Source organism: Frankia sp. BMG5.23 (assembly GCF_000685765.2).
GTDB classification, from domain to species: domain Bacteria; phylum Actinomycetota; class Actinomycetes; order Frankiales; family Frankiaceae; genus Frankia; species Frankia casuarinae.
Genome location: NZ_JDWE01000038.1, coordinates 1 through 42347, shown reverse-complemented (window position 1 = coordinate 42347; position 42347 = coordinate 1). Strand labels below are relative to the sequence as shown.

30 protein-coding genes, 1 tRNA gene and 2 pseudogenes are annotated in these 42347 nt (G+C 70.3%); 24 read left to right on the top strand and 9 right to left on the bottom strand.

What is annotated here, in order from left to right; translation table 11 throughout:
- Nucleotides 1-349: 349 nt before the first annotated feature.
- A complete protein-coding gene (locus BMG523DRAFT_RS16015; protein WP_043591481.1) occupies nucleotides 350-1801 on the bottom strand; it encodes a recombinase family protein in 1452 nt (483 codons plus the stop codon).
- A gap of 66 nt (nucleotides 1802-1867) precedes the next feature.
- Between BMG523DRAFT_RS16015 and BMG523DRAFT_RS16010 the strand changes: the two are divergent.
- A pseudogene (locus tag BMG523DRAFT_RS16010) lies at nucleotides 1868-2359 on the top strand (SAM-dependent methyltransferase); the annotation flags it as partial.
- Between the two features lie 193 nt (nucleotides 2360-2552).
- Here the strand turns inward: BMG523DRAFT_RS16010 and BMG523DRAFT_RS16005 are convergent.
- Nucleotides 2553-3101 (bottom strand): flavodoxin family protein, encoded by a 549-nt coding sequence (locus BMG523DRAFT_RS16005; RefSeq protein WP_011436054.1) that lies wholly within the window; start codon nucleotides 3099-3101, stop codon nucleotides 2553-2555.
- A gap of 541 nt (nucleotides 3102-3642) precedes the next feature.
- Entirely contained in the window at nucleotides 3643-4188 is a 546-nt protein-coding gene (locus BMG523DRAFT_RS16000) for a hypothetical protein (RefSeq protein WP_011436055.1), read from the bottom strand.
- Between the two features lie 168 nt (nucleotides 4189-4356).
- Here BMG523DRAFT_RS16000 and BMG523DRAFT_RS15995 point away from each other — a divergent pair, with 168 nt between their 5' ends.
- Complete coding sequence (locus tag BMG523DRAFT_RS15995; RefSeq protein WP_011436056.1) at nucleotides 4357-5139, top strand: DUF899 domain-containing protein; 783 nt, start codon at nucleotides 4357-4359, stop codon at nucleotides 5137-5139.
- 453 nt (nucleotides 5140-5592) lie between these two features.
- Here the strand turns inward: BMG523DRAFT_RS15995 and BMG523DRAFT_RS15990 are convergent.
- Nucleotides 5593-5668: transfer RNA gene (locus tag BMG523DRAFT_RS15990), tRNA-Leu, on the bottom strand.
- Between the two features lie 246 nt (nucleotides 5669-5914).
- On the opposite strand from BMG523DRAFT_RS15990, the gene BMG523DRAFT_RS15985 reads away from it, so the two are divergent.
- The 5 genes from BMG523DRAFT_RS15985 (at nucleotide 5915) to BMG523DRAFT_RS15965 (ending at nucleotide 14992) form a co-directional block, all read left to right on the top strand.
- Complete coding sequence (locus tag BMG523DRAFT_RS15985; RefSeq protein WP_011436057.1) at nucleotides 5915-6514, top strand: ANTAR domain-containing response regulator; 600 nt, start codon at nucleotides 5915-5917, stop codon at nucleotides 6512-6514.
- A gap of 148 nt (nucleotides 6515-6662) precedes the next feature.
- Nucleotides 6663-8222: a branched-chain amino acid ABC transporter substrate-binding protein gene (locus tag BMG523DRAFT_RS15980; protein ID WP_235186897.1), complete on the top strand. Its 1560-nt coding sequence runs from the start codon at nucleotides 6663-6665 to the stop codon at nucleotides 8220-8222.
- A gap of 389 nt (nucleotides 8223-8611) precedes the next feature.
- Nucleotides 8612-9739 (top strand): branched-chain amino acid ABC transporter substrate-binding protein, encoded by a 1128-nt coding sequence (locus BMG523DRAFT_RS15975; protein ID WP_235463182.1) that lies wholly within the window; start codon nucleotides 8612-8614, stop codon nucleotides 9737-9739.
- A 203-nt stretch (nucleotides 9740-9942) separates the two neighbouring features.
- Nucleotides 9943-12663 (top strand): DNA polymerase I, encoded by a 2721-nt coding sequence (polA, locus tag BMG523DRAFT_RS15970; protein ID WP_023841700.1) that lies wholly within the window; start codon nucleotides 9943-9945, stop codon nucleotides 12661-12663.
- Nucleotides 12664-13039: 376 nt separating this feature from the next.
- A complete protein-coding gene (locus tag BMG523DRAFT_RS15965; protein WP_023841699.1) occupies nucleotides 13040-14992 on the top strand; it encodes a bifunctional diguanylate cyclase/phosphodiesterase in 1953 nt (650 codons plus the stop codon).
- Between the two features lie 9 nt (nucleotides 14993-15001).
- Here the strand turns inward: BMG523DRAFT_RS15965 and BMG523DRAFT_RS15960 are convergent, their stop codons facing one another.
- Together BMG523DRAFT_RS15960 and BMG523DRAFT_RS15955 are read right to left on the bottom strand one after the other, a co-directional pair.
- Nucleotides 15002-16111: a M4 family metallopeptidase gene (locus tag BMG523DRAFT_RS15960; protein ID WP_043591475.1), complete on the bottom strand. Its 1110-nt coding sequence runs from the start codon at nucleotides 16109-16111 to the stop codon at nucleotides 15002-15004.
- A 162-nt stretch (nucleotides 16112-16273) separates the two neighbouring features.
- Nucleotides 16274-16945: a hypothetical protein gene (locus BMG523DRAFT_RS15955; protein WP_011436063.1), complete on the bottom strand. Its 672-nt coding sequence runs from the start codon at nucleotides 16943-16945 to the stop codon at nucleotides 16274-16276.
- A 99-nt stretch (nucleotides 16946-17044) separates the two neighbouring features.
- On the opposite strand from BMG523DRAFT_RS15955, the gene coaE reads away from it, so the two are divergent.
- The gene (gene coaE, locus BMG523DRAFT_RS15950; protein WP_011436064.1) at nucleotides 17045-17734 is read left to right on the top strand and encodes a dephospho-CoA kinase; all 690 of its coding nucleotides are present in this window, start codon (nucleotides 17045-17047) and stop codon (nucleotides 17732-17734) included.
- Between the two features lie 25 nt (nucleotides 17735-17759).
- Here the strand turns inward: coaE and uvrB are convergent, their stop codons facing one another.
- A complete protein-coding gene (gene uvrB / locus BMG523DRAFT_RS15945; RefSeq protein WP_035941897.1) occupies nucleotides 17760-19892 on the bottom strand; it encodes an excinuclease ABC subunit UvrB in 2133 nt (710 codons plus the stop codon).
- Between the two features lie 211 nt (nucleotides 19893-20103).
- On the opposite strand from uvrB, the gene BMG523DRAFT_RS15940 reads away from it, so the two are divergent.
- The 3 genes from BMG523DRAFT_RS15940 to BMG523DRAFT_RS15930 all read left to right on the top strand — a co-directional run bounded on the left by BMG523DRAFT_RS15940 (nucleotide 20104) and on the right by BMG523DRAFT_RS15930 (nucleotide 23825).
- Nucleotides 20104-21426 carry an alanine and leucine rich protein gene (locus tag BMG523DRAFT_RS15940; RefSeq protein ID WP_011436066.1) on the top strand — a complete coding sequence of 441 codons (1323 nt, stop codon included), beginning with the start codon at nucleotides 20104-20106 and terminating at the stop codon, nucleotides 21424-21426.
- Between the two features lie 42 nt (nucleotides 21427-21468).
- Complete coding sequence (locus tag BMG523DRAFT_RS15935) at nucleotides 21469-22473, top strand: TerC family protein (protein ID WP_043591473.1); 1005 nt, start codon at nucleotides 21469-21471, stop codon at nucleotides 22471-22473.
- A 326-nt stretch (nucleotides 22474-22799) separates the two neighbouring features.
- Nucleotides 22800-23825 carry a glycosyltransferase family 2 protein gene (locus tag BMG523DRAFT_RS15930; RefSeq protein WP_023841696.1) on the top strand — a complete coding sequence of 342 codons (1026 nt, stop codon included), beginning with the start codon at nucleotides 22800-22802 and terminating at the stop codon, nucleotides 23823-23825.
- Between the two features lie 97 nt (nucleotides 23826-23922).
- Here the strand turns inward: BMG523DRAFT_RS15930 and BMG523DRAFT_RS15925 are convergent, their stop codons facing one another.
- The gene (locus BMG523DRAFT_RS15925; RefSeq protein ID WP_011436069.1) at nucleotides 23923-24621 is read right to left on the bottom strand and encodes an MBL fold metallo-hydrolase; all 699 of its coding nucleotides are present in this window, start codon (nucleotides 24619-24621) and stop codon (nucleotides 23923-23925) included.
- A gap of 245 nt (nucleotides 24622-24866) precedes the next feature.
- Here BMG523DRAFT_RS15925 and uvrA point away from each other — a divergent pair, with 245 nt between their 5' ends.
- Nucleotides 24867-27797 (top strand): excinuclease ABC subunit UvrA, encoded by a 2931-nt coding sequence (gene uvrA, locus BMG523DRAFT_RS15920; protein ID WP_011436070.1) that lies wholly within the window; start codon nucleotides 24867-24869, stop codon nucleotides 27795-27797.
- Here uvrA and BMG523DRAFT_RS15915 read toward each other — a convergent pair.
- A complete protein-coding gene (locus BMG523DRAFT_RS15915) occupies nucleotides 27740-28153 on the bottom strand; it encodes an SsgA family sporulation/cell division regulator (protein ID WP_011436071.1) in 414 nt (137 codons plus the stop codon). The two genes, uvrA and BMG523DRAFT_RS15915, sit on opposite strands and share 58 nt — an antisense overlap.
- Nucleotides 28154-28403: 250 nt before the next feature.
- Here BMG523DRAFT_RS15915 and uvrC point away from each other — a divergent pair, with 250 nt between their 5' ends.
- From uvrC to BMG523DRAFT_RS15860, 12 genes and pseudogenes are all read left to right on the top strand, one after another.
- The gene (gene uvrC / locus BMG523DRAFT_RS15910; RefSeq protein WP_043591471.1) at nucleotides 28404-30521 is read left to right on the top strand and encodes an excinuclease ABC subunit UvrC; all 2118 of its coding nucleotides are present in this window, start codon (nucleotides 28404-28406) and stop codon (nucleotides 30519-30521) included.
- Nucleotides 30518-31387 (top strand): RNase adapter RapZ, encoded by an 870-nt coding sequence (rapZ, locus tag BMG523DRAFT_RS15905; protein ID WP_011436073.1) that lies wholly within the window; start codon nucleotides 30518-30520, stop codon nucleotides 31385-31387. Before uvrC ends, rapZ begins: the two co-directional genes overlap by 4 nt.
- Nucleotides 31388-31394: 7 nt before the next feature.
- Nucleotides 31395-32477: a uridine diphosphate-N-acetylglucosamine-binding protein YvcK gene (yvcK, locus tag BMG523DRAFT_RS15900; RefSeq protein ID WP_011436074.1), complete on the top strand. Its 1083-nt coding sequence runs from the start codon at nucleotides 31395-31397 to the stop codon at nucleotides 32475-32477.
- A 14-nt stretch (nucleotides 32478-32491) separates the two neighbouring features.
- Entirely contained in the window at nucleotides 32492-33469 is a 978-nt protein-coding gene (gene whiA, locus BMG523DRAFT_RS15895) for a DNA-binding protein WhiA (protein ID WP_076804536.1), read from the top strand.
- 467 nt (nucleotides 33470-33936) lie between these two features.
- Nucleotides 33937-34944, top strand: a complete 1008-nt coding sequence (gap, locus tag BMG523DRAFT_RS15890; RefSeq protein WP_011436076.1) for a type I glyceraldehyde-3-phosphate dehydrogenase — start codon at nucleotides 33937-33939, stop codon at nucleotides 34942-34944.
- A gap of 166 nt (nucleotides 34945-35110) precedes the next feature.
- Entirely contained in the window at nucleotides 35111-36313 is a 1203-nt protein-coding gene (gene pgk, locus BMG523DRAFT_RS15885) for a phosphoglycerate kinase (protein WP_011436077.1), read from the top strand.
- 69 nt (nucleotides 36314-36382) lie between these two features.
- Nucleotides 36383-37309: a triose-phosphate isomerase gene (tpiA, locus tag BMG523DRAFT_RS15880; RefSeq protein WP_011436078.1), complete on the top strand. Its 927-nt coding sequence runs from the start codon at nucleotides 36383-36385 to the stop codon at nucleotides 37307-37309.
- A 90-nt stretch (nucleotides 37310-37399) separates the two neighbouring features.
- A pseudogene (locus tag BMG523DRAFT_RS23330) lies at nucleotides 37400-37585 on the top strand (oligopeptide/dipeptide ABC transporter ATP-binding protein); the annotation flags it as partial.
- Entirely contained in the window at nucleotides 37586-37816 is a 231-nt protein-coding gene (gene secG, locus BMG523DRAFT_RS15875) for a preprotein translocase subunit SecG (protein WP_011436079.1), read from the top strand.
- A 74-nt stretch (nucleotides 37817-37890) separates the two neighbouring features.
- The gene (locus BMG523DRAFT_RS15870; RefSeq protein ID WP_011436080.1) at nucleotides 37891-39657 is read left to right on the top strand and encodes an ABC transporter substrate-binding protein; all 1767 of its coding nucleotides are present in this window, start codon (nucleotides 37891-37893) and stop codon (nucleotides 39655-39657) included.
- Nucleotides 39658-39914: 257 nt separating this feature from the next.
- Nucleotides 39915-40250, top strand: coding sequence for an RNA polymerase-binding protein RbpA (locus BMG523DRAFT_RS15865; protein ID WP_011436081.1), 336 nt, complete (start codon nucleotides 39915-39917; stop codon nucleotides 40248-40250).
- 105 nt (nucleotides 40251-40355) lie between these two features.
- On the top strand, nucleotides 40356-41966 hold the full coding sequence (locus tag BMG523DRAFT_RS15860; RefSeq protein WP_043591469.1) for a serine/threonine-protein kinase: 1611 nt from the start codon (nucleotides 40356-40358) through the stop codon (nucleotides 41964-41966).
- Nucleotides 41967-42347 lie beyond the last annotated feature (381 nt).

Genomic DNA, 42347 nt, shown 5'->3' with positions numbered 1-42347 from the left:
GGGCCACCACGGCACGCCTGCCCACCCTCGTCGCCCCGCCCGCCGGTACGCACCGGTCCCGGCCGACGAGGGCCACCACGGCACGCCTGCCCACCGGAAAGAAGACTCGCAGTGTCCCCCGATCCGGACGCTAGCGACACACCATTGCCACGGTCACCCAACCACAATCCGGCGGATGAAATCCGGGAGGCTCACAGCGTTCGCGCTGCGCTCCCGCGAGGTGAGATCGTCGTCATTCTCTCGGCGCGGGAGTTCAGCCTCCCTACCGTGCTCAAACACTTAAAGGCGGGAAGGACAGTTCTTGTCCTTCCCGCCCAAAGCAAGCCGCCTAGCGGCGCATAGGAGAGGTTCAACTCCCGATCCGCGCACCGCTTTCCCAGCGGAAGCACAGCCCATTACCAAGGTCAACTATTCCGTCCGTGCCGCTAGCGTCCGTGAAGCCGGCACCAATCGTGAGTCCCCACTCCCCACCATGCTGGGTAAGTGCCAGCCCCCACGAGTCCTTAATGGCGCGGACCATACCCCGCTTTACGTCGGTGTCGGCGGTCGCCCACATGTGGGCGACCGTCTGCCCGGTCTCCGCGTAGTCGTACACGTCCGGAACAATCTCAAACGTGTCTATGACCGCCCGTAGAGCCTTTCGATCGGCGACCAACTCCTCTAGTTTGTCGTCATCTTCCTCGACAGCTATACGGCTTTTGATCTTGACGTACTCTGCTCGCATCTCGTCAAGCTCGTGAGCGTTGCCGGCCACCCGCTGGAATGCGAGTATGGGGGTCGCGTCGGCGGACAACATCGAATCGATGACGTCGATCACACTGGACGCGTCGCAACCTTTGAAGACCCCGCACGCTTTCCGCTGCTTGGCGGTCCCACCACAGCGCAGCTTCGGAGTACGCGGGTTTCCGGCCGGTGTGTACCCGGCGTTGACATGCAGCCGTTCGCCACACGACGGGCAGGCCAGCACGCCGGACAGCCAATTGACGGGCCGGGCCACCGGGCGCCCACCCTTATTGCCCCTAGCGTCCGTCAGGTTCGCGGAAAGGACGTTGTTCGCGCGCCACCACAACGGCGAGTCGACCACCGGGGTAACCGCATGCGCCCACGTCTCGGACACACCCTCATACGTATACCGGCACTCCACCACCCCGGTATGATTCGCAGCGAAACGCACAAGATTCTTAATCGACTGCGGGTACACGTCGTAAGCACGGGCAATGGACTGCAACGACTCACGACCGGCGACACGCTCGAAAATGTCCCGCACCGACGTCGCGTCGGTGCAGTACGCCTGCTTCCCGTAACGCTCTCCTCGCGTCGCCCACAGCATCGGCAGCGGCCCGTGATGCGCACCATTCGCGATGATCATAGAGATGCCGCGATATGTGGTCTGCTTGACCGTCTTGGACTTCTCCGCATTCGCGTGCTGAGCCACGAGGGTAACAATACGACCGGCGAAATCCGTCCGGCCGAACTGCGGTTCGGCAACCGAGATGATGTCACCACCCGCCGCCCGAATACCGAGCAGGATCTCCGCCTGCGCGTCAAGATCGTCACGGCGGTCAAGTCGCGACGACTCGGTAACCATGAGAGTCGTGTACGCCCGACGCTGAATATCAGCGATCGCCTCACGCAAAGCCGGTTCCTGAGCGCCACCACTAGCGGAGTACCCGTGAAGCTTAAACCACTTGACGATCGTAATCCCGCGTACAGCGGATTCCTCGGTAAGAATCTTAATCTGCGAAATCTCGTCCTGACTACCGGTGGACACCCTCACGAACCCTGCGCCTAGCTCGCCCACTGCCCCATCCTCGCTGTCGGTGCGGATCACGGCCCCTTGCACCGTGCACACTACCCGACACCATGCGACCCGATCGTGCTCACCCACGCCCGCGCGTTGCTGACCAGCACCCCGCAGGGGCGCACCGCCTACCTCGACGCCGACCTGCGCGACCCTGACGGGATCCGCGCTGCCCCGCAGCTGCACAGCACTCTTGACCTCACTCGGCCGATCGCCCTGTCCGTCGTCGCGATCTTCCATTTCATCCCCGACGCGGATGATCCCTACGGGATCGTGCGTCGGCTCCTCGACGCGTTGCCGTCGGGGAGCTATCTTGTCCTCACCCACGGCACCGGAGATTATGATCCGGACGCGGAACGGGCGGCGGAAGCCTACCGGCAGAAGGGGATGTCGGTGCAGCCCCGCAGCCGATCCGAAGTCGAACGTTTCTTCGACGGGTTGGAGCTGGTCGACCCCGGGGTTCAGGTCGTTCACCGCTGGCGGGCCGACGGCAGCGCCGTCGAGGAGCTGACCGACGCGCGGGTCAGCATCTACGGCGGTGTTGCCCGCAAGCCGTAGCACACCATCCGGGCCAGGGCAGGTCTGAACCCGTCAGGCCGCGCAACATCCAGATATCCAGACGTGCCTACCCATAACAAGATCTACAAGATGCCTGAATGCTTACGCGCAACGCCCGGGCGGGCCGAGGGCTGTACGCCGGTGACCGCGAACCGCTCGACCACTACCGCTCGCCGTTGATCCATGGCTCCGGTCAGACCGGAAACTCGGTCCTCGCCGGCTCTGTGGCCACGTGCGACAGGTGTTCGCCCCACCGGCGCGCGCGGTCGATCTCCCCTGGTGCGAGTGCGTTGTCCTTCGTCACGAAGAAGCTCTCCGGCGGGCAAACCTGTCGCGCTCCGTGCCGGCGCAGCAGCCGGTGAATGCGCTTTGACGCCCGGCCAGTCAAGATCGAGGGCCCGTGTGCGCGCGTATCGAACGCTGCCGCATACCCCTCGATCACGCCGCAGCGGGCGAACCATTCCCGCAGTCCGGGGCCTTCTGCGCCGGGCTCGAGCGCCACACCGCTCGGTGGCTTCCGAGCGATCTCGCCGGCCGACGTACGGCTGGCCGGACGGCTCATGCCGTGCACATGCGTGGGACCGCCCACGACGACGACGTCGGCACCGCTGATCACCTCAGGATTTGCGTCACGCACCGGGATGACGACTACCTCATGGAGCGGGCCGATGCCATCCGCAATCGCCTGGCCAATCTGCCTCGTGTTCCCGAACATCGACTCGTACACAACAACAACCCGCATGGCGAAATGCCTCCTCGGATTCACTTACGGCGATGACCCGCAAACGCCGCCGCCTCGGGATCCGACGTTGCCGCTGCCTCGGGATCCGACGTTGCCGCTGCCTCGGGAGCCGACGTTGCCGCCGCGTCGCGGGAGGCAGCATCCGCATAGTTCCCTTCGTCTCCTCTTCGCCGTGACCGGCCAAGATCCGGCCCGGGCCTCCACGCCTTGTGCTCCTCAGTGGTCCCCAGCGGGGGCAGCATCCACCGGTGCGAAGGTCCCGGCCAAGCAGAGCACTGATGCCCGGTGGCCTCGCCCAACCGGTCATAGCGCGGCGGTGGGACTGAGCAGGATCGCGGACATCCTTCACGGTCCGCGTCGATGCCCATACAGTGAGCGCCTGATCAAACGTGTGCCCGGCTGGAGCGATTCCGCCTACGGCTACGCAGATCGTCCTGTTCCGCGCGCACCCACCACGCCGTCACGGCCGTCCGCCCGTGCCCGAGGAGTGAGAGGAGCAGAAGGCACGCCGCAGCGACCGGTTAACTGTCCCGGTCCCTGATCAGTCGTTGCCGCCTGTCGTGCGGCGGGTGCTGAGCAGGCGCTCTTCCAGCCAGGCCCATCCTTCGGGGCGACGGTGCCAGCGGTGCCAGTCCCACAGCACCCCGTGCACCCGCGGGCCCTGTTTGATGACCGCCAGCACCGCGACGCGGGTGCCTTCGGAGACAACCATCTCGGGGAACTCGCGAACCGCGCCGTCGGCGGTCCGGAACGATATGCCGCCGCTGCCGAACGGACCGGCGACCATGTCAGCCAGCTCCCCGACCGCTCCTTCGACGCGCGGGATCTCGACGGTCGCCGCCCCTCGATGGGGAACGTCACCGATCGCGACTAGTTCCCCCGTGTCGTGGAACCATTCCAGGTGCGCGACCCTCGACGCGAGGGCAGCAGCGACCGGGTCGGGCACCTGCCAGTTACCGAAATTGGTGATGAAACTGGTCGGGCGCCGCTCGTCGGCAGCGAGGAAGTCGTTGATCCCCCAGATCTCGACGTCCGCGCCTGCGACGGGCAGATGGGAAAGTGGTCCCCCGCCGGTATTCGCGGTCACCCTGCCTCCTCACGGCGCCGTTGCTCGATCCTCAGTTTGCCAGTTGCCAAAGCACGTTCCGCGCCGCCCCCTGCCGCGATGCGTTCCGGCCGGGTCGCGAGTCTGTTCTGGCGACCGTCGTAGGACGTCGTAGGACGCCGCCCGGCACGAGACACCACGGAGGAGACCATGACGACCACACCGGACGGCCCGGCCACAGCGCTGCCTGGCCGCCCGCCCGTCGTTGACCTGACTGCCTGGCAGACCGCCCGTGACGAGCTTCTGGTCCGCGAGAAGGCCCACACCCGCGAGGGCGACGCCCTCGCCGCGGCCCGCCGCCGGCTGCCGATGGTGGAGCTCGACGGGACGGTCGAGGTCGTCGGGCCCGACGGCCCGGTCCCGTTCCTGGACTTGTTCCAGGGCCGCGACGAGCTAGTGGTCTACAAGCACATGTGGTATGACGGCGCGCCGCACCAGGGGCAGTGCGAGGGCTGCACCACTACGGCCTGGCACCTGAAGGACGCCGTCTACCTCAACGCCCGCGGCGTCTCGTTCGCCATCCTGACCACGGGCCGTTGGGACGAGGTGGCCTCCTACGTTGAGTTCATGGGCTACACCCAGCCCTGGTACTCGGTGCGCGACGTGGACGGGCCGGTCGGCGGCAGCATGGGTTACATCACCTGCTTCCTGCGCGACGGCGACCGCGTGTTCCTCACCTACTCCACGACGGGCCGTGGCAACGAGCCGGTCAACGGGTCCCTCGGCCTGCTCGACATGACGCCCTACGGCCGCGGCGAGGCATGGGAGGACAACCCCGAGGCCTGGCCCGAGGGGCGCAGCTCGTGCTGGTTCTGGCGCTCGGACGCGGACGGGAACGCCACCTGGGGCCCGACCAGCCGCCCCGTGCCGCAGTGGACCCGCCCCGGCGCGACCCCCGTGGAGACCCTCGGTCGGCACGGCCACCACCACTGACGCGCCTTCGTCGACGGTGTCGGCAGGAAGCGCCCGTTGAGCGTTTCTATGCTGGCGTGCGTCTTAACGAGGATGAACAGGAGAAAATCCGCGCGGGGCTGCGGACGGAGCTTGACACTCGTCGGCGGGTGCGGCGAGCTGTACCAGCTGTCCGGACCGCAGGTGCAGCGCATGAGTAACCAGGCTTTCTTCACGAAGCTCTTGGCAGAGGTCGAAGAGGACGAGGCGGTCGTAACCGGCGTACGCCTCCGCGAGCCCTACGCCACGCTGACAGGAGAGGCGTTTCGGCGGGCGGTGGCCGGGGGTGGTGGCCGCGCCGGGCATGAGCCGGGCTGGGACAGTGACAAGCCCGGTCTGGCCGCGGACACAAGCCTCGGCCACGATCTGGACCCTGTTGGGGATCTTGGTCGTGGCCAAGGCTTGACCGTGACCAAGGTTCGAAAACGATCTATCTGGTACCCCGGGTGGGATTCGAACCCACACTGTCGGTGGTTTGAGCACCGTCTCTCTGCCGTTGGAGTACCGGGGCCGGCGGGTGGAGCGTGTTGGATCAGACGGAACAGGGGCGAGTTGGCGCAAGTGGAACGGGCGGAGGAACCGGGCGGGACGAGGGCGAGGAGATCGCCGTCGAACCTGGCCGGAACCGCTCCTTGAAGACTCTATCCGGGTAGGGTGCGTTTCGACCTCCCGCCCTCCGTGTCCGGGGCGGGACGGCCCCCCGATCGTCCGTCCTGCCACACTAGGGACGCACCTCCGAGACCAGGAGTCCGACTCGATGAGCCACCCCTCCTCGAACCCGCGCCGGGTTCTGATCGCCGAGGACGAAGCGCTGATCCGGCTCGACCTCAGGGAGATGCTCCAGGAGGAGGGCTATGAGGTGGTCGGGGAGGCGGGCGACGGCGAGATGGCCGTCAACCTCGCCGGCAAGCTCCGCCCCGACCTGTGCATCCTCGATGTGAAGATGCCGAGGATGGACGGCATCGAGGCCGGTGCGAAGATCGCCAAGGACCGTATCGCTCCCGTCGTCATCCTCACCGCCTTCAGCCAGCGGGAGCTGGTGGAACGTGCCCGTGAGGCCGGCGCCATGGCCTACGTGGTCAAGCCGTTCCAGAAGAAGGACCTGCTGCCCACGATCGAGATGGCGATGAGCCGCTTCACCGAGATCGTGAGCCTTGAGGCCGAGGTGGAGGACCTGCAGGGGCGCCTGGAGGCCAGGAAGATCATCGAGCGGGCCAAGGGCGTGCTGCAGACCGAGCACGGCATGACCGAGCCGGATGCCTTCCGCTGGATCCAGCGCACCTCGATGAACCAGCGCCGGACGATGCGGGCGGTCGCCGAGGCCGTGCTGTCGGGTGAGGCGTTGCCGGGCTCGTGACCTCCGTGTCCGTGACCTTCGCGTCCGTGACCTTCGTGTCCGTGATCCCGGAGGCCGGGTGAGCGATTCGTCGCGGACGTCTCTCGCGTCGATGACCGGTTCGATCGGGCGGTGGACCCGGGCCAGATCGCGCACCGGTCGCGGACGCGTGGCGCTTGCGGCTCTCGCCGTCCTGGTCCTCGCGGTGCCCTCGGTCCTGGGGCTCACGCTGGCCGCCAGCCTCGGCGCAGGCGATGACGCCGGTGGCGGCGCTGGCGCCAGAGCCGCCACCGGCGTCACCCGGGTCGCCACCCTCGGTGTGATGGCGCCGCTGTCCGGGGATCTCTCCACGGACGGGGTGAGCGCGCGCAACGCCGTCGCGCTCGCGGTCGACGAGGCCAACAAGTCCGGGGCCGTCCCGGGCTGGCGCATCGAGCTGTCCGCCCACGACGACCTGTCCCGTCCGGACGGGGGAGCGCAGGCCGTGGACGCCTTCGTGGCGAACAATCATGTCATCGGCGTGGTCGGGCCGCTGAGCTCACTCGTAGCGAAGGTGTCCCTGCCCACGCTGAGCGCCGCTGGCATCCCCGTCGTCTCCCCGTCGAACGCGGACCCGACGCTGACCGACTCCGGTTCCCGGCCGCGCACCCGGCCCTTCCCGTCCTACTTCCGCCTGGCCGGAACGGACGAGCGCCAGGCCCGGGTCGCAGCCGAGTACGCGGTCAGGACGCTCGGCCGCAGGCGTATCGTCGTCGTTGACGGCGAACCGAGATACGGCACGACCCTGGGCGCCCGCTTCGCGGCGCGCGCCGCCGCTCTCGGCGCGTCGGTGACATCGGTGTACCAGGTCCGGGGGGACGAAGCGGACGGATCCGAGATCGCCGACACCGCGCGGGCGATCGAGGAGGACGCCCCCGATCTGGTCTACGTCTCGACGGGTGCGGCCTTCGCCGGGAAACTGCGGGCCCGGCTCGCCGACGCGGGGACGTCGATCCAGGTAGTGGGTTCGGACGCGTTGCTCCAGCCCCGCTACACCGACGAGGCGAGGTCGGCAGCCGACGGCGATCTGATCATCGGTCCGCTGGTCCCGCCGACCCGGCTGCCGTCCTCGGGTGCCTTCGTCGCGGACTACTCCGACCGTTTCGGGGGACCGGCGGATGACGAGGGCAGTACCCGTCCCGGGGCCTCGGGCGGCGTGGAATCGCCTGGCGCGAGTGGGCGGTCGAGTGGGACTCTGGGCCCGCGGGGCCAGGAGGACCCTGCGGACCTGCGGAGCCAGGAGGATCCAGCGGAGACCGCCTCGCCCGGCCGGGGCGCCACCACCACCCCGAGGGTGGTCCACGGCACCTCGGCACCGGTATCGGCACCGGGGCCGGGCCTGGAGGAGGGGCCCCACGGGCCCCCGGCCGCCGGTACCCGCGGTACGTCCGGGGTGAACGACCCCGCCGCGGAGCTGGAGCTGCGGCGGGCCGAGGCCATCCCCGCGGTCGCGGCCTATGCGTACGACGCCGCCAGGGCGATCATCCGCGCAGCGGCCACGGTGCTGCCGGGCCGGACGACCGTGGACGCGGCCACCAGACACGACCTCGTGACGGCGATCGGAAGCGGCTCGTTCGCGGGGATCACCGGCTCCGTCGCCTTCGACCGCTGGGGGGACACCCGATCGCCCACGGTCGTGCTCTACACGGTACTCGGCGGCAGATTCGTCCCGTTGAAGACGGAGAACTGACCGACCGGCGGTGACGTGTCGGCGGCTGCCGTAATGGCTGCGGCGGCTGCGGCAACCGACATCCTCCGACCGGGCCGTTGCGGGTTCTGCCGGGTCGTTCGCTTCTCCGATCGGGTCGTTTGCTTTCGGACTCACCGGCGAAACCCCCTTCAAGTTACGACACGCTCACGTTGCGCTTCCCTTCCACTCCTCCGAAGGTTACGTTTTCGTCACTATCCGCTGTCGATCGGTTGCCGATGATGCGGTGGCGGACCGGGTCCTGACGCCGAGGGTGTCGGTAGCGGCAGCGATGTGCTGTGGGAGGGCGTGTCATGACGGGTCCTGGACGGCGAGGGGGCGTGCCCCGACCGAGCGTGACGCGGTGGGGGGCCCTCGGATCCGTGGGTGTGCTGACAGCCGCGGCCGTCCTTGCCGGCTGCGGCGGTGGTTCGTCCGGTGACGACGGGAAAAAGGAATACGCCATCGGTTTTCAGGGGCCGCTCTCCGGCGACAACCAGCAGCTCGGCATCAACGCCTACGACGGGGTGCTGACCGCTGTCGAGCTAGCGAACCGGCGCAAGGATCTGCCGTTCAGGCTGCGCCTGGTCGCCTCGGACGATCAGGGTATGGCCGAGCAGGGGCCCACCGCCGCGCAGAAACTGATCGACAATCCGGAGGTCATCGGCGTCGTCGGCCCCGTCTTCTCCGGACCGACGAAGTCGAGTGAGCCGCTCTACAGCGGGGCCGGGCTGCTGTCGGTCAGCCCGTCGGCCACCAATCCGGCGCTCACCGATCTCGGGTTCACCAGCTTCTACCGGGTCATCGCACCGGACACCGTGCAGGGATCCGCCGCCGCGGAATACCTTGCCAAGGTCGTGAAGGCGGACAAGGTCTACTCTCTCGACGACCGGAGCGAATACGGCACCGGCTTGTCCGGAGCGCTCGAGAAGGCCCTGACCGGCCGTGGCATCCGCGTGATCCACGACGGCATCAATCCGACGAAGGACTACACGTCCCAGGCCACGAAGATCCTCGCCGAGAATCCGGACGCCGTGTACTATTCTGGCTACTATGCGGAACTCGCGTTGCTGACCAGGGCGCTGCGCAGCAAGGGGTACACCGGGAAGGTCGTCAGCGGCGACGGCGCGAACGACGACCAACTCATCCACCAGGCCGGTGCCGGCAACGCCGAGGGAACGCTGCTGACCTGCCCCTGCGGTGACCCGAACAGCGATCCCGCGGCGGCGGGGTTCGTCGCCGACTACAAGACGATCAACGCCGACGCGCGGCCTGGAACCTATTCCGGCGAGGCTTATGACGCCACGAACGCCGTCATCGAGGTGCTGCGCCGGCTCGGTAGCGGCGCGACGCGGGAGGCCGTGCTCGCCCGGTTCGGCTCGGTCGACATTCCTGGCGTCACCAAGCGCATCAGATTCCGGAAGAATGGTGAGGTCGAGGGCTCGACGGTCTACGTGTACGAGGTCCGGGCCGGGAAACGGGCCGTGCTCGGCCCGGTCAGCTCCCTCGTCAGACCGTAACCGGCGGACCTGCCCGGCCGGCGGAGCGACGTGGTCGACGCATCGGTCCGCCCGCTCGCGGCGAAACTGTCCGACCCACGGCCTAAACTCGCCGCGTGTCCGTCACCACTTCGTCCCCCACCTCGTCTCCGTCCGGGAGCCGCTCGGCAGCGTCCGCCACTGGGGCCACTGGGGCCACTGCGGCCACTGCGGCCGGCCCGGCCGTGTCCTCGCCGAGTCCCGCGCCATCGAGCCCCGCGAAGTCGACCCCGGCAACGCCCCGGTTGTTGCTGCTTGATGGGCACTCGCTGGCCTACCGTGCCTTCTACGCGCTGCCGGTGGAGAACTTCTCCACCACCACGGGCCAGCCGACGAACGCGGTGTACGGATTCACCTCCATGCTCATCAACGTCCTGCGCGACGAGCGGCCGACCCATGTCGCCGTGGCGTGGGACCTGCCGACCCCGACCTTCCGGCACACCCAGTACGCCGAGTACAAGGCCGGTCGGGGCGAGACCCCGGCCGACTTCGTCGGCCAGGTCAGCCTCATCCACCAGGTGTGCGACGCCCTCGCGGTGCCGGGGGTCAGCGCGCCGGGATACGAGGCCGACGACGTGATCGCCACGCTCGCGACCCTGGGCGCGGCCGAGGGGATGGACGTGCTGGTCGTCACGGGTGACCGTGACGCGCTGCAGCTGGTCGACGAGCGGGTGACGGTGCTGATGACCCGCAAGGGCATCAGTGACATGGTCCGCTTCACCCCCGACGAGGTGCAGGCGAAGTACGGCCTGTCCCCAGTGCAGTACCCGGACTTCGCGGCCCTGCGCGGGGATCCCTCCGACAACCTGCCGTCGGTGCCGGGGGTGGGGGAGAAGACCGCCACCAAGTGGATCCAGCAGTTCGGCTCGCTGGCCGAACTGGTCGACCATGCCGACGAGATCGGCGGGAAGACCGGGGCGTCGCTGCGCGCCCACCTGTCCGAGGTCATCCGCAACCGTTCCCTGACGGAGCTGTCCCGTGACGTGCCGCTCGACGTCGTCCCCGCCGGCCTGCGGATGCGGCCCTGGGACCGGGAGGCCGTCCACCAGCTGTTCGACACGCTGCAATTCCGGGTGCTGCGGGAGCGGCTCTACGCGGCCCTCGCGATCGCGCCGCCTCCCGCCGACGAGGGGTTCGAGATCGAGCTGACCGTGCTCGGGCCGGGCGAGGTGGCCCGGTGGCTCGCCGAGCACGCCCACAGGGTCGGCCGTACCGGCCTGCACGCCCGGGGCACCTGGGGGCGCGGCACCGGTGTGCTCGCCGGTCTCGCGCTGGCCGCGGCCGGCGGTGCCGCGGCCTGGATCGACCCGACGCTGCTCACCCCCGCGGACGTGGCGGCGCTGGGCGCCTGGCTCGCCGATCCGAACCAGCCGAAGGCCGCCCACGACGTGAAGGGGCCGATGCTGGCCCTGACCGAGCTTGACCTGCCGCTCGCCGGCGTCACCAGCGACACCGCGCTCGCGGCCTATCTGGCTCTGCCCGGCCAGCGGTCCTTCGACCTGGCCGATCTCGTCGCCCGGTACCTGCATCGCGACCTGTCCGCCGACCCCGTCCCGGGCGGCCAGCAGCTGACCCTCGACGGCTCCGGCGAGGCCGACCAGGCGCACGCGGACGCCGTGCGGGCCCGGGCCTGCCTCGAGCTCGCCGACGCCCTCGACGCGGACCTCGAACGCCGCTCCGCCGCCACCCTGCTGCGGGACATCGAACTCCCGCTGGTCACGGTCCTGGCCGGCATGGAGCGGGCCGGCATCGCCGTGGACTCCGAGCACCTGACCGAGCTGCAGAAGCACTACGGCGGCGAGGTCAGCGCGGTCGCCGCGCAGGCCCACGAGATCGTCGGCCGGCCGTTCAACCTGGGCTCCCCCAAGCAGCTGCAGCAGATCCTCTTCGACGAGCTGGGCCTGCCCAAGACCAAGAAGATCAAGACCGGTTACACCACGGACGCCGACGCCCTCGCCTGGCTGGCGGTCCAGTCCGACCATCCGCTCCTGCCGGTGCTGCTGCGGCACCGCGACGTGGCCCGCCTCAAGACGGTCGTCGACTCGCTGATCCCCATGATCGACGATATTGGGCGCATCCACACCACGTTCAACCAGACGATCGCCGCGACCGGCCGGCTTTCCTCCGCGGACCCGAACCTGCAGAACATCCCGATCCGGACGGCCGAGGGGCGCCAGATCCGCCGGGCCTTCGTCGTCGGCGCGGGCTACGAGACGCTGCTGACGGCGGACTACTCGCAGATCGAGATGCGGATCATGGCTCATCTTTCGGGTGACGAGGGCCTCATCGAGGCGTTCGGCTCCGGCGAGGACCTGCACACCTTCGTGGCCGCCGAGGCGTTCGGCCTGCCGGTCTCCGAGGTCGACCCGGAGCTGCGCCGGCGGATCAAGGCGATGTCGTACGGCCTGGCCTACGGGTTGTCCGCGTTCGGCCTCGCCGGGCAGCTCGGCATCGCGCCGGACGAGGCCCGGGAGCACATGGACGCCTACTTCGCCCGGTTCGGCGGGGTCCGCGACTTCCTGCGTGGGGTCGTGGAACGGGCCCGCAAGGACGGCTACACCGAGACGATCCTCGGCCGCCGTCGCTACCTGCCCGATCTGACCAGCGACAACTCCCAGCGGCGGCAGATGGCCGAGCGGATGGCGTTGAACGCGCCGATCCAGGGTTCCGCCGCGGACATCATCAAGATTGCGATGTTGGGGGTCGACCGGGCGCTGTGTGCCGGGGGGTACGCCTCCCGGCTGCTGCTCCAGGTGCACGACGAACTCGTCCTCGAGATCGCGCCCGGCGAGCACGATGCGGTCGAGCGGCTGGTCCGGGCCGAGATGACCTCCGCGTACACCATGTCGGTGCCGCTCGACGTGAGCGTCGGCGCCGGCTGCACCTGGGACGACGCGGCGCACTGAGTGTTCCTGTTACTGAGTGTTCCTGTTACCGAGCGTTCCTGTACCCGGATGTCATTTTTGTGCCGAATTACTCCGCTGGCTTCCCGGATTTTCCGTCGTCTCCGGTATCAGTCGAGGAATTGTACCGAACCGTGAAATTGCATCGGTGCCGGGAAGCTGCTGGCTATGATGTCGGTCACGCCGGATCGACGGCTATGTTGGAAGGAAGCCTGACCCGGCCCTGTCGCCGTCGTGCACCGTGATCTCTCGGATGCGGGGTCGTTGCGACACCCGGAGCGACGTCCCGTTCGGTGCGGTTCGTCCCTGTTCGGTCCGCCTGATCCGCTCGGTCCGTTCGGTCGGGCTCATCGCGGGTCAGTGCGGGAGGAAGCGGTTTTTGATCAGCGGGCGTACGTTCGCCGGCCGTCGGCGTTTTCTCGTGGTCACCCCTGCGATCGCGGCGGTGCTCTTCCTGCTCGCCGGGTGCATTCCGGGCTCCCCGGGTTATCTGCGCTGGGGAAACTGGCTGGGTCTGGTGGTCGCGGTCGGTAACGCCGTCGTCGGGCTGGTGGCCAACCCGAGAGGGCGCTGGATTCCGCCCGTCGCCGTCGCCTCGCTCGCCGCCGCGCTCGCCTTCGCGCTGGCGAGCGCGGCGCCCGGCCGGAACGCGGACACATACCTGACCTGGTTCCCGGTGCTGTGCGCCTATGCCGCCCTGGTCCCCGTCGGCTGGGCCGTCGCCGGCACCGCGGCCGTCTGCGCTGCCGTCGTCGCCGGCGTCACCGCCCACGGCGGACTGGCCGAGGCCGCCGCGCCCATGTTCTCCACCATCGCCGCCGTCATGCTCGTGGGCGCGGTGGCGAAGGCCCTGTTCCGTGAGGGCCTGCTGCAGAACCGTTCCGATCCCCTCACCCGCCTGGCCAACCGGGGCGGGACGATGGAAATCGGGCAGTCCGCCGTTGCGAAGATCAATGCCGCGGGGAACGAGGCTGTCCTCGTCCTGGTGGACCTCAACCGGTTTCACGAGGTCAACGATGCGCTCGGTCACCTCGGCGGCGACCAGCTGCTGAGGATGATCGCTGAGACGTTGCCGACCCTGACCCCGAGGCCGGTGTTCGTCGGTCGGGCCGGCGGGGACGAGTTCGCGCTGGTGTTCCGCGGGCCCGAGATCATCCCGGCGCCGCCCGCTTCATCCGTCTCATCTGCCTCGCCCCCCTCATCCACCTCATCTGCTTCACCTGTCTCGCTCGGCCCGTCGGGCGCGCCGGCCGTCCGCGGCCCCCTGCCCGCGGCCATAGCCGCCGGGCGGCGGCGCACCCTGGGCCGGCGGGTCCTCCGCCAGATCCAGGGGCCCTTTCAGGTCTGCGGGGTCGACGTCGAGGTGGACGCCTCGGTGGGCATCGCGGTGGCCCCCCGCGACGGCGCGACCATGGCCACCCTGATGAGCTGCGCCGATGCGGCCCTGCTGCGGGCCAAGCGGGTCGGGGAGAGCGTGGGCCTGTGGGATGCCGGCATCGCCGGGGTGCGGCCCGAGGAGATCGCGTTGAACGCCCAGTTGCGCGCCGCGATCGGCCGCGACGAGCTCGTCCTGTACTACCAGCCGGTCCAGTCAGCTCGGACCGGTGGGATCGTCGGTGCCGAGGCGTTGCTGCGGTGGCGACATCCGAGCCGTGGGCTGCTCCCCCCCGGCGAGTTCCTGCCGATCGCCGAGCGGTCCCCCCTGATCGCGGACCTGACCCGGTGGGTTCTCGACGAGGCACTGCGGCAGTGTGCCGCCTGGGACGCGGGGGGCCTGCACCTGCCGGTGTCGGTCAATCTCTCCCCCCGGATGCTGGTGATCGACGATCTTCCCCGGGTGGTCTCGGACTCGATCGCCGCGCACCGGCTGGCCCCCGACGTCCTCACCCTGGAGATCACCGAGAGCGCCCTGGTCACCCAGCCCGCGCGTGCGGCGACGATGCTGGGTCAGTTGCGCTCCCACGGCGTGGCGCTCTCCCTCGACGACTTCGGCACCGGGTATAGCTCGATGGAGATCCTCAAGACGTTGCCGTTTGACGAGGTCAAGATCGACCGGGGGTTCGTCACGGACGTCCGGGGGAGCCTGCCCGACGCCGCGATCGTGCGTTCCGTGCTCGATCTGGGACATCGCCTGGGGCTGCGGGTCGTCGGTGAGGGCATCGAGGACGAACGGACCCTGACGATGATGGTCGACTTCGGCTGCGATCTGCTGCAGGGAGAGGCGATCTCGCCTCCGCTGCCGGCGGAGCGCGTCCGCGAGCTGCTGCGGACCCGGGCCGCGAAGGCGGGCAAGGTGGTCCCGGGCGGTGACGTTCGATGTCGCCGGGCGTGATGGTCCGAATTACCCGGCTGCGCTGACCTGCCCGGCTGCGCTGACCTGCCCGGATACGCGGACGACGATGCCGACGGCCTGCCACGCCTCGGAGACGGCCTTCCGCGCGTCCGCACCGAACAGCAGGCCGGCCTGGTGCACGGTCACCGAGGCGAATGCACGGAACGTCGTGTTCGGCCGGATCTGCGGTGCGCGCAGGGTCTCGTACCAGATGCGGCCGGCCTTCTCCCAGGCGTATCCGCCGAGAGCCGTCGCGGCGAGGTAGAACGCCTTGTTCGGGATGCCCGAGTTGATGTGGACGCCGCCGTTGTCGGCGGTCATCCGGACGTAGCGGTCCATGTGGTCCGGCTGGATGTCGTCGCCGAGTACCGGATCGTCGTAGGCGGTCCCGGGGGCCTTCATCGACCGCAGCGCGACGCCTTGGACGGCGTCTGTGAGCAGCTCGTCGCCGATCAGCCAGTCGGCCTGCTCGGCGGTCTGGCCGCGGACGTACTGCTTCACCAGGGAACCGAAGACGTCGCTGATCGACTCATTGAGCGCGCCGGACTGGTTCACATACATCAGCGCCGCCTCGTCCTCGGTGACGCCATGGGTCAGTTCATGACCGATGATGTCGAGCGACGCCGTGAAACGCTTGAACAGCTCGCCGTCGCCGTCGCCGAACACCATCTGGCGGCCGTTCCAGAAGGCGTTCTCGTAGTGGTCGCCGTAGTGCACGGTGGCGAGCAGAGCCATCCCCTCGTCATCGATGGAGCTCCGGCCTAGGACGTCGGAGTAGAACGCGAACGTCGAGCCCAGGCCGTCGTAGGCCTCGTTGACCGCCGCGTCGTCGATCGCGGCGCCACCCTCCTCGCGAACCATCGCACCCGGCAGGATCTCGGTGCCGCCCGCGTCGCTGACGGTACGCCGCGGGCCGGTCTCGGGCGCCGGGCGCGGTGGGACGGCACCGCGCCGCGTCGAGCGCATCAGGGCGTTGTGCACCCGGATGGTGCGATGAGAGGTGTCCTGGAGCAGGGTGGACAGGGCCCGGGAACGCTGCTCCTCGGTGCCGTTGCGGACAATGCGTTCGAGGATGTGGGGTGGGACCGCGCAGGGCAGGGCGTGGCGGGGGCAGGGCATCGTCGACTCCGTAGCGTGAGATGATCGCCGGTGGATTCCCGCGGGCGTCGACGGCCGCGGATGACCCCGGAGTCACCGACCTTGCTACCTGCGACACAGGATGTCCAGAGAGTGCCGGTCCACCGCCTTCTTCTGGCTAGCCGGAAACGTTCCGTTACCACCCTATCCGCGATGCCGGCCGGGCGACCAGCCGGACGATGGGCCGGGCGGGGAACCGGATGCAGTGCGGAGCCGACCCCGACGGCGCAGGAGCGTCCGCGCCCCCAGCTGGATGATCGCCAACGTGAGGCTGCCGAGGATCAGGAAGGTCATGTTCTCGTCGAGCCAGGTGACGACGCCGTGCATCCATGGCGTCACGGCACGCGCCGCCGTCAGGTAGAGGGCCGAGGACAGCAGGGAGCCGGGAACCAGGAAGCGCAGGAACCGGCGCAGCGGGACGTCGCCGGCGCCGAGCGCCGCGTCCACCGCCGCGTTGGTGTTCAGCAGGCAGAACCACAGCAGCGGGCGCTGGGTGCCGCGGCGGGACAGCGCCGCCACGACGCGGCCGGTGCTGATGCGCCGTAGGAGCACCGAGCGGATGTTGTTGCGGGCCAGACCGAAGTAGCCGACGTCGATCAGCCCGCGGAAAAACGCGGCGATCAGCAGGGCGGGAACGAACGGCACCGTGCCGCCGACCAGCAGCAGGATCGCCCACGTGGGTCGCAGCGCAACGAGCAGCAACGGTGCCGAACCGGCGAGCGCCGGTGCCAGCGCGAGGCCGAGGGCACCGAGACCGAGCAGCGTGCCGGTGAGCAGGGCCGGCCAGAGCCGGTGCGCGACCGGGGCAACCTCCATCCGCACAGTCTGCCAAGTACGCGAGCTGCCAAGTACGCGAGGGCGCAGCCGGGCGGACCGGCTGGGTGGCTGGCTCCGGGAGCTGGCAGACTCGGCGATGTGTTCACAGTAGGTCTGACGGGTGGCATTGGTTCGGGCAAGAGCGCGGTGTCAGCGTGCCTCGCGGCCCGGGGCGCCTTGCTGATCGACGCCGACCAGGTCGCCCGGGACGTGGTGGCGCCCGGCACCCCGGGGCTCGCCGCGGTCCTGGCGGAGTTCGGCACCGAACTGGCGAACGCGGACGGCGGCCTGGACCGCGAGGCGCTCGGCCGGATCGTGTTCGCCGATCCCGCCGCCCGCGGCCGGCTCGAAGCGATCGTCCATCCGCTGATCCGCGAGGAGACGGCGCGGCGCATGGGGGAGGTGTCACCGAGCGGAATCGCCGTGCACGACATCCCGCTGCTCGTCGAGGTGCACGCCGAGGGCACCTACGACGTGGTGCTGGTCGTCGAGGCGCCGCGGGAGCTGCGGCTGCACCGCCTCGAGGGCCGCGGCCTGCCCCGCGACCAGGCGCTGGCGCGGATGGCGAACCAGGCCACGGACTCCCAGCGCCGGGCCGCTGCCGACATCGTGGTGGACAACGGCGGGAGCCTGGACGACCTCGACGCCCGCATCGAGGAGGTCTGGCAGGACCTGCTGGCCCGCCGCGACGCCAAGGCCACCGCCAAGGCCACCGCCAAGGCCGAGACCGTCGCCAGCGGCACGGATACTGCCGCCAGCGGCACGGACACCGCCGCCCCAGCCGGCTGATCGTGGCAGGCCGGCGCTCACGGCATCACTGCACGCCGGCGGCGCCCATGCCACGCAGCTCCTTCTTCAGCTCGGCGATCTCGTCGCGCAGCCGGGCGGCCAGCTCGAACTGCAGCTCCTTCGCCGCCTCGTGCATCTGGTCGTCGAGCTGGCGGATAAGCTGCGCGAGTTCGTGGGAGGGCAGGCCGGCGAGTTCGGCGGCGTACCGGCCGACGGCGCCCTCCCTGCCGGCGCGCGACTTCATCCCCGGAACCGGGGCCTTGCCGCGGGACTGCGATCGGCCGCCGCCGCCAATCAGCTCGCCGTCGGCCGACTGGCGAACCATGTCGTCGAGGATGTCGACGACCTTCTTGCGCAGGGGCTGGGGATCCAGCCCGCGCTCGGTGTTGTAGGCGATCTGCTTCTCGCGCCGCCGGTTCGTCTCGTCGATGGCGCGGCGCATCGACGGGGTGATCGCATCCGCGTACATGTGGACCTGCCCGGACACGTTACGGGCGGCCCGGCCGATCGTCTGGATCAGTGACTTGTCCGAGCGCAGGAAGCCCTCCTTGTCGGCGTCGAGGATGCTCACCAGCGACACCTCTGGCAGGTCGAGACCCTCGCGGAGCAGGTTGATCCCGACGAGCACGTCGAACTCGCCGCGGCGCAGCTCGGTGAGCAGCTCCACCCGGCGCAGGGTGTCCACCTCGCTGTGCAGGTACCGCACCCGGATGCCGAGTTCGAGCAGGTAGTCGGTGAGATCCTCGGCCATCTTCTTGGTCAGCGTGGTGACCAGGACCCGTTCGTCCCGCTCGGCGCGCAGCCGGATCTCGTGGACGAGATCGTCGATCTGCCCCTTCGTCGGCTTGAGCACGACCTCGGGGTCGAGCAGGCCGGTAGGCCGGATGATCTGCTCGACGACGCCGACGGACCGGCCCAGCTCGTAGGGGCCCGGGGTCGCCGACAGGTAGACCGTCTGGCCGATGCGCTCGAGGAACTCCTCCCACCGCAGCGGGCGGTTGTCCATGGCACTGGGCAGCCGGAACCCGTGCTCGACGAGGTTGCGCTTGCGGGACATGTCGCCCTCGTACATCCCGCCGATCTGCGGGACGGTGTTGTGCGACTCGTCGATCACCAACAGGAAGTCGTCGGGGAAGTAGTCGAGCAGGGTGTGCGGCGGGCTCCCGGCCTCGCGGCCGTCGATGTGCCGGGAGTAGTTCTCGATGCCCGAGCAGAACCCGACCTGGCGCATCATCTCGATGTCGTAGGTGGTGCGCATCCGCAGCCGCTGTGCCTCCAGCAGCCTGCCCTGCCGCTCCATGGTGGCCAGCCGCTCGGCGAGCTCCGCCTCGATGCCGGCGATCGCCCGCTCCATCCGCTCCGGCCCGGCGACGTAGTGCGTGGCCGGGAAGACGTAGATCTCCTCCGCCTCGCTGACGACCTCCCCGGTCAGTGGATGCAGGTAGGTGAGCCGCTCGATCTCGTCGCCGAACATCTCGACTCGGACGGCGAGCTCCTCGTAGACCGGGAAGATCTCCACCGTGTCCCCCCGGACCCGAAACGTCCCGCGGGTGAAGGCGAGGTCGTTGCGGGTGTACTGCACGTCAACGAAGCGGCGCAGCAGCAGGTCCCGCTCGATCTCGTCGCCGACCCTCAGCCGCACCATCCGGTCGATGTACTCCTGCGGTGTGCCGAGGCCGTAGATACAGCTGACGCTCGCGACCACGACGACGTCCCGACGGGTGAGCAGGTTCATCGTCGCCGAGTGCCGTAGCCGCTCCACCTCCTCGTTGATCGAGGAGTCCTTCTCGATGTAGGTGTCCGTCTGCGCGATGTACGCCTCGGGCTGGTAGTAGTCGTAGTACGAGACGAAGTACTCGACGGCGTTGTGCGGCAGCAGCTCCCGGAACTCGTTGGCGAGCTGCGCGGCGAGCGTCTTGTTCGGAGCCATCACCAACGTCGGCCGCTGCAGGCGCTCGACCAGCCACGCGGTGGTCGCGGACTTTCCGGTGCCGGTGGCGCCGAGGAGGACGACGTCGGACTCGCCGGCCCCGACCCGCCGGGCCAGCTCGTCGATGGCGGCAGGCTGGTCGCCCGACGGGGAGAAGTCGGACACGACCTGAAACGGCGCCCGCGTCCGCTCGATGTCGATGGTGGGCCGTTCGAACGTTGTGCTCACGGCTTCTAGCACACCACAGGCCTCCGACAGTTTCCGAATCTCGATGTTGCCGAACTTCGATGTTGCCGAACCTCGGCAACGAAATCGTCGGCAAAGTCGCGGACTCCCTGCGGTGTCTGCCGGGACGTTGACGGGCAGGCTATGCGTTGAGCATGTATGACACCCGGTCGTGACCGCGGCCCGGTGAAGGCGAAAGGAGCTCTGAGCGGACATGACCACCCACGACGCCACCCGACGGGGACATCTCCCGCCGATCACGGTGCGTCCGGGACTGGCTGTCTCGGTGGCGATCGTCACTGTCCTCCTCTCCGCGATCACGCTGCCGGCCACCGTGCCCGGCCGGCCCGGATTCGCCTACCTGTCCGGCGGTCTGATCGGGGCGGGCTTGCTCGTGGGCGTCCTGCTGGCCGCCGATCTGATGCGGGCCCGGTCGGCCCGTCGGTCGGGGGTGACCGTTCTCGGCATCACCCTCGGCGCCTTCGGAAGCCGGCTGGTCCTGGCCGGTGCGCCCGACCGCTCCGCGGGCGTGGCGGTCGCCCCTCACCCGACAACCCCTCACCCGGCCGCCCACCAGCCGGCACTCCACGGTATCGATCTCGCGCCGCCGCCCGTGGCGGCCCTCGATCCCACGCCGGGGACGGGCACCCAGGTCGGCACCCAGGTCGAGGCGCGGATCGCGCGGGCCGGCCTGCTCGTCACCGCTGCCGCCGGGGCCCTGCTTGTCGTGCTCGGTGCCCTGGCACCCGCCGGCACCTGGGAACTGGCCGGCGAGGTGGCCCTGTGGGTGGGTACCTTCGCGCTGCTGGTGACCCTCGTTGACGTCCTTCCCTCCCCGCGCAGCTCCGGCGGCCGGCTGATCGCAGCCCGGGTGGAGCGCCGCACTGGCAGTCGTGCGCGCGCCGAGCAGGCCGCGGCCCGCGCCGGCGTGATCACTGGCTGGTCACTGATCGCCGTCGGGTTGGTCGGGTCGTTCCTGGTCGGGTTCGTCGCGCTGTGGGCTGTCCTGCTGGGTTGGTTGGCGCTGGGCACCTCCCGGTTCGCCCAGGCGCAGCAGCGGACCTACGTCGCGCTGGAGGGTCTGACCGTCCGGGACGTGATGAGCCCGCCGCCGCCGCCGTTGTCCGCCTGGACGACCGTCGCAAGCGCGCTGGACGAGGTTGTACTGCCGTCGCGGAGGGCGGTGTTCGGAGTCGAGGACTTCGACGGATCCCTCGCCGGGGTGGCGCTGTTGCGTGACCTCGCCGCCGTGCCGATGGACGATCGAGGTCTCGCCCGGATCAACCGGGTCATGATTCCGCTGGAGATGGTTGCCACCGCCCGTCCGGACGAGCAGCTGACGGACGTCACCGGCCGGCTTCTGGAGCGGCCGGCCGCGGGCTGCGTCGCCGTCATTGGCGCCGCCCCGGATGACGGTCGCCTTCGCCTGATCGGAACGGTGGGCCCGGTGGAGCTGAAGCAGGCGGTGGAGACCGCCCCGCTGCGCGGGCGCGCCACCACGGTCCGCCCCGCCCATCCCGGCGGCTTCTGGCGCTGACCGCCCGCCGTGGCGGGCACCCGACTCCGCTGGAGATCATCTGTGTACGTGCCCCCCTGGGCTTGGGCCGCCTTCGTCGGCGTCCTGCTCACACTCCTGACCATCGACCTGCTGGCACATCGTCGGGCTCACGTCATCGGCTTTCGCGAGGCCGCGTGGTGGAGCGTTCTGTGGGTCTCGCTGGGCATCGGATTCGCCGGTGTCATCTGGGCCTGGCAGGGCCCGGGGCCCGCCGGCGAGTACGCCGCCGCGTGGCTGCTGGAAAAGAGCCTGTCCGTCGACAACCTCTTCGTCTTCGCGCTGATCTTCTCTTATTTCAGGGTGCCTCGCGCCTACCAGCACCGCGTCCTGTTCTACGGTGTGCTGGGAGCGCTTGTGCTCCGTTTCCTGTTCATCGCGGCCGGCATCGCGCTGCTCGAACGGTTCAGCTTTGTCATCTACGTCTTCGGGGCTTTTCTGCTCTACACGGCGGTCACGATGCTCCGGGGCGACGGCGTCGAGATGGATCCGGGCCGAAGCAGGGCGGTCGCGCTGCTTCGCAAGGTCATTCCGGTCACCGACGACTATCAGGGGCAGCGTTTCGTGTTTCGGCGTGCCGGGAAGCTGGTCGCCACGCCGCTACTGGCCGTCCTCGTCGTGATCGAGACCGCCGACGTCCTGTTCGCGTTCGACTCGGTGCCCGCCGCGCTCGGTGTGACCGACAAGGTGTTCCTGGTCTACACGAGCAACGCCCTGGCCATCCTGGGGCTGCGGTCGTTGTTCTTCCTGCTCTCCGGTCTGATGGAACGTTTCCACCACCTGGCGACGGGGCTCGCGTTCATCCTGGCCTTCATCGGCGTGAAGATGTTGCTCACCGACGTGTGGCACCCGCCGATCGCGCTGTCGCTCGGTGTCATTGTGGTGACATTGATCGTGGCCATCGTCTGGTCGCTGCGCACCACCCCGCCGGCCCCGCGGTCCGTGGCCGAGCCGGAGGGGGTAACCAAGCCGGAGGGGGTAGCCGAGCCGGGGGGCGTGGCCGAAGGCTCCCAGGAGGTGCCCCGATGACCGGTGGGCGGGTGGCGAACCGGGCCCGGTTCGCCACTTGCCCGGAAACATATCGAGGAATGGTGTCGCGACGCGCCGGGAACGAGGATGCCTGACAGTCCTGGCTCAGCGGTTATGCTGGCTCCGGCGGGTACTGCGGTACATTCGGTGCACATCCAGCCGCCGGAACGTATCTCTCTGACGTGGGCGAGGAGACGCGCGGGCGGGAATACTCGACGTTCCGGGACCGATCGTGTGTACTCGTTCGGTGTGAGTCGTGGTCCTTTCTTGCCGATTCTTCCCGAAATTTCGCAGCTCGTTGCGGGCGTACTAGCCGAAGGCGGATGATGCACAGGCTGTTGGCGGTCGTCGTTTCTCACGGGGGATCGACGTCTCTGTACCGGTTGCTGACCACACTGGATGCCATGGCGGAATGTCGGGTGTTTCTGGTAGAAAATGATGGGAAATCCCGACATGATGCGTTGCCGGACGGTGTGCGCGTGGTCCAGGGGCACGGGAACGTCGGATACGGCACCGCGGTGAACCTCGCTGTCCGCCGTGCCCTGGAGGACGGGCTGCGGCCGGAGTGGATCCTGGTGGTCAACAGTGACGTGACGGTCCCTGCCGACACCGCGACGATGATCCCGAAGCTGCTCGCCTGGGCCCCGTCGTCCGCCGACGTGGTCGGCTTCCCGATCCGCGGCACGGCGGGCGAGCGGGGACGGGCGAGTGCCGTCCTGCCGCGCCCGCGGACGAACGCCTACACGGCGGTACGGGGCGAGATCGCCGCGGTGGAGAGGTGGCCGGAACTGCGCTATCCGGTCGGCGCCTTCTTCGCCGTCCGCTCGGAGATTTTCCTACGGCTGGGCGGATTCGACCCGTCGTACTGGATGTACTACGAGGAGACGGATCTGTTCGCCCGGTTGCACGCCGCGGGTGGGCGCATCGTCTGGGCGGACGACGCCTGGCCGGTCGTTCATGTGGGCGGGGAGACCGTCGGGCGGTCCGGGCTGCTGTACGCCGAACTCGGCCGGTCGGCAGCCACCTATGCCCGGCGGCACCGTCACGACGTGGGCCGGTCGTGGACCGCGGTGCACGCGGCCCAGTTGACCGTCCTCGCCGCGCGCAAATTGGCCGTGGGCCGGTCGCACGACGCGTTGCGCGCGGTCCGGATCCTCTCCGGGCTGGTGAGCGGGCTGGCCCGGCCAGGCTGGGAGCCCGCGGTCAGCTCACGGTGGCACGCCGTCCCGGCCGAGACGCGGCTGCGTCTCGGCCATCTCCGCCCGGTCCCGCGGACGCCGCGGCAGCGGCAGGACGATCTGATCGATGATCTCGCCGACGGCTCCCCCGGCTCCTCTGGCCAGCGGACGTAGCGCCAGCATCACCTCGTGCCGGAGGGGGTCTCGGGGGAGTGAGCGTATCCGGTGGCGTGAGTGCGCGAGCTCGCCGCAGCCGGCCTCACCCCCACCGTCACCAGCCGCGGGCGCGCCATTCCGCCAGGTGCGGGCGTTCGGCGCCGAGGGTGGTGTCGTGTCCGTGGCCGGGGTAGATCCAGGTGGTGTCCGGCAGTGGGCCGAAGATCTTGCGTTCGAGATCGTCCATCAGCGTCGTGAAGGCCTGTTCGTCACCGAACGTGTTTCCAGGGCCGCCAGGGAACAGGCAGTCTCCGGTGAAGAGGTGGGGAGCGGCGGGATCGGCGTCGTAGAGCAGGGCGATGGATCCGGGTGTGTGCCCGACCAGGTGGATCACCCGAAGGGCCGCCGTCCCGACGGCGATCTCGTCCCCCTCGCGCACCTGCCGCGCGGTGGGCACCGGAATGGCCGGGGCGTCGTCCGGATGGGCGACCGTGCTGGCCCCGGTGGTGGTGACCACATCTGCGAGGGCCTGCACATGATCATCGTGCCGATGGCTGGTGACCACCGTTGCCAGCCCCGCGTCCCCGACAAGCCGCAGCAGCGTGTCGGCCTCGTTCGCCGCGTCGACGAGCAGCTGCTCCCCGGTGACCGGGCAGTGCAACAGGTAGGCGTTGTTGTTCATCGGGCCGACGGCGACCTTGGTGATCGTCAGGCCTGGCAGGGTCCGCACGTCGGCCGGACCGCCGACCGTGACTTTCCCGGTGTACTCGGTGTAGCCGGTGCGGCTGGTGTCGCCGCCGTTGGCGTCGCTCATGACGATCCTCTCCGGAGTGGATGGCGCGGATGGGACGGGAACAGGGGATAGCTGCCGGTCGTTACGGTCCGTCGGGTGGCACCGGGAGATCTGACGCCTCTGACGCCTCTGAGGTCTCTGCCGGATGCGACGGATTCGTCCGGCTGATGGTTAGGTGGCCGCCCCCGGAAAAGTGTCGGTCCTCATCCGTAGCATGGCCACACTCGCCCAGGTCCGGTCTTACTGAAGATCATGAGGGTTTGTCGATGGCCGATCGTCTTGTCGTGCGTGGCGCGCGTGAACACAATCTCCGTGACGTCGACCTCGACCTGCCCCGCGACGGGCTGATCGTCTTCACCGGTATGTCCGGGTCCGGCAAGTCCAGCCTCGCCTTCGACACAATCTTCGCCGAGGGGCAGCGGCGCTACGTGGAGTCGCTGTCGGCCTATGCGCGGCAGTTCCTCGGGCAGATGGACAAGCCCGACGTCGACTTCATCGAGGGGCTGTCTCCGGCCGTCTCCATCGATCAGAAGTCGACCTCGCGCAACCCGCGGTCCACCGTCGGCACGATCACCGAGGTCTACGACTACCTGCGGCTGCTCTTCGCCCGCGCCGGCCGTCCGCACTGCCCGAAGTGCGGGCGGCTGATCTCCCGGCAGACCCCGCAGCAGATCGTCGACCGGCTGCTGGAGTTGCCCGAAGGCACCCGCTTCCAGGTGCTGGCCCCGGTGGTGCGTGGCCGCAAGGGCGAGTACGTCGACCTGTTCGCCGAGCTGCAGAGCTCCGGGTTCGCACGGGCCCGCGTCGACGGCACGGTGGTGCCGCTCACCGATCCGCCGAAGCTGGAGAAGCAGCGCAAGCATACGATCGAGGTCGTCGTCGATCGGCTCGCGATCAAGTCGTCAGCGAAGCGGCGGCTCACCGACTCGGTGGAGACGGCCCTGAAGCTGGGCGGCGGGCTCGTCCTGGTTGACTTCGTCGACCGCGACGCCGACGATCCCGAGCGCGAGCGGATGTACTCCGAGCATCTGGCCTGCCTCTACGACGACCTCTCCTTTGAGGAGCTGGAGCCGCGGTCGTTCTCGTTCAACTCGCCGTACGGCGCCTGCCCCGAGTGCACCGGGATCGGGACCCGCAAGGAGGTCGACCCGGAGCTCGTCGTGCCCGACCCCACCCTGTCGCTGGCGCAGGGCGCGGTGGCCCCCTGGTCGGGCGGCCACAACAAGGAGTACTTCGAACGGTTGCTCACGGCCCTCGCCGAGGACCTCAGCTTCAGGATGGACACCCCGTGGGAGGGGCTGCCCGAGCGGGCCCGCAAGGCCGTGCTGTACGGCAGCGGCGACACCGAGATCCACGTCGGCTACACCAACCGCTACGGCCGCAAGCGTTCCTACCACACCTCCTTCGAGGGCGTGATCGGTTTCCTGGGCCGCCGGCACCGCGAGGCCGAGTCGGACAGCAGCCGGGAGCGGTACGAGGGCTACATGCGCGACATCCCCTGCCCGGCCTGCCGCGGCGCGCGGCTAAAGCCGGAGTCACTCGCGGTGACGCTGGGTGGCCGGTCGATCGCCGAGGTTTCGGGTCTGGCGATCGGCGAGTGCGCCGTGTTCCTGCGCGGGCTCGACCTCACCGAACGGGAGCGGACCATTGCCGGTCGGGTGCTCAAGGAGGTCGACGCGCGGCTGACATTCCTGCTGGACGTGGGGCTGGACTACCTCTCCCTCGACCGGGCCGCCGGCACCCTGGCGGGCGGCGAGGCACAGCGCATCCGGCTGGCCACCCAGATCGGTTCCGGGCTCGTCGGGGTGCTGTACGTGCTCGACGAGCCGTCGATCGGCCTGCACCAGCGGGACAACCGCCGGCTCATCCAGACCCTGCTGCGGCTGCGCGACCTGGGTAACACGCTCATCGTCGTCGAGCACGACGAGGACACGATTCGCGCCTCCGACTGGGTGGTCGACATCGGCCCCGGCGCCGGCGAGCACGGCGGTCGGGTCGTCGTCTCCGGGCCGGTCGAGAAGCTGCTCGCCAGCGAGGAGTCGATGACCGGCGCCTACCTGTCCGGGCGGCGGCGGATCCCGGTGCCCGACATCCGCCGGGTGCCGGCCAAGGGCCGGGCACTGACCGTGCACGGGGCCCGGCAGCACAACCTGCGCGACGTCACCGTGTCGTTCCCGCTGGGCTGTTTCGTGGCCGTCACCGGGGTGTCGGGCTCGGGGAAGTCCACCCTCGTCAACGACATCCTCGCCGCCGTCCTGGCGAACAAGCTCAACGGCGCCCGGCAGGTGCCGGGCCGGCACCGCACTGTCAGCGGGCTCGACAATCTCGACAAGGCGGTCCGGGTCGACCAGTCCCCGATCGGACGCACGCCGCGGTCCAACCCCGCCACCTACACCGGCGTGTTCGACCACATCCGCCGGCTGTTCGCCGAGACGACCGAGGCGAAGGTCCGTGGCTATCTGCCGGGCCGGTTCTCGTTCAACGTCAAGGGCGGGCGGTGCGAGGCGTGTTCCGGTGACGGCACCCTCAAGATTGAGATGAACTTCCTGCCAGACGTGTACGTGCCGTGCGAGGTCTGCCACGGCGACCGGTACAACCGGGAGACGCTGGAGGTGCACTACAAGGGCAGGAACATCGCCGAGGTGCTCGACATGCCGATTGAGGAGGCGGCGGAGTTCTTCGCCGCGGTGCCGGCCATCGCCCGCCACCTGCGGACGCTGAACGACGTCGGCCTGGGGTACGTCCGGCTCGGCCAGTCGGCGCCGACCCTCTCCGGCGGCGAGGCGCAGCGGGTCAAGCTCGCCTCGGAGCTGCAGCGGCGCTCCACCGGCCGGACGGTCTACGTGCTCGACGAGCCGACGACCGGTCTGCACTTCGAGGACATCCGCAAGCTGCTCGGCGTGCTCGGCCGGCTGGTCGACGCCGGGAACACGGTCATCGTGATCGAGCACAACCTCGATGTCATCAAGACGGCGGACTGGATCATTGACCTGGGTCCGGAGGGGGGCACGGGAGGCGGCCGTGTCGTCGCGCAGGGGTCGCCCGAGGCCGTGGCTGCGGTCGAGGAGAGCCACACCGCGGTCTTCCTCCGGGAGATCCTCAGTGACCGGGTCGCCGAGGTGGGACCGCTCCCGCCCTCTCAGGTCCGCAGCAGGTCCGCGAGGACGGCGTCCAGCTCCTGTTCGGTGTGCTCCTGACCGGTCGGGACAAGCCGCTCGGTGCGGTCCAGGAAGCTGCGCAGCGACGACGCCGCGACCACTACCACGGACTGGCGGTCGCCGTGCACCAGGTCGAGCCGCACGCCGCGCCGATCCGCGTCGGGACCGATCCGGACGTCCCCGTCGCCCACCGCCGTCTCCAGGCCGGCGCGCAGGGTGTCGCGTGGTGCGACCCAGCTGCCCTGCGGCAGCGCGGGATGCTCCGGCCTGGACACCAGCGTCATGGACACGGCCAACGGGTCGCGGGCGCCCCAGCAGATCTGGAACACGGTGATCCGCCCACGGCTGGACGCGTCGTCCACGACGAACTCCGCCGTGACGTCCTTACCAAGCACGCGCTGGCTCCCTCGGTTCGCTTGCCCGATGTCTCGAGGGTCGCAGCCCTCCGCCCCGGACGCCAACGGGGGCCCCCGAAACAGCGGAAGGTGTGTAATCGGTCACGATGCTGCCGGGTGGCCGTCGCCGCTCGTCACCCTACCGCCACCACCGGAGGGAACCCGCCGCCAAGCCCGCGCGCTATGCGTGATGAAATGGTTACGTGCAGGTGCTGCTTGCTCGGGATGAAGGTCGCCGTAGGCTCGGTTCATGGCTGATCCGGCGTCCTACCGGCCCGCGCCGGGCTCGATCCCCGAGACACCCGGTGTCTATCGTTTCCGTGACGAGCACGGTCGCGTGCTCTATGTCGGCAAGGCCAAGAACCTGCGGGCCCGGCTGGCCAACTACTTCGCCGAGTTGCACACCCTCCATCCGCGTACGCAGCACATGGTCTCCTCGGCGAGCTCGGTCGACTGGACCGTCGTCTCGACCGAGGTCGAGGCCCTCCAGCTCGAGTACACGTGGATCAAGCAGTTCGACCCGCGCTTCAACGTCCGCTACCGCGACGACAAGAGCTACCCGAGTCTCGCCGTGACCCTCCACGAGGAGTTCCCGCGCCTGCAGGTCATGCGGGGACCCAAGCGCAAGGGCGTCCGGTACTTCGGCCCGTACGCGCATGCCTGGGCCATCCGGGAGACCCTCGATCTGCTCCTGCGGGTCTTCCCCGCCCGCACATGCTCGGGCGGGGTCTTCAAACGGGCCGCGCAGGTCGGACGGCCGTGCCTGCTCGGGTACATCGACCGGTGCTCGGCACCCTGCGTGGGACGGGTCGACGCGGCCACCCATCGGGAGATAGTCGAGGACTTCTGCGACTTCATGTCCGGGCAGACGGGCCGTTACCTGCGTCGGCTCGAACGGGAGATGCAGCAGGCGGCGCAGGCCCAGGAGTACGAACGCGCCGCGCGGCTGCGCGACGACATCGGCGCCCTGCGCCGTGCGGTTGAGAAGCAGGCCGTGGTCCTGCCCGACGGCACCGACGCCGACGTCATCGCCTTCGCCGAGGACGAGCTGGAGGCCGCCGTCGCGGTGTTCTACGTGCGTGGCGGGCGGGTACGCGGCCAGCGGGGCTGGGTCGTCGACAAGCTCGACGAGGTCACGACCGCGGACCTCGTCGAGCAGTTCCTCACCCAGGAGTACCTCGACGGCACGGGAGCGGCCTCGACCGGGACCGCCGGTTCGACGGTGCCCACGACCACCGCGGGATCCCAGGGGGAAGGCATCCCCCGCGAGATCCTGGTGCCCGCCCTGCCGCCCGATGTCGAGGCGGTCACCGAACTGCTCGGCGCGGCCCGGGGTAGCCGCGTCGAGGTCCGCGTGCCCCGCCGTGGGGACAAGCGCACCCTGCTCGAAACGGTGGAGCGCAACGCCAAGCAGGCGTTCGCGCTGCACCGGACGAAGCGGGCCAGTGACCTCACCGCCCGCAGCCGTGCCCTCGCCGAGCTTCAGGAGGCCCTGGAGCTGCCCGACGCGCCGCTGCGCATCGAGTGCTTCGACGTCTCGAACACCCAGGGCACGAACGTCGTGGCGAGCATGGTCGTGTTCGAGGACGGCCTGCCGCGCAAGTCCGAGTACCGCAGGTTCGCGATCCGCGGCATCGCCTGCCGGGAGGGTGCCGGCCGGGAGGGTGCCGGGGACGACGTGGCGAGCATGTACGAAACCATCCACCGGAGGTTCTCGCGCTACCTCGCCGAGCGGTCCCGCACCGCCGACATCGCCGACATCGCCGAGCTTGGCGACATCGCCGGCGCGCCGGGTGCCGCGCAGCCGATCGATCCGGGGACCGGGCGGCCGCGCCGGTTCGCCTACCCGCCGAACCTCGTCGTGGTGGACGGCGGGGCGCCCCAGGTGGCTGCGGCGGCCCGGGCGCTCGACGAGCTCGGCATCGACGCCGGCCCCGGCGGGGTGGCGCTGTGCGGGCTGGCGAAGCGGCTGGAGGAGGTCTGGCTGCCGGACACCGCGGACCCGGTCATCCTCCCGCGGACGTCCGAGGCGCTCTACCTGCTGCAACGGGTGCGCGACGAGGCGCACCGCTTCGCCATCGCCTACCACCGGCAGAAGCGGTCCACGGCCATGGTGGCCTCCGCCCTCGACGAGGTCCCCGGCCTGGGTGACACCCGGCGCAAGGCCCTGCTGCGCCACTTCGGTTCGGTGGCGAAGATACGGGCGGCGAGTGCCGAGCAGATCGCGCAGGTGTCCGGCATCGGCCCGCGGACGGCGGCGGCGATCGTCACCGCGCTGGCCCGGTCGGCGCCGGGCCGCGCCGACGCGCCCGCCCCCGTCGTCGACCCGCGCACCGGAGAGATTCTCGACACGGAGACCGTCTCATGACCACCCCGACCCTGGATCTGGCGATCATCACCGGGCTGTCCGGCGCCGGGCGCAGCACCGCGGCGAAGTGTCTGGAGGACCTGGGCTGGTTCGTCGTCGACAACCTTCCCCCGGAGCTGCTGTCCACCATGGCTGAGCTGGGCCGTCGTTCCGGTGGGGCAATCAGCCGCATCGCCGTCGTGGTGGACGTGCGGGGCCGGCCGTTTTTCTCTGACCTGCGCGCCGCGATCGCGGCGCTCGACGCGCGGGGCATGCATCCCCGGATGCTGTTCCTCGAGGCCAGCGACGACGCGCTGATCCGCCGGTTCGAGCACGTCCGCCGGCCGCATCCGCTGCAGCGCGACGAGCGGGTGGTCGACGGCATCGGCCGGGAACGGATTCTGCTCGCCGAGCTGCGCGGCGAGGCCGACCTGGTCCTCGACACCACCGACCTGAACGTCCACGAGTTGCGGTCGAAGATCGACGCCGCGTTCGGGCAGCCGAACGCCAACCGGCTCAACGCCACGGTGGTGTCGTTCGGGTACAAGTACGGACTTCCGCTGGATGCGGATCTCGTCGCCGACTGCCGGTTCCTGCCCAACCCGCACTGGGTGGAGGCGCTGCGCCCGTTCACCGGCCGCGATCCGCAGGTGCGCGACTATGTGCTGGCCCAGCCGGGAGCGCAGGACTTCCTCGACCAGTACTCGGCGCTGCTCCGCCTGGTCGGCGAGGGTTACGCCCGTGAGGGCAAGCGGTATCTCACGCTGGCCGTCGGGTGCACCGGCGGCAAGCACCGTAGCGTCGCGATCGCCGAGCAGCTCGGCATCCGGCTCGCCGCGGGCGGCGTGGGAGTCCGGGTGGTGCACCGTGACCTGGGACGGGAGTGAACCATCCGTGAACCTCAAGGGCGTAGCCGCGCGCTCCGACGGTCCGGACCGGGCACCGGCGGTCGTCGCCTTCGGCGGCGGCCACGGGCTCGCCGCCTCGCTCGCCGCGCTCCGGCAGATCACCTCGGCGCTTACCGCCGTGGTGACCGTCGGTGACGACGGTGGATCCTCCGGGCGGCTGCGCGCGGAGCTCGGCGCGCTCCCCATGGGCGATCTGCGAATGGCCCTGGCCGCGCTGGCCGGACCGGACGGATGGTCGACCACCTGGGCGGACGTGTTCCAGCACCGGTTCGGCGGCGACGGGCCGCTCGCCGGGCACGCGGTCGGCAACCTCGTGCTGACCGCGCTCGCCGAGCGCACCGGATCACCGGTGGCCGCGCTCGACTTGGCCGCCACCCTCCTCGGCGTGCGGGGGCGGGTGCTGCCGCTGTCGACCAGGGGCATCGATATCGTCGCCGACGTCGTGGGGCTGGATCCGGCGGCGCCCACCGCCGAGGTCGAGGTGCGCGGGCAGGCCGCGGTGGCCACGACCGGTGGACGGGTCGCGGGTGTCCGGCTGTCGCCGGCGGCACCGCCGGCCTGTCCGGAGGCGGTGACCGCGGCGGGCGCGGCCGACTGGATCATCCTTGGACCGGGATCGCACTACACGAGCATGCTGCCGCATCTGCTGGTTCCTGAGATGAACCGGGCGATCGCGACGTCCCGGGCGAACCGGGTGATGGTGTTGAACCTGACCGCCCAGCCGGGGGAGACCGAGGGATACACCCCCCAGGCCCATCTCCACTCCCTCGGCCGGCACGTTCCCGGCCTGCGGCTGGACGTGGTGATCGCCGATCCGACCGCCGTGCCCGACCCCGATCTGCTCGCCCGGGCGGCGGCGGACGTCGGTGCCCGGCTCCATCTGGCGCCGGTGCGGATCCCCGGCGCGCCCGTGCACGATCCGGTCCGGCTCGCCGCGGCCTTCCGTGCGGTGTTCGCGGGACTCCCGGAGGCGACCTGCCCGACGCCCGCGTCCCGGCGGCCGGTCACGCAGTACTCATCGTCCGGCGGACCGGTCCGCCGGACCCCATCCGGTGAAGCCAAGGAGTGATCGGTGTGGCGGCGATGACGGCCACCGTCAAGGACGAACTGAGCCGGCTGCGGGTCGCGAAGCCCTGTTGCCGGCGGGCCGAGATGGCGGCCCTGCTGCGCTTCGGTGGGGGGCTGCACATCGTCGGTGGTCGCATCGTGGTCGAGGCGGAACTCGATACTGGCGCGACCGCCCGCCGGTTGCGTCGTGAGGTCGCCGAGGTCTTCGGCTTCCCCTCGACGGTGGCCGTGCTGGCCGCCGGTGGGCTGCGCCGCTCGGTGCGCTACATCGTGCGCGTCGAGCGAGACGGCGAGCAGCTCGCGCGGTCCACCGGCCTGCTCGACCAGCGTGGCCGTCCGGTGCGCGGGCTGCCGCCGCAGGTGGTCACGGGCTCCGCCTGTGACGCCGCGGCGGCCTGGCGGGGCGCGTTCCTCGCCCACGGTTCGCTGACCGAGCCGGGTCGGTCCTGCTCGCTGGAGGTGACCTCGCCTGGTCCAGAGGCCGCGCTCGCCCTGGTCGGCGCGGCGCGTCGGCTGGGGGTCCAGGCCAAAAGCCGGGACGTGCGCGGCGTCGATCGCGTCGTCATCCGCGACGGCGACGCGATCGGCGCGCTGCTGACCAGGATCGGTGCGCACGACAGCCTGCTCGCCTGGGAGGAACGGCGGATGCGCCGGGAGGTCCGGGCGACCGCCAACCGGCTGGCGAACTTCGACGACGCCAACCTGCGCCGCTCCGCCCGGGCCGCGGTGGCCGCCGGCGCCCGGGTGCAGGCCGCGATGCGCATCCTCGGCGACGACGCCCCGGAGCACCTGCTGGCGGCCGGCCGGTTGCGCATCGAGCACGCGCAGGCCTCCCTGGAGGAGCTGGGCGCGCTCGCGGACCCGCCGCTGACCAAGGATGCGGTCGCCGGCCGGATCCGCCGGCTGCTGGCGCTCGCCGACAAGAGGGCCAACGCGCTCGGTATCCCCAACACCGAGGCGAGCGTCTCCCCGGATCTCCTTGAGAACGCCTGAGCAACAGCGGCCCAGGTCAGGCCCAGACATTTCATACCTGCAAGTCATACCCGCAAGTGGACTACTGGCCCAGTAGCACCATCGGGATCGGATGGCTCTTCGGGGCTCTTCGGGGTGGGACCCGCCCTGTGGGGCGCCCGCCTGGGCGGTTCGGCCGGCGTCAGCGCGGGTCCACGGGATCTGCCGGCCCCCGGCCCTGCGCGGAGGCGCACCGGCGGTGCGGCAGCGCAGCCATGTGATGGGATGTAGTTTCCGGGTGGGGCGTGCCCGCACCGTGTGAGGAGACCAACATCGCACGGTTCGGATTCCCGCCGATGATGTGCAAACTCGTTAGGCTCCTGCCTCGACAGCGCCACACGAACGACAGCGCCACACGAACGAGAACGTCACAACCGAACGACGACGTCGCGATGGAACGACGGCGTGACTATCGAAACGACGAGACAAGACGGTAGGGAGTCCTGGACGTGGCTACGCGGGTGGGTGTCAACGGCTTCGGGCGAATCGGTCGTAACTTCTGGCGGGCGCTCGCGGCGAGCAACCGGAACGATCTCGAGATCGTCGCGGTCAACGACCTGACCGACAACAAGACTCTCGCGCATCTGCTCAAGTACGACACCACGCTGGGTACGCTGTCCGCTGCGGTCGGTGTCGTTGACGAGGGTATCCGCGTCGGTGATACCGTGATCAAGGTGCTGGCCGAGCGCGACCCGGCGGCGCTGCCCTGGGCCGATCTGGGCGTGGACGTCGTCATCGAGTCCACCGGCCGCTTCACCAAGGCGGCGGATGCGGGCAAGCACCTGCAGGCGGGTGCCAAGAAGGTCATCATCTCGGCGCCGGCCAAGGACGAGGACATCACTGTGGTGATAGGCGTGAACGACGACGCCTACGACCCGGCCAGGCACCACATCCTGTCCAACGCATCCTGCACGACGAACTGCGTCGCGCCGATGGCGAAGGTGCTCGACGAGGCCTTCGGTATCAGCCAGGGGCTGATGACCACCATCCACGCCTACACCAACGACCAGGTCATCCTGGACTTCCCGCACTCGGACCTGCGGCGGGCGCGGGCTGCGGCGCAGAACATCATCCCGACCACCACGGGTGCGGCGAAGGCCACCGCGCTGGTCCTGCCCCACCTCAAGGGCAAGCTCGACGGACTGGCGATGCGGGTGCCGGTCCTCGACGGCTCGGTCACCGACCTGGTGGCCACCCTGGACAAGAAGGCCAGCAAGGAAGAGGTCAACGCGGCGTTCAAAGCGGCGGCGGAGGGCCCGCTGAAGGGCTACCTTGTCTACACCGAGGACCCGATCGTCTCCTCTGACATCGTCAACACCCCGGCGTCCTGCACGTTTGACTCGCTGCTGACGATGTCCGCCGGCAATCAGGTGAAGGTCGTCGGCTGGTACGACAACGAGTGGGGCTACTCCAACCGGCTGGTCGACCTGACCGCGCTGGTCGCCGCGCGTCTCTAGGCCCGCGCGCCGCTGGTCGCCGCGCGCCGCTGGTCGCCGCGCGCCGCCGGCAGGCGAAACCCGTCGGGCGGCGCCGGTCCTCCCCGGCCGTTCCTCCTGACCGGGCCGGAGAGGATCCTCTCCGGCTCTTCCTCGACAATTTCTCTCCCCAATGGAGTAACGAAGCGTGAGGACGATCGACGACCTGCAGGTCGCCGGGCACCGAGTGCTGGTCCGCAGTGACCTGAACGTGCCGCTGGATCGTTCCGGTGACACCCCGCGCATCACCGACGACGGCCGGGTCCGCGCCAGCGTCCCGACCATCTCCGCGCTGCTGGACCGGGGCGCCCGGGTGGTCGTGAGCTCGCACCTGGGCCGGCCGAAGGGCGAACCGGACCCGAAGTACTCCTTGGAGCCGGTGGCGGGTCGGCTCGCCGAGCTGCTGGGCCGGCCGGTGGCGTTCGCCGGCGACGGCAGCGGTGACATCGCCGGTGCGCATGCCCGCGAGGTGGTCGCCGGACTCGGGGACGGCGAGGTGGCCCTGCTGGAGAACCTGCGCTTCGCCGCCGGGGAGACCAGCAAGGACGCGGCGATCCGCGCGGCTTTCGCCGACGAGCTGTCGGCGCTCGCCGAGTTCTACGTCGGGGACGCCTTCGGCGCGGTCCACCGGGCCCATGCCAGCGTCGCCGACGTCCCGAAGCGGCTGCCGCACGCCGCGGGTCGGCTCGTGCTTACCGAGCTGGAAGTGCTCCGCCGGCTCAGCAGCGACCCGGCGCGTCCCTACAGTGTCGTGCTCGGCGGGTCCAAGGTGTCCGACAAGCTCGGCGTGATCCGCGCGCTGCTGCCCAAGGTCGACGCGTTGCTCGTCGGCGGGGGGATGTGCTTCACCTTCCTGGCGGCGCTCGGTCACGGGGTCGGCGGGTCGCTGCTGGAGACCGAGATGATCGAAACGTGCAAGGAGCTGCTCGCCGAGGGCGGGGAGCGGATCGTGCTGCCGACCGACGTCGTCGTCGCGGACAGGTTCGCCGCCGACGCGGACACCGCCGTCGTCGCGGCTGACGCCATCCCCGCCGGCTGGCTCGGGCTCGACATCGGCCCGGCGTCGACGGAGCTGTTCGCCGCGCGGCTGGCCGGAGCGGCCACGGTCTTCTGGAACGGGCCGATGGGCGTGTTCGAGCTCGCGCCGTTCGCCGCGGGCACCCGGGGGGTGGCCGAGGCGGTCGCCGCCGGCAAGGGGTTCTCCGTCGTGGGTGGCGGCGACTCCGCCGCGGCGGTCCGCACGCTCGGCATCCCGGAGGATGCCTTCAGTCACATCTCGACCGGCGGCGGCGCGAGCCTGGAATACCTGGAGGGCAAGACGCTGCCCGGGCTCGCGGCCCTCGATGTCTGATTTCCGCGGGACGTCCGGCCTCCGCGGGACGTCCGGCGTCCGCGGGACCTCCGGGGCCGGGGCCGGCTGATGGCCCTGCTGGGCCGGGGAAGATCTGAGCGAGGTTCCGACAGGGGATCCGGGAAGAACAGGGGATCCGGGAAGGACGAGGACGGCGTGGGCAAGGACAGGTCGGTGAAGGGCGCTGCCGGTTCAAAGGGCGCCGCCGGAGTCAAGGGCACCGGCCGACGGACGCTGGTAGCCGGCAACTGGAAGATGAACCTCAATCACCTCGAGGCGATCGCGCTGGTGCAGAAGATCGCCTTCGATCTCAAGCCCGCCGAGCTGGAGACCGTCGAGGTCGTTGTTCTCCCGCCGTTCACCGATCTGCGCAGCGTGCAGACCCTGGTGGACGGGGACAAGCTCGCCATCGCCTACGGGGGGCAGGACCTCTCCCCCTACGCGTCGGGTGCGCACACCGGTGACATCAGCGGGGCGATGCTGGCCAAGCTCGGCTGCGACTACGTCGTCGTCGGGCACTCCGAGCGCCGGGCCGACCACCACGAGGACGACGCGCTGGTGGCGGCCAAGGCGAAGGCGGCCTTCTCCGTGGGGCTCACCCCTATCCTGTGCGTGGGGGAGCCCGAGGAGATCCGGGCCGCCGGCACCCAGGTCGAGCACGTGCTGCGTCAGCTCGAGCGGTCGCTGGCTGGCATCACCGCCGAGCAGGCCGCGACGATCGTCATCGCCTACGAGCCGGTGTGGGCGATCGGCACTGGCCGCACCGCCTCCGCGCAGGACGCCCAGGACATGTGCGCGGCGGTCCGCGGCCAGCTGGCCAGTCAGTACGGCGATGAGATCGCCGCGGGGATCCGTGTCCTCTACGGCGGCTCGGTGAAGGCAGCGAACGCCGGCGAGCTGTTCACCATGCCGGACGTGGACGGCGGGCTGGTCGGCGGGGCGAGCCTGGTCGCCGAGGAGTTCGTCGGCATCGTGCGCAGCGGGCCGCCGGCCTGACGGCGGACGCGTCCGTACACTCGCCTACCGCGCACTCGCCCTGCCGCCGGCCGTCCCGGTGCCGGACCACCGGACCAGGCGAAGCACTGTCGGTGAGAGCGGATACTGTTGCGTGGCGACGTGTCCGGCCCGCCCGATCCCCTCAAGGCGTGCCGGTTCCACCCACGTTGCTGGAAGGCCGAGGAGGTGTGTAGGACGGTGGAACCGCCCTTGTCGGAGGTTCGGCCTGGGCACCGAGCGGCCTGCCACTTCCCCGAGGAGCGGGAGCTGGTCTAGATGACGATCGGTCTGTCGATCGCCCTGATTGTCGCGAGTATTCTGATGATCATGCTTGTGCTGTTGCACCGAGCCAAGGGAGGCGGGCTGTCCACCCTGTTCGGCGGCGGCGTGTCCTCGTCGCTGGGTGGGTCCTCGGTCGTGGAGAAGAACCTCGACCGGTTGACCATCGCTGTTGGGATCATCTGGTTCACCTGCATCGTCGGTCTCGGTCTGCTGCTGAAGAATTGAACGCCCAGTTCGGCCCGCGCCCTGGTCCCGGCCGCGGGAGTGGTCGCGGCCGTGGAGGCCGGCTGCCTCGCCTCGTGTCCGTGCTCGCCACGATCCTGCTCGCCACGGTCCTGGCTGCCACGGTGACCGCCTGCAGCGGTGGCTCGGGGGACGGATCGCGTGAGCTCGCTGCCAGTCCCACCCCGGCGACGACCACCACGCCCCCTCCGTCCGGCAAGCCGGGCGGCACGCTGCGGATCGTCACCCAGTGGATGCCCAGTGGCGATCCGGGCTGGGCCGACCAGCCCGGCGAGCGGGCGGTCAGCCGGCTCGTGACCCGCCAGCTGTACAGCTATCCCTCCGACGAGGACACGACGAAGTCGACCATCCCGCGGCCGGACCTCGCCGTCGGCGCGCCGGTCGTCACCGAGAACGGGCTGGTCTACACGGTGCGGCTGCGTCCCGCGGCGCGCTGGGACACCCCCAACCAGCGCCGGATCACTGCCAACGACGTCGCCCGCGGCATCAAGCGACTGTGCACGCCCCCGAACCCGTCACCGCTGCGCGGCTACTTCACGGCGACCATCGTCGGATTCCGGGAGTTCTGTGCCCAGCTGGCGGCGACCCCGGTCGCCGACGCCGCGGCCTTCGTCGAGAGCAGCACCGTGGAGGGCATCGAGATCGTCGGCGACGACACGCTCGCGTTCCACCTACTGGCCCCGGTGAACGACTTCGTGGACGTGCTGGCGCTGCCGGCGGCCTCCCCGGTGCCGCTGGAGGCCCTGGCCTACCCGCCGGACTCGCTGGAGTACCTGCACAACCTGGTCTCGGCCGGGCCGTACCGGTTCACGGTCGCCCCCGGCGAGGGGTACCGGCTGTCGCGCAGCCCATCGTGGAGCGCGTCCTCGGACGGGATCCGCCGCGCCCTGCCCGACCATATAACGATCTTCGACGGCCTGAGTCCGGAGGCCATGCAGCAGGAGCTGGAGAGCGGCGACGCGGACATGTCGCTCGACGGGAAGATACCCGACAGCCGGGCCGTGGAGCTCGCCAGGGCGAACGACCCCCGTCTCGTGGTCGACGGGGTCGGGGTCACCCTGGCGCTCACCGTCGGGTTCAATGGGCCCTCCGCGGCCGCGCTGCGTGAGCTGTCGGTCCGCCGGGCGCTGCCCTACTGCATCGACCGGGTGAGCCTCGCGGCGGCGCTCGGCGGCCCCGAGTTCGCCGCTGCCGCCACTGGGTTGCTGCAGGAGACGATGACCGGCTACACCGACGCGGATCCCTTCCCGAGCCCGGCGGGACTCGGCGACGCGGCCCGTTGCCGGGAGGCGCTGAGCCATACCCCCGGCGGACCCGTCACGGCGCTGTCCCTGCTCACCACGGACAGCGCCACCGACGTGGCGGCCGCCGAAGCACTGCGGACCGCCTTCGCCCGTTCCGGTATCCGCCTCGACATCCGGATCCGGACCGGCGAGCGCTACCGTGCGGCAGCCGTCCACCCCACCGGGCAGTTCTGGGACCTGGCGCTCACTACTATCGCCCCGGACTGGTACGGCGACGCGGGCCGCACCGTCTTCCAGCCGTTGCTGGACGAGACGTGGGCCGGCCCCAGGCCGGCCGACGGCGGCTACCGGGATCCGGGCGCCCTGCATCTGCTCGCCACGGCGCTGCGGGCCACCAGCGAGGCGACCGCCGCGAGCAATTGGGCCGACCTGGAGCACACGCTGGTCGAGCAGGTCGCGGTGATCCCGCTGGCCGTCGTGCACACCCCGCAGTTCCACAGCACGAACGTCACCGCGTTCACGATCGTGCCGTCGATCGGCACCGCCGATCCGACCGCGGTCTCGCTGGGGTCCGGATGACAGCCGACCTGAACACGCTCCTCCCACCGGGGGTAACGCCAGGGGTAACCAGGCGGGGGTGGCCGGTGCATCCATGGGTGGCTCTCGCGGCCTACACTCCCTCCAGGACGTACCCGGAGGAACATCTGGGGAAAAGCGCCGGGAACGTCAGGTTTACGAAACCGGGTACGAGGTTTCGCGGCACTCGAGGCAGCGAAATCGGCAGGCACGGTTTCCGTGCTACCACCCATGGGACGAGACGAAGGAGCACGCGGGCCGTGGCAGGTGGCAACGCCATCCGGGGGAGCCGGGTCGGGGCAGGACCGATGGGAGAGGCGGAACGGGGCGAGACCGCGCCCCGGCAACGTATCTCCTTCTGGTGCGCTAACGCGCACGAGACGAGACCGTCGTTCGCTGCGGACGCGGCGATCCCCGACACGTGGGATTGTCCGAGCTGTGGTTTTCCGGCGGGACGGGATCGGGACAACACCCCGGCCCCGCCGCGCACCGAGCCGTACAAGACCCATCTCGCCTACGTGCGGGAACGACGGAACGAAAAGGACGGCGAGGCGATCCTCGCCGAGGCGCTCGCCAAGCTTCGGGGCGCATCCTAGCCCGGCCCCGGCAGCGGCCGACGGTCGCCGCCGGCGGCGACCGTCGGCGCACGCGCGCCCCGCCCCCGCTCCCGCAGCCGTTGCGCCGTCGCCGAGGATGCCCCTGTGACTGTGGATGGTGTCGGCATCGGCCCGCTCGTCGCCGGGCGGTACCGGCTCGTCGAACGGATTGGCTCCGGTGGGATGGGCACCGTGTGGCGGGCCCACGACGACGTGCTCCGGGTCGAGGTGGCGATCAAGGAGATCCGGGTCTCCGCCGACCTCGACGACGACGAGCGTGCCGCCGGAGTGGAGACGGCGATGCGCGAGGCCCGCAACGCCGCCCGGCTGCGGGGGAACCCACACGTGGTCACCGTCCATGACGCCGTGGAACACGACGGCCTGCCGTGGATCGTGATGGAGCTGGTCCGGGCCGGCACACTCGCCACGACGGTCAACCGGGACGGTCCCCTGCCGCCCGAGCGTGCCATCCAGGTCGGGCTCGCGGTCCTCGACGCCCTGGTCGCGGGTCAGCGGATGGGCGTGCTGCACCGGGACGTCAAACCATCGAACATCCTGCTGGCCGACGACGGCCGGGTGCTGCTGACCGACTTCGGCATCGCCACCCACGCCGCCGACCCGACCCTCACCGGCGGCATCGGCAGCGGCGGGACGCCCGCTTACATGGCGCCCGAACGCCTCCTCGGCGGCCCCGCGACCCTGGCCGGCGACCTGTTCGCCCTCGGCGCCACCCTCTACTTTGCCGTCGAGGGGGTCTCACCGTTCCAGCGCGACACGCTGCCCACCACTATCGGCGCCGTGCTGCACGCCGATCCGCCACCCTTCCTCCGGGGCGGCAGGCTGTCGGCAGCGATCGCCGGGCTGCTGGCCAAGAACCCGGCGAGCCGGCTGCGCGCGGAGGGAGCGCAGGCGTTGCTGACCTGGGCCGCGTCCCACCCAGCCGATTCCGCCCCGGCATCCCTGGTATCTCCGGCATCTCCGGCATCCCCGGCCGCGTCGTTGCCGCCGTCCTCGGCATCCCCGGCCGCGTCGTTGCCGCCGTCCCCGGCGCCGGACGCGGTGATCCGGCGCCGGACCGGGTCGCGACCCGTGCCGTTCCCGCCGGCCTGGCCAGGGACGGCGCGGCCCCCCGGCGCGGTCGGGTGGGTCCGGTCGTGGCGGGCACCCCGGCTGATGGCCGGGGCGATGATCCTCCTGGTGCTGCTCGCCGCCGTGGCCGCCGGGGCGTACCAGCTGTTCGGCGCGGACGACGGCGGCGACGGCGACCGGCGTCGTGCCTCGCCGCCGACGGTCGCCACGCGGGATCCGGCGGGGGTCGGGTCGCAACCGGGCGCCGAGGCTGGCGAGGCGCTGCCCCCGGGCATGATCGGCAGTTGGAGCGGATCGGTGACGCAGGCGTTCGTGCACTTCAACGCCGAGCTGGTGCTGCGGGGCGGCCGGATCGGCGAGGTGATCGGCACGAGTGCCTACCCGGAGAGTGGATGCGCCGGCGAGCTCGTGCTGCGGGGGGTGTCCGGCGCCTCGGTCCGGCTCGAGGAACGTCTCACCCGGGTCGGGGCGTTGTGCTTCGCCGCCACCTGGCTGGACCTCGTGCTCCACGGCGACGGCACGCTCGACTGCTCGTATCCGGCGACCGAGATCAGTTCGGCGGGGCAGGCGACCATGCGCCGCTCGGCGCCCCCCATGTCCCCATCGTCCCCCGCGCCTCCGGGCTGACCGGGACTGCCGGCTGACCGGACTGCCGGGTGAGCGGGTGAGCGGGTGAGCGCGCTGGGCGGTCCACCCCCGGCGGGTGAGGCGGCGAGACGGGGGGAACGGCCCGGCGCGGGTATGAACGGACCGGGTCAGAAACCGGGTCCGGGCCGGAACCGGGGCCCAGGACGCCGGGACGGCCGTGGCCCGTCCAGGCCACCGCCCGACCACGGCGTGGACAGGTGGACAGGAGGTACTCCGTGGATCCCGATTTTCCGCTACTCGTAAGAGTTCGGTGATGGCGTGGGTGGGCGGGCCGAAGGCCCGGCCGGTGTTGCCGGTCGGGTGGTTTTCGGCTTGTGGGTGGGGTTAGGGCTCGGGCCCGTCGGGTGGGCCGTCCTGGGG

What these genes read in the sequence shown, in the direction of transcription:
- BMG523DRAFT_RS16005 (WP_011436054.1), bottom strand. Translation starts at nt 3,101, where the DNA reads ATGCGGGTTGTTGTTGTGTACGAGTCGATGTTCGGGAACACGAGGCAG.
- BMG523DRAFT_RS15995 (WP_011436056.1), top strand. Translation starts at nt 4,357, where the DNA reads ATGACGACCACACCGGACGGCCCGGCCACAGCGCTGCCTGGCCGCCCG.
- BMG523DRAFT_RS15985 (WP_011436057.1), top strand. Translation starts at nt 5,915, where the DNA reads ATGAGCCACCCCTCCTCGAACCCGCGCCGGGTTCTGATCGCCGAGGAC.
- BMG523DRAFT_RS15960 (WP_043591475.1), bottom strand. Translation starts at nt 16,111, where the DNA reads ATGCCCTGCCCCCGCCACGCCCTGCCCTGCGCGGTCCCACCCCACATC.
- BMG523DRAFT_RS15955 (WP_011436063.1), bottom strand. Translation starts at nt 16,945, where the DNA reads ATGGAGGTTGCCCCGGTCGCGCACCGGCTCTGGCCGGCCCTGCTCACC.
- BMG523DRAFT_RS15940 (WP_011436066.1), top strand. Translation starts at nt 20,104, where the DNA reads ATGACCACCCACGACGCCACCCGACGGGGACATCTCCCGCCGATCACG.
- BMG523DRAFT_RS15930 (WP_023841696.1), top strand. Translation starts at nt 22,800, where the DNA reads ATGCACAGGCTGTTGGCGGTCGTCGTTTCTCACGGGGGATCGACGTCT.
- BMG523DRAFT_RS15925 (WP_011436069.1), bottom strand. Translation starts at nt 24,621, where the DNA reads ATGAGCGACGCCAACGGCGGCGACACCAGCCGCACCGGCTACACCGAG.
- uvrA (WP_011436070.1), top strand. Translation starts at nt 24,867, where the DNA reads ATGGCCGATCGTCTTGTCGTGCGTGGCGCGCGTGAACACAATCTCCGT.
- uvrC (WP_043591471.1), top strand. Translation starts at nt 28,404, where the DNA reads ATGGCTGATCCGGCGTCCTACCGGCCCGCGCCGGGCTCGATCCCCGAG.
- rapZ (WP_011436073.1), top strand. Translation starts at nt 30,518, where the DNA reads ATGACCACCCCGACCCTGGATCTGGCGATCATCACCGGGCTGTCCGGC.
- whiA (WP_076804536.1), top strand. Translation starts at nt 32,492, where the DNA reads ATGACGGCCACCGTCAAGGACGAACTGAGCCGGCTGCGGGTCGCGAAG.
- tpiA (WP_011436078.1), top strand. Translation starts at nt 36,383, where the DNA reads ATGGCCCTGCTGGGCCGGGGAAGATCTGAGCGAGGTTCCGACAGGGGA.
- secG (WP_011436079.1), top strand. Translation starts at nt 37,586, where the DNA reads ATGACGATCGGTCTGTCGATCGCCCTGATTGTCGCGAGTATTCTGATG.